The sequence below is a fragment of the Pseudomonas sp. LS_2 genome (assembly GCF_042709235.1).
Classification (GTDB): domain Bacteria; phylum Pseudomonadota; class Gammaproteobacteria; order Pseudomonadales; family Pseudomonadaceae; genus Aquipseudomonas.
This window is the reverse complement of record NZ_JAVAYC010000013.1, coordinates 1-57,272: the sequence shown is the minus strand read 5'-3', so window position 1 is coordinate 57,272 and position 57,272 is coordinate 1. Positions and strand designations below refer to the sequence as shown.

Sequence of the window (57,272 nt, the reverse complement as noted above, 5' to 3'; positions counted from 1 at the left end):
CGCACTGGTTTCCGAATACCCCAGCAGCAGTGCAAGTTCCGAGATGGGCAGGCTGGTTCGGGTCAAGTAGTACTGGGCCAGCTCCTGGCGCACTTTCTCGACCAGGCCCGAGAAATTCAACCCCTTCTCGGCCAACCTGCGTTGCAAGCTCCAGCTGGTTATATGCAGCAGGTCGGCCACTTGCTCAAGGCTCGGCTCGCCATCGGCCAACTGCAGGCGGATCTGCGCCTGGACATCGTTGATGATGCCGTGTCCGCCTTGGCGCTCACCGCCCTGGCGGGCCAACAGACCCATGCTTTCCATGACGATGGCCAACAGGCGGCTGTCACGGTCGGGCATGGCTTTCTCCAGCGTACTTCGCCTGAACACCAGCGAATTGCAAGGCTGACCAAAGAACACCGGCGCATCGAAAGCTTTGCAGTGCTCATGCCAGGCCTCAGGCTGGGGGTGCTCGAAATGCACCCGCTCCGGCGCCCACTTCTGCCCCAGGGCGTGACGCATCAAGTTGGTGAACATGCCCATCGACAACTCGGCGTCCTGGCGCTTGCGAAAGATCGCGCCGTATTGCACCTGGTAATCGAGCCGGCACCATTCGCTGTCCACCTCCAGGCGCAGCAGGCTGCCTTGCTGATGGATGGGAAACACCTTGACCACGTTGCGCAACGCATCGCCCAGGGTGTCCGAACAGATGCCGACATAGCCGAGCATGCCGAGGCCGTCGGGCCTGAACTGGCTGCCATAGCGCAAGCCGAAATTGTCATCCTGGGTTTGCCGCGCCGCCTCTTCGAACACTGCGCAGTACTGCTTGAGGTCCAGGCTCAAGGTGGGATGCTGCAAATGCGCCGGGTTGAAACCTGCACGCCCGAAGATGCGCTCTGCATCGCCACCTTTATGCTGAATGAACTCGGTCAGGCCGGTTGCGGCCGAACTGAGCACTCCGATGGATTGAAGCTGGTCGGCGAGTTGCCGGGTAGTGGCAAGTTGCATGGCAACCTCTCATCGAGTGGCTGTTGGGGCGGGTTTCCATTGCATAGGCAGCCCATTGAATAAGTGGCCTGTCAAGGATGTCAAGCAACCCGCGCAGTGCCTGACCGCACACGACAGGTCGTTGACCCTCGAGCACAAACTAAAGCCTTTTTGCGCTTGCGTCTTGACCGCTGGGTACAAAAGCGTGTCCGGCAGTCAAGTCGAGCGTGAATGCTTGGCGGACTATCGAATTTCCCCTCATTTGATAGGAGCTGCGCAGATGTTCTCGTCGTTAGAAGGCAAGAGTGTCCTGGTCACCGGAGCCAGCACTGGCATCGGCCTTGGCATTGCCCGGCAGTTTGCCGTGCAGGGCGCCAAGGTGCTGATTACCGCTCGTGGTGCAGACAAGATCGAAGCGGTCGCCGCCGAGCTGCGTGCCGAGGGTCTGCACGTGCAGGGGCTGGCCGCCGACGTGTCGGACTCCGCGTCCGTGGTGGCGATGATCAACACTGTGCAAGAGCTGCATGGCGGCCTGGATGTGCTGTGCTGCAATGCCGGCATCTTCCCCAACTCCACCTTGGAGAACCTGACCGAAGCCGACTGGGACCGGGTATTGGCCACCAACGCCAAAGGCACGTTCCTCAGCGTGCAAGCCGCCCTGCCCCTGCTGCGCAGCGCCGAATACGGGCGGGTGATCCTCACGTCCTCGATCACCGGCCCTGTGACTGGCTCGCCCGGCTGGGTCCACTACGGCGCGAGCAAGGCGGCGCAGCTGGGCTTTATGCGCACCGCTGCCATCGAATTGGCCAAGGACGGCATCACCGTCAATGCGGTACTGCCCGGCAACATCGTCACCGCCGGTTTCCTGGACGTGGATGCCGAGTACCAGGCGGGCGTGGCGGCCTCCATTCCGGCCAAGCGCCTGGGCACACCCGAAGACGTCGCCAGCGCCGTGCTGTTCTTTGCCAGCCGCGAAGCCGGCTACATCACCGGGCAGAGCCTGATTATCGACGGCGGGCAGGTGCTGCCTGAGTCACTGCAATCGCTGGATTAAACCTGCGGAGGGTTCGCGTGGGTTGGTCGGTTGGCACAAACAAGCCGAGGTGATCGCCATGGCCAACGACACCGAGTTGGGCCTGGCGTCGTACTTCTATGCCGTGACTTGGGGCGGGTGTTCCGGGTGGCGTAACCTATGCTTGCCCGCGAAGGGCCGCAATGCGGCCCCCACTCGATTAATCTGACTGGCATTCATCCAGCGCCCCTCACGCTGGAAACACGAACCGGTTCAAGTTCACGCAACTCACCGCCCTCCTTCCCCAGACGCTTCAGATAGGTCGCGGCATCCAACAATTGGTAGGGGAAATAGAGCCCGGCAACAGGTAGCGGTTGCCCATCCAGGCCGATCAAGCGTTCCAGCAGCATCGCGATGCTCAGGCCCGTCAACGCTGCGGCCCCCGCCGGGTGAATCAGCGCATGACGGCTCGCCATGGGTTCGCCGTTGGCACCTTCACCCGCTAACTCGATCAGGATTTCGGTCGACATCGGCAAGCCGCTGCGGCGCGTCGAGCTCACGGCGATGGCCATGTTGAACTGCACATTTTCGGAGTCTGTCGCAGCGGCCAGGCCGGTCACATCGATGGACGAGAACCCGTTGGCGTCGATCTCGGTGCCATCCACTGCACAAAAACTGACCTTGGCCTCCTCGCCTTCACGCCAGATGAATGCATTGTCTTGTCGAGTGAGCGCGGCTGGCAGCATTTTATTGAGGTGCTCGAAGTCGGTGGCAACGGTGGGGCCGCCGGTGTCCTGGTCATCGACCAGCGCGTGGATGCGGATGTCGTGGACCTTGCGATAGGCCTTGGCGATATGCAGCGTGGCTACGGTGGTCGCGCCCACCATCCACTCATAGCCGAGCACGATGGCGGAGCGGTTGGGCTTGTGCATGTACTGCGCGATTTGCGGGGCGATCTCGAACACGCCGGAGGAAATGCTCAGGTGCGGTATGCCACGCGCCTGGCTGAAGCGCAGGCTGGCGAGCGTGTGGTCCATGTAGAGCACCAGGACGGCGCTGACGGGCTGGTCGCCGAGACCCAGGTCATCGGCGGAGGTATCGATCACTACGCCTTGCGCGTTACCGACTTCCTCGGCGGCCTTGTGGGCCTTGTCAATGTCGCGACTGGCGAGCAGCAGCGGGATGTCGGGGTGGGCGGCGCGCAGAGCGGTGATCGTGCGGTGGCCTATGGCGCCGGTGCCGCCCAATAGCAGAATTGGGGCTTGGGACATGGTAAGGACTCCTGAGCTTTTGGCTGAGTACCTACCATTAGTAGATAAGCGGGTGGAGGGGTTCAGTCTATTTGCTGATCATGGGTGCAATGGCATCGGCTTTCGACAAGGTGTATTGAACACCTCGCCAAGCCTCACTCGAGGTCCGAGCTTGCTTCACTCGCTGTCTGCGCGGCCAACTTCTCCCGATCGGCCTTGCTGATGTACTTGGGTTTATTACTGCGCGGCGCCAGCTTGGCGCTGGCTTTCTTGGCATGGGCCTTGAGCAGTTGCTTGATCTTTTTCTGGCGGTTCATGGTTCACGCTGATGGGGTCGAGGTGCGCATAGCATACCGTGACGCAACATCTATCGCTGAACCAGAATGGCAATAGGCAGAAATAGAGGCTGCTTCTTGGCGACTGTTGTCACGGGACAGGCCCATCTATTCCCTTTTTGCTTTTCAGTCGCCCTTTCTCCATTTAAATTACCATGCTCTTCTCATAGACAACGCCAGATTGCTCCCTAAAAGCGTAAACACTTTCAAACTGAAATGAAAGGACAAAACGCGACTGGCAACGTGACGCGAAGGTTTCCATGAAAAACTTTATTTCATCCCACATCCTTTCAATCCCGCTAGCACGACAATCAAATACCCCTATCACCCCCACTGACCAACTCACCTCCCAATTTTCAGCCGTCAAATCACATATTGATTCTAGCCTATCAAAGTTAAAAGTACCTGTAAGCTCTGGAAACACCCCTTCCACCGACGTATTTTTAACTTCAAAGGAGGAAGCTCTACCCGCCAAAATCTCGCCAACCATCTCGAGCGACGCGCCTTCCTCGATCTCTAAAAACATAGTAATTTTCATAATTTCCCCTCAATAAGAATTTTAACGTCCCCTTTCATCAAAAATAGCCTCTTCAAGCCCTCAACTGGCGTGGCTCTCAATTGACTTATAACAGCATCCACACTCAATGGAGAATCTGCCAAGTTCACTACAATATTATCTGCTTGCTTACCAACCTTATAGCTGACCGTTTTCAATACTGAAATAGCACTTGAAGAAGTTGGAGCATACACATCTGCGGCCACCCCATTGATTCGTAAATCAGGACTCGCTGCACCTTTGACTTGCGGCAATTGCTCAACATCAAAACCAGCTTTCGCAAGCGCTTCCGCAGACTCGTTCTGCCGCTGGAAAGATCTCACCATATCAGGAGAAGCATTCGGTGGAGGTACTTCAGGTTCTCCCTTCAGCGATCCTGTCTTCGGTAGACCACTTACAGAAGTCTCCCAATCTGTGATAGCGCTAGATGAATTACTGTTTTTGCCAACATTAGCCCCACCCCGAACAGCCTTGGCCTCCATGAAGCGCTCGACAGCGGCCTGTACCCTAGCCGAGTTCAACTCAGCTCCAGCACCGCCTGCGACCGAAGCGGGGATCACCAAGGCTGCAACACTCGTCGCAATCTCCCACTGATCAGTTACTTTGGCAAGATTCGTCAGGTCGCGCAGCGCGCGCTCGGTCAGCATGTCCTTGAACTGCGTGCATGTCGGGGTTTGGCAATTAAGTTCCTTGAGTGCCGTCAATCCTCCCTGAATCTGGTTCAACAGCGACTTTGCAAAAGCACCACTGACCGCATCCTTAGACCAATCGGAGACCTCATCGCTTACCTGCTGGTACTTCCCTCCCACCCATTGCTTCTGCTCACACGCTTCGTCCATGCCGCAAGCTTTCATGTCCTCCACGAAATCGCGCATGTCGCTATGGTTGAGGTTGTTGTACTGGGTCGCATTGCCAGCCACCCATGAACCCGCTTGCAAGCTCCCTGCGTCATCACCTGCCACGGCTGCCGCAGCAATGACGCCCAGCAGTTGGGACGACATCAGCATAAGGTGATCACGACGTTCTGGATCGATATTGGTCGCCATTCGACGTAGCTGATTGGCAAATGTCTCATTGACACCTGCGGCCATTGCACCGACCGCAAAGTCGCTGCCAGAAGCCTCGGCAATCATGCCGCCTACCAACGCATGCAACGCGATCTTTTCTGGGCTCCCGGTCTTCAAGCCAAGGTTGCCTACTTGGTCGAAGGAATAAGCTGCCAGCGTGTTGTAGATCGCTGATTGAAGTATTCCTGAAAGCTTCACATCTCGACCGAACGCTTTGGCGATCGCTGCCGCCGCCGTATTGTTGATCAGTTGTTGGCCGGCGAAGCGACTGACAGCCTCAATCGACCCCAAGTCGATGACGACGTTTCCGTTGACCACCTTGGTCATAGTCATGTCGCCCAAGTAGTTCTGCGCCACATTCGCCGTAATGGCAGCAATCGCAGCGTTGGTCAGCCCCTCCTTGCTGGTGACAGCTTTAATTCCCGCACCCAAGTCACCCTTATTGTTGATGGTGGCAACTGTTCCGGTGGTGGCAAGACTTGAGGCGCCTGCCAATGCCCAACCACCCAGGCCAGCGCCAGCCGGGCCTAGTAGCACGGTCATCAGGATCGCAACGATCATCTGTGCCGCAGGCCCCAGGCTGGAGTTCGAATACTTGAAGCTGGTGTGGATTTCTTGAACTTGCCGCCAGTCGATTTCGCCGTTCGCTTCCAAGTCTTGCAGCCAGGCCAGTTTGGGGTCAGCTGCAACCATGGCATCGATTGATTCGCGCACGGTCTGCTGGTTGACCTGCGTGACATCAACGCGAATCTTGCCGACCGCGTTGATGACCAAGTCACCCTGCGCGGTCAGCTCGCTCTGTCGCAAGGTCTCATCGGTACGACCCTTACCGCTCATGCTGGTCCAGGCAGCGCTGGATTTGCTCTTCTCGTGGCTCTCCTGATGCAGGTCCTTCACGCCCTCGAAGGTGATGCCCCCACCGCTATCGATCACCAGGTCATTGCCACTGGTCAACTTGGCCACCTGGAAGCGCTGGTTCCCACCGCTCTCCAAGATCAGGTCGTCCCCAGTGGTGATCTCGCTACCGACGTGCCGTACATCGGTCACTTCATCCCGCTTGGTCTTCTTGCTACCAAAACTCCCTTTGCTCTTCTTGTCGTACAGCGAATAGTCACTGTCGGTCTCAGCCAGCAGTTCGAGCTGTTCACCGGCATACAGGTAAGCCTCGCCACCCGCGCTGATACGGCTGGAGATCATGGTCAGGTTCTCACCCGCCATCATCGAGACGTCGCCACCGGCATTCAGACTGGTGGCTACTTGGCGAACGTGGTCTTCCTGGCGAGTCACCGTCTTAGTGCGGCTGTAGCTATGGGTTTCGTCACTGTCCGAAGCCAGCACGATGTCGCCGGTGGCGCTCATGGCGACATCGCGGCCAACATCGATGCTGCTGGCGACCGCCGTAATATCGCGCCCTGCGCCAATGCTCACATCACGCCCTGCTTCCACTACGGCGCCATGCTGCTGCACCGTACTGCCATGCAACTTGGCGCCGTCGACGCTTTCACGTTGCTCCACGGCCACGATGTTGACGTCACGGCCAGCGTCGATCTTCAGATCCCCTGCACTCTTGACCACGCCGCCGATGTTCGAGACATCCTGGCCCGCGCGAATACTCAGGCTGTTGGACGCCTCGATACGCGCCGCGCTGTCGAGGTAGTCGAACTGGTTGCTCACCCCGCCGTAGCTCATGGTGTGGCGGGTCTGGTCACGCTGGTTGACGACGTCGCCCAGAATGGCCGTGAGGCTGACGTCACGCCCGGCGATCACGCCGCCTGCGCTGTTGAGCAGGCTGTCGCCCGCCAGCAGGTCCAGGCGCCCACCGGCTTGGATCAAGCCGCCGTTGACCAGGTTTTGCCCGGCGGTGACGGTGAGGTTCTGAGTGGCCTTCAGGGTGCCGGCGTTGGCCAGGTTCTCACCGGCGATCAACGTCACGTCCTGACCGGCGATCAACGCCCCGTTGGGGGCCAGGCGGTTATCGGCGTGAGCCAGGTACAGCACTGGCACCAGCACCTCTTCGCCGTTCACCACGTGGGTTTCCATCCACACGATGTCATGGGTCAAGGCGGCGACCTGGGCAGCGGTGAGGCCTACGCCGAGGTTCAGGTTCAGCGCGTCCTTGCTGCGGATAGCGTTGTCCATCAGGTACTTGAACAACTGTTCGCCGGAGGTCTGGCCGTCGATGAACTGCTGCCCGGTGCGGGCCACCACCGCCTGCTGGATCAGGCGCTGCTCGTAGAGGCCATCGCCCAGGCGCTTCCAGCTTTGCTCGGGGTCGTAGCCGAGGTGGCCGAGCAGGTAGTCGGAGCTCATGAACTGCTTCAAGTCGGTGAGCGCCGGGTTGGTTTCGATCAGGTACTTGTGGGGTTTGCCCAGGTAGGCGTTGCTGGGGATCGGGGTGATGCCCGGGATCGCCAGCTCACTGCCTTCGGGGCCGCCATGGCGTTGCGGCATGGATGCATCTACGACCGGGCCACCTGGGGCGTATACGCCGATGGCGCTGGCGTCGCCGGTGAGTGGGCCGCCCTGGTGGGTGATGCGTTCGATCTGCTGGTTGCCAAGGGCCGTGGCACTGGCGTCGGTTGCTTGCAAGGCACTGGACGGTGTGCCGGGCGTGACGACGTCGCGGATTTGCGTGGCGACGCTGGCGTTCGCCAGGTTCCACTCCTGGGTACTGCCATTGGCGCTGCTGTTGCCCTGCCCGCTCAGGCGGAACAGGCCGTTCTGGCCGGTGGGCAGGGTGAAGCTGCCCAAGGCCAGAGGGTTGACCTGTTGGCGTGCGAGGTCGGGTGGGAGTTGGGCGTGGAGGGTGATGACCGCGCTGTTGGAGGCGCTGGGCAACCCTGGGTTGAACGACTTGCCGCTGGGGCCGCTGACGGGGAGACCTTGCCGGATGACACTGTTCGTCAGGTGTTTTGCGGCATTGATCTGAACCGTTCCACCTGCCTGAACGACTGCGTTCGCAGAGCCCGCCTGCCCGGTGCCACTGATTACACGCTGGTCGAAGAACGAGGGAGTGCCGATCTGCGAAGGTAGTGCGGTTCTAACATCGGGGTTGTAGCTTGGCGCAACGGAAAGGAAGTCAAGCTGGTAAAAATAGACCGAATACCTTAACCAGCCGTATCCAAACATCGCATTTCGGTCGGCGGATCCGCCCATCGGCAAGCTTGCGGTAATAGTGGACTCATTCCATTGCGTGTCCCATACATCCAGGCTTCCTGTCATTGAGCCTTTATGGTTCAGCAACAGCGAATAGTCACGGTTATTTGCCGCGTTGTATTGAGTAATCGCCAGCCAAAAACTAGCGGCGCTATCAGCACGTATTGCCGGCAGAGCAAACGAGCTGAGGACTGTGTAGGTGCCAAGGGTTGAACCTTGATTACTGAAGTTTTGCAGATTGGCTGTGAGGTTGCGCTGCGCGGTGATGACCGAGTTGGAGTTGACCAAATCGCCGCCATTGATCAACAAATCGCGGCCTGTGGTGATAACTCCAGCTGGCGAGTCTTCCTTGAGCTTTGACTCGTAATATTCCTTCAGGACAAGATGACCTGAAGTTTGACCGGTCTGACGCAAGCCAATCGCGCTGGATACCAACCCACCCGGCGCATCGAACACGTCCTTGCGATTGGTGATCGTCTGGGCGCGGAGGTACATATCTCCAGCACTTTCCAAGCTACCCGAAACGTTCTCCAGACTCCCCGCCCAACTTCCCGCCGCATCCCGCGCAACCGTCAGCCCACCGAGGCTATAAACATCCCCATAGAAGTTGCTCAGCGCACCGGTATACAGCTGCATATCACCGCCACTGAACAGTAACCCATGGTCGTTACGCAGGTTGCTGGTAGTCACGCGCACCAACTGGTTTCCACCCAAGGTGCTGTAGTTGTTCAAGGTGCCGGCATTGACGATCAGATCCCCGGCCGCACTCAGCCGCCCATAATTGCTCAGCACCCCAGCGACGTTGACAGTGCTGTTGCCCACCCCGGTCATGCCGGCGTTGGCCCCCAGGCTCATCTGCGCCGCCTTCACGTCCAGGGTACCCAAGCTGGTGACACGGCCATTGCCGCTATAAGTGCCGCTCAGGTTCAGGCCCAGGTTGCCATCGCTGGCGATCAGGCCATCGTTGCTCCAGTTGACGCCATTGCCCACCAAACTGTCGAAGGCCTGCAACTGGCCCCCGGCGGTCTGGGTGAGGTGGTTGATATTCAAGGTCAGGCGCCCGGCCTGGATCACGCTGCCGTTGGTCCAGCTGTCGGCGGTAAGGGTCAGGCCACCACGGGTCAACAGGCTGCCACCGGCGCGGGTGAGGTTGGCCATGTCGATATCGAAGGTGCCGGTACCGGCATGCACCACCTTACCGCCAGCGTTTTGCAGAAGTCCGACATCGAGCTCCAGGTCGGTGTTGCCGACCTCGATCACACCGGCGCGGTTGTCGAACAGGCCGCCGATGGCGAACTGGCTCTTGCCAGCGCTGCCAAGGGCGCGCAACTGACCGCTTTGGTTGTCCAGACTGGCAGCCGAAACCGCCAGGGTGCTGGCGCTTTCGATGATGCCCAGGCGGTTGTCCAGTGCGCCGCTCAGGGCCAGTTCGATGCGCTGGGCGACCATCTCGCCACGGGCATCGCCACCGTTGAGCAGGCTTGCGGCATCGACCTTGAGCAGGCCGCTGGCCGACAGCCCACCGGCGCGGTTATCCAGCTGGCCGGTACGCAACAGGGCATCGCCGTTCAGCGCGGCGATGCGCCCACCACGATTGTCGAGACTCGCGCTCTGCAAGTGCAGACGCAGGGCCTGGAGGATACCGCCCTGCCCTGCAGCGCCGGTGTCGTTACGCAGCACGCCGGTAGTGGTAACGCTCAATGCCTGCCGGAGGCTGCTCAGGGTGCCGCCACGGTTGTCGAGGCTCGCCGCCAAGACCGTCAGCGCACCGTTTTGCGCGATGACCTTGCCGCCTTGGTTGTCCAGGTCGGCGTCGATCTCGAGGCTTAGCGCGCCTTCGGCCTGCAATGCACCGGTTCGGTTGTCCAGGCTTGCGGCCCGCAGGCTCAGGTCGCTCTGCTGGCTGTAGATCAGCCCATCGGCGCTGTTGAGCAGCGCGCCGCTGCTGGTCAGCGTCAGCACACCGCTGGCGGCCAGTGTGCCGCGTTGGCTGTTGTCGAAACTGGCTACCACGGCGGTCAACAGGCCCTGGCTGGCGATCTGGCCACCCTGGTTGTCAACCCGGCTTGCGCGTTGTAGCAGCAGGTCCTGGCCGCTAGCGAGCTTGCCCTGGCGGTTGAGCAGTTCGCCCAGCAAGTCGAGCGTCAAACCGCCCTGGGTGACCAAGCGCCCGTCGCTGTTGTCGAGCTGGGTGGCGGTGACGGCCAAGTCCTGCTTGGCGCTGATGCTACCCGCGCGGTTATTCAATGCCTGCGCGACCAGCGTCAAGCCAGCTCCGGCATCGATCAAGCCACCGTCATGGTTGGCCAGCGTGCCTGCAACGTCCAGCTGCTGCCCAGCGCTGCTGGAGAGTATGCCGCCAGCACTGTTGTCCAGGCTCGCGGCGCTGATGGAGAGGCTGTGCTGGGCCACCAGCGCGCCACCGCCGCTGTTGCGCAGTGCTTCGACGATGGTCGCCTGCAACGCACCGGCGCGGCTGGAGAGCGTGCCCTGCTCGCGGTTGTCCAGGCTCTGCGCACGAACCTCCAGGCCCTGCCAGCCGGAGATCAGGCCGCCACGGTTATCGAGCAGGCCGCCGTCGACCTCCAGTACACGTTCGCTGATAAGTTTACCGGCGCGGTTTTCCAGCTCGCTGGCGTTTACCTGCAAAGCCTGGGCGGTGGAAATTTCCCCGCCCTGGTTGGCCAGCTTGCGCAGGTTGGCCAGGGTCAGCGGGCCGGCGGTGCTGATCAACCCGGCGCCGTTGTCCAGGTCGGCGCCTTTGACATCCAAAGCGATGGCGCTACCCAGCAACGTACCGCCGTGGTTGTCCAGTCCGAGGCTGGCGAGGCTGAGTGCATCACGGGCTTCGATCAACCCGCGCTCGCGGTTGCTCAGCAGGCCGTCGGTGGCCAGGGTCAGGGTGCTGCGGCTGCTCAGGGTGCCACCGTCGTTGCTCAGCGTCGCGGTCCGAGCGTCGAGGCTTTGCGCAGCGATCAGGCCCTTGAGGTTGCCCAAGTGTTGGTTAATCCGCAGCAGCAGGGCCTGGTTGCTCAGCACGCGGCCGTCGCCGTTATCCAGGCGCTCGGCAGCGAGGGTGAAGGCCTGTGCACTGGAAATCTCACCGCCTCGGTTATCCACGCTCGCCAGGTTGTCGAGCACCAGCAATGGCGCGTTGATCAGGCCGCCACGGTTGTCCAGCAGCCCTTGGTTGAGGTTCAGGCGCAGCGAGTCATTGCTGAACAGTTGGCCGCCCTGCTGGTCGAGGCCCGTGACGTTGGCGGTCAGAGCGCCTTGGCTGCCCAGGCGACCGCCTTCTCGGTTGGTCAGTTGCGTGGCGCGGACATCCAATGTGCGGTTGCTGCTGACGCTGCCTTGGCGACTGTTATCGAATGCCCCGGTGGCGATGTTCAGTGCACCTTTGCTGGCGAGTACGCCCTGGTCGGTGTTGTCGAGGCTGGCGCTGGTCACCGTCAGGTCGCCATCGCTCAGCAACTCGCCTGCGGTATTGAGCAATACGCCTCGGGTGTTCAGTTGCAAGACACCCGCGCTGCTCATGTGTCCGCCGCTGTTGTCCAGGCTCTGCGCGCTGATGGCCAACTGGCCTTCGGCACTGATCAGACCGAGGCGGTTGAGCGCTTCACCGGCCAGAGTCAGGGTCATGCCTTGCTGGCTGGTCAGGCGGCCGCCGTCGTTGTCCAGGCTCAGGCCGTCGAGCGTCAGCCTGGTCTGGGCTTCGATGCGACCTTGGTTACGGTTGAGAACCTGCTGCACCGCCAGGGTCAGGCTGGCACCGGCGAGCAGCAGGCCCGCGTCGCTATTGTCCAGCTGCTCGCCGGTCAGGCTGACCGCCGCCTTGCCGGAAATCTCGCCACCACGGTTGTCGACCTGCTCCAGCTCCAAGGCGAGTGCGCCATTACTGCCGACCAGGCCCTGCTGGCGGTTGTCCAGCCTTGTGCCTAGCAGGCGTACCTGTCCCAGGCCGATCAGAGAACCGCCAGTGTTGAGCAACTCATCGGCTTTCACCGACAGGTCGCCTTTGCTCGACAACGTACCCTGGGCGTTGTCCAGGGTGGCAGCACGCAGTTGGCTGGTGGTATCGCCAACCAAGGTGCCCTGGCGGTTGTCCAGGCGACCGGCAATATCCAGCGACAACGGCCCACGGCTGCTGAGCAGGCCTTCGCGGTTGTCGAGGCTGGCAGCCGACAGGTCCAGGCCCTGGGCCGACACCAGGCCCTTGAGATTGGTCATGACCTGGACGACGCGCAGGGTCAGGGCCTGGTTGCTGATCAGCCGGCCTTGGCTGTTGTCCAGCTGGCTGGCGGCCAAGGTAAAGGCCTGGGCGCTAGAGATTTCACCTTGCTGGTTATCCACCTCGGCAAGGTTGCGCAGCACCAGCAGCGGCGCGTTGATCAGCCCACGGTTGACCAGATGGCCACCCGCCAGGTCGAGGGTCAGTGCGGTCTTGCTGAACAGTTGCCCACCCTGCTGGTCAAGGCCTGTGGCGCCCAAATACAAGGCGCCTTCGCTGGCGATGCGGCTACCACTTCCGTTGCGTACCTGCCCAGCCTCGATGTTCAGGCCGTCGTTACTCACCAGGCGCCCACCGTCACGGTTGTCCAGGCCGCCGGTGACCAGCTCGAGCGCCGCTTGCGCACCGATCTCGCCCTCTCGGTTATCCAGGCTGGCGCTGCGCAGGGTCATGGTGCCATCGCTGGTAAGCACGCCCGCTTGGTTGAGCAACTCGCCTTGGCTGGTCAAGGTCAAAGCGCCCGCGCCGGTCAGTTGCCCGGCGCGGTTGTCCAGGCGCTCGGCTGCGATGTCAATGTCACCTTCGCTGGTGATCAGGCCTTGGCGATTGTCCAGCCCCTGGCCCAAGAGCAGCTGCGCACCCTGCGCGCCAGCCAGGCGCCCCCCTTGGTTGTCCAGCGCCTGACCTTCGAGTTTCAGCCGGCCACTGCCCCGCACCAGGCCTTGGTTCTGGTTGATCAATTGCGCGACCGTCAGCGTCAGGTCACCTGCCGCCAGCACCCGCCCAGCGCTGTTCTGCAAGCGCAGGCCTTCGAGGAGCAACGCCTGGCTGGTGGAAAGCTCGCCACCCCGGTTGTCGACATCGTCGACGAACAGGCTCAGGCCCTGCCCGGCCCCCACCAGGCCGCCCTGGCGGTTGTCCAGGCTGGCGCCGCGCAACATCAGGTTGCCCTGGGCCATGAATTGGCCGCCGAGCTGTTCCAGACGGGTGACCTGAGCGTTCAGGTCGCCGCCGGTCGACAGCCGGCCGCTGGCGTTGTCCAAATGTTCGAGTTGCAAGTTCAGGTGACCGAGCGCGCCGAATACGCCTAGTCGGTTGAGCAGCTCGCGGCCGCTGTGGGTAAGCGCTGCCTGGCCGCTGACCACGCCTTGGTCGCGGTTGTCGAGGCTGTCCAGGGTCAGGTGCAGGTCGCCCAGGGCGTCGATGCGGCCGCCTCGGTTGTCCCAGCGCTCGCCACGCAGGGCCAGCGATGCCTTACCGGTCAGGCGCCCACCCCGGTTGTCCAGTTCGTCTGCTTCGAAGTCGACCGCGCCCTTGCCGCTGACCAGGCCTTGGGCCTGGTTGTCGAACAGGCCGTCGACCTTGGCCTGCAAGGTGCCGTCGCTGAGTAGCTTGCCTTGCCCGCTGTTGTCCAGGCTGCCGGCTTGCAAGGTCAGCGCCTTGCCGGTGGCCAGCACGCCCTGGCGATTGTCCAGCGCCTGGGTGATGGTCAGGTCCACGGCATCGCTACCGGTAACCGAACCCTGGCGGTTGTCGAGGTTTGCGGCCCGCACTTGGGTGGCGCCAGCGCTGGAGACTTCGCCTTGCTGGTTGTCGATGGCTGCGTCGGAGAGCAGCACCAGGCCCGCGTCGCTGGTCAGCACACCGCGCAGGTTGTTCACGGTGAAGGCCTTCACCTCCAGGCCATTGCCAGAGACCAGGCCATCGACGTTGTTCAGCACCTGGTCGAGACGCACGCTAAGCGCCTGTTCGCTGTATAGCTGGCCCGCGCCATTGTCGAGGCTACCTGCGGCAACGACGGCACGGCGTTGGCTGGCGATCTCGCCTGCGCGGTTGTCGAGGCTGCTGCGGCTGGTCACCGACAGTTCACCGCCGGCCAGGATGCGGCTATTGCGGTTGTCCAAGGTGTCCGCGTTCAGACGTACTTGCTGCCCGGCGCTCAGGGTGCCGCCCTGGTTGTCGAGCGTACCGGTCACCTCGACACTGAGGTCGCGCCCGGCATGCAACCGGCCGTGGGTGTCGAGACTGGCGGCCTTGACCTGTACGTCGCCCGCCGCGCTGGCATGGCCGATACGCAGTTGGCCATTGGCATCGAGCTGGAGATCACCAGCACTGGCGGCCAACTGGCCATCCAGGCGCACACCAACGCCTGCTTCGGTGCCGACCAGCCGGATCGCCCCGGCATACATGCCGCCCAAGGCGCTGGAGTCGATGGCCAGGGTCGGTGTGTCGTTGCCTGCACCTGCGCGCGGCGTGGCGGCCAGGGTGCTGGCGTCGACGTCGTTGCGCCCGGCGATGATCGTCAGGTTGCGCGCGTGGATCTCGGCGTTGACCTTGGCGCTGCGGGTGATGATCTCGAAGCGGTCGACATTGTTGGCGTTGAGCCCTGCCCCTTCGATGGCCACGCTGCCCTGCTCGACCTGCAAATGCGTGAGCTGGCCGTTCTGGATAACAGGTTTCCCGGTACTCAAGGTCACCTGCGGGGTATTGATGAAGCCGCAGCCGTCACAGGTGATACCATGCGAGTTGGCGACGATCACCCGCGCCGCCTGACCGGCCACCTCGGTATAGCCGCGTAGATGGCTGGGGTTGCTGCCGTTGACTTCGTTGAGGATGGTGCTGGCGGCGACGCCTTGCAGGTTCTGGTTGCCGAGGATGATCCCGCCCAGTTGGGTCTGGACGGTGCGGTCGGTGGCGTTGTTGAGGATCAGCCCCTGCTGGCCGACGTTGTAGTCGCTGAATTTGTTGTGCGACAAACCACTGCCGTTGGGTGCCGCGATATTGACGATCGGCACGCCGTTGCCTGCCTGGCCAAGCCCGGTACCCGGCGCGCTGACCACGACGCCGTCGGCGGCCTGGGCCCACAGCGGCTGCCAGAACATGACGTTGGCCAGCAGGAACGCCAGCCCGCGCTTGGGCATGCCGCAGAACTGCGTGCGCGGCTGCAGGTGTGCGGAAGGTTGGCGAGCCAGGAAGGCGAACAGACGAACGTCCACGTCGAATCTCACAGGTCAATCAGTGGGTCAGATGAAGAAATCCAGCCGGAAATACACCGGGCGCTCTTTGTCGGGCAGCGCGTCGGGGCGTTCCAGGCTGTGGGCGAAGGTCACGCTGGCGGCCAGGTGGCGGCCGCGGGCGAACAGCTCCACGGCGTGGCTGCTGGCGCGGCCGTGGCGGTCGCCGTTGTAGCGGTCGTTGCGGATCACGCCCAGGTCGTAGCCAAGGCCCAGGCCATATTCGGCAACCATCGGCTGCAACACCGGCCAGGTCACCGGGCGGGTCCAGCGCAAGTCGCTACGCCAATAGCCGCCGCTGTCGCCGGACAGCGACTGGTCCTTCAAGCCACGTAGCGACGACAACCCGCCCAGGCTGATGCGCTGTGGGTTGAACAGCACATCCTCGCTGCGCTGGCCGGTGGCCAAGCTGCTGAAACTCAGGTTTTCGCCCAGCAATTGAAAACTCTGCACATAGCTGAGCGTGACGGTGTATTTGCGATAACGCGCCACGGGCTCGCCAGGACGTGGGTGGCCGTTGTCCTGGGCGTCGAAGGCGCCGATGCCGTGTTGGCTGCCCAGGTCGAGGTTGACGAAGGCGTTGCCCAGGCGACGGCCATGGTTGAAGCCGAACTGCGCTTCGCTCAGGCGGTTGCTGCTGCCGTCCAGGCGGCTGTCCTCGATGTAGTTGTTGGTGCGCAGGTGGGCCACGCCGGTACTGAGCGAGGTCTTGCTGTTGGCGTCGCGGTGCACCACGCGCTCGGCGCGCAGCTGGTGGTTCTGGCTGTCGCCGGTCTGCTTGAAATCGAAACCACTGGCCTCGGCCAGGGCGCGGTACTCGCTTTCGCTGTAGCTGTAGCTGAAGTTCCACCAACCCCAGGGCAGGTTGTAATACAGCACGCCGTTGTTCGAGCCTTGGGTGTGGTCGCTGACCACATCGTGGCCACCACGCAGCACCAACTGGTCGGCCAGGCCCAGCGGGCTGTCCCACTCCAGGCCAATGCCCATCTGCTGCTCGCCGGTACTGCGCTGGCCGTCGTTGTTGCGGGTCAGCGACGCGCGCCAGGGCTTTTGCGCCTGGTTGCGCACCCGCACCTGGCTGCCACCCACGGCCTGGCCGGGAGTCAGCTCCATTTGTGCTTTGTTCGACGGCAGGCGGTTGAGCTGGTCGACCATCTGCTCGATCTCGCGCAGGTCGACCACCTGGCCCGAGTGGCCGGGAAACGCCATGGCCAGTTCGCGCTCGGACAGACCGCTGTCCGGGTCAGGCAACAAGCCTTCCAGGCGCCCTTCCACGACCAGCACTTGCAGATGGCCGCCGGAGAGGTCCTGCTGCGGCAGGTAGGCACGGCTGGTCACCAGGCCACGGTCGAGGTAGTGATCGGTGATGGCTTTGAGCAAGGCGTTGAGCTGGGTCACGCCCAGGCATTGACCGATGAAGGGCTGCAACACACGCTCGCGCTCGGTCTCAGAGAGGCTGTCGGCGCCCTTGAGTTCGATGGTGCGGATGGTGAAGCAGCGGGTATCTTCCGGCGTCGGCTGGGTCGGTGCGGGGGCTGCTTGGCCGGGTAAGTTGCGCAGTTCCTCTAGACGCCGTTGCTGCTCTTGCAAGAGGCGGTCTTGGCGGTCACGAATCAGATCCTGGTCGCCAGGAGATGCGGCCCAGACTGGCGTGGTCCAGAGCATGGCGCACAGTGTGTGGGATACCAGCTTTTTGACGTGGTGAAGCGGTGGCGCCATCATCCGATCCTTGGAAACCAGAAAAACAGCGCGCGATATTATTTAGACATCATAATGGCGTCAATTTGCCATCATTGGTTAATTTCTCAAGCTTTTGCCGATATCGGCTGAAAGGCCTGCACTAGAGCCATTGCCTTTTATCGGTTTTTTTCATGGCGCACCCGTCAGGACGCTGAACTACAGTCAATGGCAATGCCCGCGACCCCGACTATTGGGACTTTCACTACTTCGCCTTCACCCTCAGCGTGGCCGTGCAGACCTCGGACGTGGGTGTCGGCGGGCGTGCCATGCGCCGGGTGGTGCTGGCCCATTCGCTGGTAGGGTTCGTGCTCAACACGGCGATACTTGGCTTCACCATCAACATTGCCGCCGGGGTGCTCGGCTGAAGCGCTGGACGCTCAAGCCGCCCCGGGAGCGGCAAGGTTGCGATACTGGCCTTTGAAATACAGCAAGGGCTGGGTACCGGGTGCTTCCTGCACGTTCAGCGCCTTCACTTCACCGATCACGATCACATGATCGCCTGCGGCGTGTTCCGCGTGGATTTCACAATCCAGCCAGTGCAGGCTACCGGCAATCACCGGGTTACCCAGCGGCGAGTCCTGCCATTCGACGCCATGCCATTTAGCGGTGCCCCGCCGGGCGAACTGGTTGGAAATGCCAACCTGCTCGCCCGAGAGGATATTGACCGCGAACCTACCGGCCTGGCGAATCTTCGGGTAGCTGGCCGAGCTGGCCATGACGCTGAACGATACCAACGGCGGGCTCATCGACACGCTGTAGAACGACTGGCAGGTAAAGCCCAGCAGTTCGCCATCGAGGTGCGATGTGATCACCGTGATACCGGATGCATAGTGCCCAAGCGCCTCACGAAAGCTCAGCGGCTCGATGGCGGTGCTGGGAACTGACATCAATCAAAGCTCTCTACGAACGATTGCCGCACCTGCACTCAACGCCCTCAGCTTGCCGCTGGCCACCGCACGAGGCAACGGCGCCATGCCGCAGTTGGTGCACGGGTAGAGTTTGTCGGCGTCGACGAACTGAAGCGCTTTTCGCAGGGTGTTGGCCACTTCCTCGGGGGTCTCGATGGCATGGTTCGCCACGTCGATAGCGCCAACCATCACCTTCTTGCCGCGGATCAGCTCGATCAGGTCCATGGGCACATGGGCGTTGTGGCACTCCAGCGAGACGATATCGATGCTGGACTTCTGCAACTTGGGAAAGGCTTCTTCATACTGGCGCCACTCCGAGCCCAGGGTCTTTTTCCAATCGGTATTGGCCTTGATGCCGTAGCCATAGCAAATATGCACGGCCGTTTCGCACTTGAGCCCTTCGATGGCCCGCTCCAGGGTGGCAACGCCCCAGTCGTTCACTTCGTCGAAGAAGACATTGAAGGCAGGTTCATCGAACTGAATGATGTCGACGCCGGCCGCTTCGAGCTCGCGAGCTTCCTGGTTGAGGATCTTGGCAAATTCCCAGGCCAGTTTTTCACGGCGTTTGTAGTGCGCGTCGTAGAGCGTATCGATCATGGTCATCGGGCCTGGCAGCGCCCACTTGATCGGCTGCCCGGTTTGCTGGCGCAAGAACTTGGCATCCTCGACGAACACCGGCTTGCGCCGCGCCACGGCGCCCACCACGGTCGGCACGCTGGCATCGTAGCGGTCGCGAATTCTCACCGTTTCGCGCTTCTCGAAATCGACGCCGTCGAGGTGTTCGATGAAGGTGGTGACGAAGTGCTGACGGGTTTGCTCACCATCGCTGACGATATCGATACCCGCCTGCTGCTGTTCATGTAGAGACAAACGCAACGCATCCTGCTTGCCCTCGAGCAACGCCTCGTCTTGCAGTCTCCAGGGCGACCACAGCGTCTCGGGCTGTGCCAGCCAGGAGGGTTTGGGCAGGCTGCCAGCGGTTGAGGTAGGCAATAGTTTTTTCATCATGAATGACCTTGCACTTGCAATGCTTTAGAGGCCGCAGCGCGCGGCCCATTGTTCGAGAACAGCCTGGTAGGGCTTGATGAAGAACGCTTCGGCGAACTGGCCCTGCTCGACGGCCAGGCGGCTGCGTTCCGCACGGTCATAGACGATGCGCGTCAGCGAGTAATCCTGGTGCTGCAAACTGGGCTGGTAGCATTTTCCGGCCGCCGAGTTGGCGTTATAGATTTCCGGCCGGTAGATCTTCTGGAAGGTATCCATCGTGCTGACGGTGCTGATCAGTTCGAGGTTGGTGTAGTCAGCCAGCAAGTCGCCTGCAAAATAGAACGCCAAGGGCGCTGCGCTATTGGGCGGCATGAAGTAGCGAACCTTCAGGCCCATCTTCTGGAAGTAGTCGTCGGTCAGCGAGTATTCATCCTGCTGGTACTCGATACCCAGCACCGGGTGCTGGTTTTCGGTGCGATGGTAGGTCTTGCTGCTCGACACGCTCAGGCAGATGACCGGCGGTTTGGCAAAGTGCTCTTTGTAGGCACTGGAATTCACGAAACGCTTGAACAGCTTTCCATGCAGTTCGCCAAAGCCTTCGGGGGTAGAGAAGCCGCGTTGCCCTTTGTTGTGCCCCAGCAGCAGGACGCTGAAGTCGTAATCGCGCACGTAGGAAGAAAAGTTGTTGCCGACGATGCCATCGACACGCGCCTGGGTTTCGCGATCGACCACCGTGGTTTTCAAGATTTCAATCAAAGGCAGCGCGGGTGCGCTGTGCTGGGTATCGACACGCAACTCGACGGAAATGATTTCGAGCTCGAGGGTGTAGCGATCGCCATTGGGGTTATCCCAGTGCGCCAAGGCATTGAAGCGATTGTCGATCATCTTCAAGGTATTGCGCAGGTTCTCCTGGCGGCGGGTGCCCCTGGCCAGGTTGGCAAAATTGGTAGTGATACGCGTGTTGTCCGCCGGGCGATAGTGCTCATCGAAGCGGGTGCGTTTGATGGTAAATGCAAACTCGTTGCTCATTGGCTATGACACCCTGGTCCCTGATTTTCTTTCCCCCGACAACCCGAATGCAGCGGCATGCTGGATGGGCGGCGTGTTCCTGTGGGGGAAATTCGATGGGAGGATTGTCAAGAAGCGAGATTAATGAGGCAATCTCATTTTATTTGCGAGAAACAGTAATTTTACTCAAGTTAACCCTGGCAGAAGCAGCCATGGCAGGAAGCGCAAAGGCGATGCCGTGGCTTCGCCCCTCGCCTCTCATAGCAGCACGCTGCGCATCAACGGCGAAATCGAACGGAGGTTCAGGAAGTCAGCGCTTGCGCTCGCGGGCACACCGCTGCCGGGTGTTTGAACGACTGCTGCCACGCCAGTTGAGCCTGGGCGTTGGCAGCAGCATCCATGACCTTGGCTGCCCAATTTGCGTCCTGAGGGTCTACCACCACGACGCGGAAGCCGTGGTCATCGCCCTCGATCCCGACGCCTTCGGAATCGTCCACGTGCAGATCGATATCGAAGGCTGGCGGGTACTTCGATGGCGTGTTGGCAAGCCCGCGCACATCCACCACTTTCTGGTGCCGGACACTGTTGACCACGCCGTCGACGTGGATGCCGTAGAGCATCAGCCAGCGGCGGATGTAGGCCGGGGTACGCCCCGAAGAGGTGTAGATCCAGATGCTGCAGCCCTGACGGCGCAGGTCGCGCATCAACGAGCGCGTGCCCTGACGCAGCGGCTCACCCAGCCAACGGTGGACGCAGTCCGGCAGCTTGCTGTTTTCAGCATCGGCATGGTGAGGCAGGCAGGCGAGCGTATCGTCGACATCGAACGAAATACGCAGGCGCGGGCGCTTGAACTTGTGCTCGATGGCTTGCCAGGCGCGTCGCCCGCTGGCCCTTCCGTGCTTCAACATTGCGAACCTTTCCATCAGTGTTTCCCCTGGCTGATCGATGCGAGCGTATCGCCCAGGAAGAATTTGTCGGTTTCAGGCGCCTTCGCTTCCAGGAAGGCCGCGTATTTCTTCTTGATCTTGGGTAACTCGTACAACGCCTTGACACCATGCTTGGCCGAGTTGCGGATGACCGAGGACGGATTGAAGTAACCCTCGGCGTTATCCAGCGTCAGCACGAACGGTGGCAGCCCTGCGCGCATCAACAGGTAGCTGACGATCAGCGACCCGGTGCGGTTATTGCCTTCGATGAACAGTTGCGGCTTGCTGAGGATCCGTACGTAGACACCCGCCGCGCGCTTCCAGATCGAATCGCTGCCGTACGAGCAATACCAGTTGTAGAGATCCTTGATGCCACCTTCCACATTGTTGAAAAAGTGCGCCTCGGTCGCCTCCAGGTGCTGGGCGAACTCCCGACGGCGGGCGGGATCCGTACCGCACAGTACCGTGGCATTGATTTCCAGCATCTTGTCCAGTTGCTGCAGAGCGAACAGGTCGACGCCGCGCGCGACATATTCGTCAATCAGCGCATAACCTTCAACCACATTCAGCAGTACCTCATCGGTGAATGGGTCGCGTGGCTCGGTGAACTGTTGGCTAAGTTCGGCGAAACTGCGTTGAACCTCGCGCAGTGCGCGCTCTACGGCCGGCAGATCGAGACGACGTGTCACACGCATTGGAAATCCTGGGAAACACTTTCGCGAAAGGTAAAGTGGCCGGATGTTTCAGCCATCCTGGCTGAAGCATCCGGCCACCGTGCACAGGGCGGGTTCAGCTGAACTTGCCGCTGATGTAATCGGAGGTCAGTTGCTCGCGCGGGTTCTGGAAGATCTGCGCGGTGGGGCCCATCTCGACCAGATAGCCGGTGCGCGAACCCTGCGAGATATCGACCGAGAAGAACGCCGTGGTGTCGGCCACGCGAATCGCCTGCTGCATGTTGTGGGTGACCAGCGCGATGGTGTAGTCCTTCTTCAGTTCCACCATCAGCTCTTCCACCCGACGGGTAGCGATCGGGTCGAGTGCCGAGCACGGCTCGTCGAGCAACAGCACTTCCGGCTCGGTAGCGATGGCGCGGGCGATACACAGGCGCTGTTGCTGGCCGCCGGACAGCGACAGGCCGCTGACCTTGAGCTTGTCCTTCACTTCATCCCACAGCGCGGCGCCTTGCAGGGCGTGCTTGACGCGGTCGCCCAGGTCGCCCTTGTAGCGGTTCAGGCGCAGGCCGAAGGCGACGTTGTCGAAGATGCTCATCGAGAACGGGTTCGGCTGCTGAAACACCATGCCGATATAGCGGCGAACCACCACGGGGTCGACGCCCTTGCCATAGACGTCCTGGCCAAGGAAGTGCACGTGGCCTTCGAAGCGGAAGCCCTTCACCAGGTCGTTCATGCGGTTCAGGCTACGCAGCACGGTACTCTTGCCGCAGCCGGATGGACCGATGAAGCCGGTGATCTCGTTCTTGCGGATCGGCACATGGCTGTCGCGAACGGCCATGAAGTTGCCGTAGAAGATCTTGTCCAGCTTGCAATCCATGACGATTGGCACTTCGCTGGCCACGGGAGCAGTTCGTTGCGCAGTGGATACGTTCAAGTTCGTATGCTCCCTATCTCAATACTTGGGCTTGCCGAAAATACGGCTCAAAATGTTTACAACCAGCACGATCATCACCAGTACCAGCGAGGCCGCCCATGCGAGCTCGATCTGGTTGTCAAAAGGCATGCCGGAGAAGTTGTAGATCAGTACCGCAAGCGATGCCGTGGGGTTCATCACCTCAAGGCTGTTGTCGTGGTAGATCCAGTAGTTGCTGAACAGCGCGGTGAACAGCAGCGGCGCGGTTTCACCCGCTGCACGGGCCACGGCCAGCATCACGCCGGTCAGGATGGCCGGCAGGCCGGTTGGCAGGATGATCTTCCAGACCACCTGGGCGCGGGTGCAACCCATGCCATAGGCCGCATCTTTCATGATCTTGGGCACCATCTTCATCGCCTCTTCGGCGGTCAGCACCACGATCGGCAGCATCAGCACGGCCAGCGCCACGCCACCCGCTGGGGCCGAGTAGGTACCGGTGGTCATGACCACCAGTGCATAGGCGAACACACCCGCCAGGATCGACGGCAGGCCGGTGAGCATCTTGGCGGCGAAGCGGGCGGCGTTGGCCAGCTTGCTGTCCGGGCCGAGCTCGGACAGGAAGATCGCCGCCAGGATACCGACCGGCACGGCGATGGCCGCTGCGATACCGACCATGACGAAGGTACCGACCATGGCGTTGCCGAAGCCCCCGCCCATCTCGAAACCGGTGGGTGGCAGCTCGGTGAACACCTCCAGGCTCAGGCGAGCGCCGCCGCGGGTGATCAGCATGTACAGCACGGAAATCAGCGGCACGCTGGCCAGCAGGGCCACGCACCAGACCATGGTGGTCAGCAGCAGGCTGCGCAGCGAGCGCCCTTCGAAGCGGCGTTGCAGGCTGGGCATTTCTTCTGCCGGGGCGCTGAGGTTGGGCACTGCCGCGGCCGGGGTAGTGAGTTCGCTCATTATTTGTTACCCCGCTGGGCGTAGAGCATGATCATCGAACCAAGCACGTTCACCAGCAGGGTGATGAACATCAGTACCAGTGCGGCATACATCAGCACCTCGATCTCGCTCGGGCCGGCTTCGGGGAAGTTCAGTGCCAGCAGCGCCGCCAGGGTGTTGGCGGGGGCGAACAGCGAGACGGTGATGGTGTTGGCGTTGCCCACCAGCATGGCCAGGGCCATGGTTTCACCCAGTGCACGGCCCAGGCCAAGCACCAGGGAGCCGAAGATACCGGTGGCGGCGGACGGCACCATTACCCGCAGGATGGCTTCCCAATGGGTGGTGCCCATGCCGTAGGCGGCCTGCTTGGTCTTCATCGGTACGCTGGTCAGGGCGTCCTGGGACACCGCAGCGATGGTCGGCAGGATCATGATCGCCAGCACCAGCGCCGCCGGCAGCAAGCCAGGGCCGGCCAGGGAAGTACTGAAGAAAGGAATCCAGCCAAGCTCGGTGTTGAGCCAGGTGGTCAGTGGTCGAATCGCCGGGATCACCACATAGATGCCCCACAGGCCGTACACCACGCTAGGGATGGCGGCGAGCAATTCGACGATGGTACGGAATACGGCGGCAAGTCTTGCCGGGAGGAAATCCTGAGTGAGGAAAATGGCCATGCTGACGCCGAAGAAACCTGCGATCAACAAGGCAATCAGGGCGCTGTAGAGCGTACCCCAGATGGCGGGCAGGATACCGTACTTGCCCTGGTTGACGTCCCATACGCTGCCGAACAGCACGTCGAAGCCGTGCTTTTCCATGCCAGGGAGTGCCTTGTGCCCTACTTCGTAGATCAACGCGAAGACCAGCGCCAGCACCAACACCACGCCGATACGCGCAAGCGCACGGAACGTGCGATCAACCAGGAAATCTTTCCTGGACGGCGGCTGGCAGGCGGAGTCTGGATTATCCGGTATGGCAAAAGGAGTGTTCATTGGCTAATTCCGGAACAAAGGAAAAACACCCCCGGGGTGACTGCAGATCACCACCGGGAGCGCCTAAAGGTGTTACTGGATGTTTTGAGCAGCTTTGCGCACTTCGGCAATCACCGACGGCGGCAGCGGGATGTAGCCCATCGAGTCGGCAATCTTCTGGCCTTCGGTCAGGCTGTATTCGATCATGTCACGCATGGCCTTGGCCTTGGCTGGGTTGCCGTTGTCCTTGCGGAAGATCATCCAGGTGTAGGTGGTGATCGGGTAGGACTTGGCACCTTCCGGGTCAGGCAGCCAGGCCACCAGGTCAGCTGGCATCTTCACCGCAGCCAGGGCTTCTGCGCCGCTTTCGGCGTTGGGTACGACGTATTGGCCAGCCTTGTTCTGCAGTACCGCGAAGTCGACCTTGGCCAGCTTGGCAAAGCCGTACTCGATGTAGCCGATCGCGCCTGGAGTCTGGCGGACGGTGGCGGTGATGCCATCGTTCTTCGGCGACTTGATGAACTTGTCGGTAGCAGGCCAGTTGACGGTGTTGCCTTCGCCCAGGGTGCTCTTGAAGTCGGCATTGATGGCCGACAGGTGCTTGGTGAAGACAGCGGTGGTGCCGCTGGAGTCGGCACGCACGACAACGGTGATCGGGGTAGCCGGCAGTTTCAGCTCAGGGTTGGCGGCAACGATTTTCGGGTCGTTCCACTGGGTGATCTTGCCCAGGAAGATGTCCGAATACACTTCACGCGACAGCTTCAGGCCTTTCGGGTTGCCTGGCAGGTTGTAGGCCAGGACGATTTCGCCAGCGGTCATCGGCAGCAGTTGCACGCCTTCGCCGACCTTGGCAATTTCTTCTGGTTTCATGGCCGAGTCGCTTGCGGCGAAGTCGACGGTCTTGTTCAGGAAGTCCTGGACACCCGCGCCGCTACCTTTGGATTGGTAGTCAACGGTCACACCGTCGGTCTTCTTGCTGAAGTCCTTGAACCAGGTGAGGTAGATCGGCGCTGGGAAGCTGGCACCGGAACCGGTCAGGCGGACGTTCTCTGCAAAGGCAGAAGTGGTGCAAAGAGAAACCGTAACGGCGAGTGCGGCAGATTTCATCAGGCGTATCATTGAAAAGCGCTCCGTGTGTTGGCCCGGCACACTTTGCAGCAGCTTCATTACAACTTTATGAACGTTACGTGGCGAGCAGGCAATTTGCCTGCTCTGCCCCTCTAGCGCAGGGCTTGTGCGGGGTTCATGTCACTCGCCGGTCATGTAACGGCGGTATCAATTAGCCATATTCCTACAGCGAGCCCCGCCAATGTCGTCGATCGAACACAGCCTGATACACCGCATCCACCGTGAGCTGCTCGACCACAGTGATGAAGAGCTGGAGCTTGAGCTTGCCGAGGATAACCACGCCCTGGACGCCCTGTTCGACGCGCATGTCGAGGACGGCAGCGACAAGGCCGCACGGCGCACCTACTTTCGCGAACTGTTCCGCCTGCAAGGCGAGTTGGTGAAATTGCAGAGCTGGGTGGTCAAGACCGGCCACAAGGTGGTGATCCTGTTCGAAGGCCGCGATGCTGCCGGCAAGGGCGGCGTGATCAAGCGCATCACCCAGCGCCTGAACCCTCGTGTATGCCGCGTGGCCGCCCTGCCCGCGCCCAACGACCGTGAACGCACCCAGTGGTATTTCCAGCGTTATGTGTCGCACCTGCCGGCAGCCGGCGAGATCGTGCTGTTCGACCGCAGTTGGTACAACCGCGCGGGCGTGGAGAAGGTCATGGGGTTCTGCAACGACGACCAGTACGAGGAGTTCTTCCGCACCGTGCCGGAGTTCGAGCGCATGCTCGCCCGCTCTGGCATCCAACTGATCAAGTACTGGTTCTCGATTTCCGACCAAGAACAGCACCTGCGCTTTCTCAGCCGCCTGCACGACCCGCTGAAGCAGTGGAAGCTCAGCCCCATGGACCTGGAGTCGCGCCGCCGCTGGGAGGCCTACACCAAGGCCAAGGAGGTCATGCTCGAGCGCACCCACATCGCCGAAGCGCCCTGGTGGGTGGTGCAGGCCGACGACAAGAAGAAGGCGCGCCTGAACTGCATTCACCACCTGCTGGCGCAAATGCCTTATGAAGAAGTGGAGATGCCGAGGGTCGAGCTGCCCCAGCGCGTGAGGCAGGAAGACTACACGCGCAGCCCGACGCCTGAAGAGATCATGGTGCCGCAGGTCTATTGAGGCCTGCCCCTCAAGGCTGAGCCAACCAGGCCTGGAGCTGCTCGTAGGACGCCGTAGCACCGCCGCACACCACCATCAGGACCTGGTCGTAGCGCGACAAGGCCTCGCCCTGGTACGCCACGGCAAGCGCCGCGCCACAGGCAGGTTCGACCAGGATGCGCTGGTCGTGCAGGAAACGCTCGCAGGCCTGGAGTGCTTGTCGGTCACTGACCACCAGACTTTCGATGGGATGCGTCTGCGCGCAGGCGAAGGCCTGGTCGCACACCTGCTTGGCGCCCAAGGAGGTGGCCACGGAGGTGATCGCCTCCAGGGCCACCGGCTTACCCGCCAACGTGGCCGCGTGGAACGAGGCTACGCCCTGGGTTTCCACGGCGATCACCGGCACATCGTTCCAACCGTTGCGCTGCAAGCCCTCGACCACCCCGCTCAGCAACCCTCCCCCGCCAACGGACAACACCACGGCATCGGGTTTGTAGCCGGTGCTGGCCACCTCGTCGATCATCGTCGCGTGGCCTGTCCAGAGCAGCGGGTTGTTGAAGGGGTGAATAAAGGCATCATCCGGGCCGATCAGCGTCTGCGCCAATTCGTTGGCCTCCTGCCAGGAGCCGCCATGCACGATCACCTCTGCGCCCTCCATCTGCAGCAGCTCCTTGGCGCGCTCGGTGGTGGTCTGCGGCACCACCACCACGACCGGCACCCCCAACTGGCGCCCGGCATAGGCCACGGCCAGCCCGGCATTGCCGCCCGAGGACGACACGAAGCGGCGGGCGCCCTTGGCGCGATAAACCTCGCAGGCATGGCCGACACCGCGCAGCTTGAACGAGCCGCAAGGTTGCAGGGCATCGAGCTTGAGGTGAACGGTGCACTGGGCGGCGGCACTCAGGGCACGGGATTCGATCAGGGGCGTATTGATATGCAGGGTCATCGGGCTGCGCGTCTCGTGGCGGGAATGGGGTTCGCAAGCATACCTCGCGTTGCGCCGCCCAGGCGCATGGCCGAGGCTTATTGTTGCTTCACGCCCATCTCTGCCCGGGGCGCCACCTCGCGGGTCGCATACCAGCACAGCAGCGAGCCGACCGTCACCAGCACGGCGCCTTGCCAGAACTGCGGCGTCAACGCCGCCCCCAGCCAGACCATGGCGAATGCGGCAGACACCACCGGGGCGAAATACGAGGCAGTGGCCAGCAAGGTCAGGTTGCCGCGGGTAATGCCGATGTTCCACAAGCCATAGCCTCCGCCCACCGCCACGGCCGCCACGAGCAGTTCCAGGCTGCTGGCGAGGGTGAAATCGTGGATCTGCTCGTCGCTCAAGGCGTACTTGGTCCACAGTGCGCAGGTGGTGAGGATGAAGAAGAACGCCACCTGGTTACCGGCGCCGGCGTAGCGCCGGGTGACGTTGCAGTACAGCGAGAAGCTCAGCGCACAGACGAACGCCAGCCCGAAGGCCAGGGGGTTGGCGCTGACGCTGGTGACCAGGCGCTCGAGCGAAAGACCCTCGCCGGCCACCACCCACAAGATGCCGAACAGCGCCAGCAACGACCCTGGCACGATCATCCAGCGGGCGCGCTGGCCATTGATCCAGATCGACAGCAACACCGTAAGCGCAGGCCACAGGTAGTTGACCACGCTCACCTCCACCGCCTGGGTATCGCTGCTGGCATAGCCCAGGGCCAACGACATGCTCACATCGTAGGTCACGAACAGCGCGCCGCCCATCAGCAGGTACGGTATGGGCGCCGAGCGCAGGCGCGGCTTGCCGAGCACCACCAACAGCAACAGCGTGCCCAGCGAATAGATCATCGCCGCGCCACCGGCCGGGCCGAAGGTGGAGCTGATACTGCGGATCAACGCAATCGACATGCTCCACATGGAGATCGCCAACAAACCACACATCGTGGCGCCACGCGCACTGCTTATCATCGCCAGGCCTCGGAAAACGGGCGCAGAAGATACTACAAAAGCCGGGGCCTGATGCCAGGCAATCAAGCCAAACTGGGGCCGCTGTGCGGCCCCTAGCGGCTTAACTGACTAGCACTGGGCAGCGTGTCAGATCACCGATTTGAGCGGGATCGGCCCCTGCAAGCGCGTGAGCAGCGTTTCGCAATACCAGTCGTCGAACTGGCACACACCGTTTTCGGCAATTTCCGAGAAAGGCCCCGGCTCATAGGTCGGTGAGGAAATACCCGCCTGGGTGCCCTCGACCAGTTGCCGGTCCTGGTCGTTGGTGGCCAGCCACACCTTGGTCAGGCGCTCCAGGTCGTAGTCCACGCCTTCCTTGGCGTCCTTGGGCACCAGCCACTTGGTGGTGACCAGGGTTTCACCAGGGCCGATGGGCAAAACACGGAAGCTCAGGGCGTGGTCGCCGAGGAAGTGGTTCCAGGTAGAGGGGTAGTTGAAGTACAGCAGTGCGCCGATATCCGGCTCGCCGCTGTCGTCCAGGCGCCCGGCGACCGCAGGCTTGCCATCCATGGTGTAGCTCACCGCCCCCGCCGACAGCGGAATGCGCGTCATGCGATAGCGCCCGTCAGGGTCCATGACCAGACGGCTGGGCATGCCGGCCGCCTCGCAGCGCGCCCAATGTCCAGCCAGCTCAGGGTCTTCTTCCCCGCCTACGCCCGCCACGGACAGGTTCTCGACGAAGGAATTCATCAGCTCGGGGTGGGTGCCATCGCAATGGAAGCATTCCCGGTTGTTCTCGAACACCAGCTTCCAGTTGCCCTTCTCGATCAGGTTCGACTCGAAGGCCACTTTGCAGTTTTCGAGTTTGTGCGGCGCGATGAACGGGCTTACTGCACTTCTGAAACGCTCGAAGTCCGGGGCGCGCTCGGCGACGCAGACATAGATGTAGGTGTGCACGATCTCGCAGTGCACGGTCTTGAGGTTGTATTGGGTTTTGTCGAAGTTCGCGCCCATGTTGCCGGCGAACAACAGCGAGCCATCGAGCTCGAAGGTCCACTTGTGATAAGGGCAGACCATCTTCGCCACCTTGCCCTGGGCGTGTTCGCACACCTTGGCGCCGCGATGACGGCAGGCATTGTGGAACGCCCGCACCTGCCCATCCTTGCCCATGACCACTGCCACCGGGTAATCGCCGACCTGCAAGGTGAAGTACTGGCCCGGCTTCTCGATTTCGAAGGTGTGCCCGGCGAACACCCAGTCCCTGTGCCAGATCTGCTCGAGGTCCTGGCGATACACTTCAGGGTCCATGTACAGCTCGCGCGGCAGGGCATGGCGAGCCTTGCGCTTGCGGATCAGGTCGACTACGGAAAGCTTGCCGCTCATTGTCATCCTCCACTCATCCCCCTTCAGGCACAGGGTCGATGGTCGTTTGCCTTGTCATTGTCGTAGGGCTGTTTCGCAATACGAGCATTGCGATTTTTTTCCCAAGGCTAGGGAAGTGCCGCAACAGCGACAAACGACTTTTTCACGTGCAAATGGATAAGCCGACGTTATCAATCGCAGGCAAGGCGCACCGGTCAGCGCTCGAACTTGGACAGTATCCAGTCCCTCACCCTGCCACCCACCTCGTCATCCACCGCCTGCTCGCGGCACGCCAGGTAATGCAGGCTGTTGCGCAGGGTCATCCGTTGCTTCACCGGCTGCACCAGCACACCCCGCTCGAGCATGCCTTCCACCAGTTGGTTCCACCCCAGGGCGATACCTTGGTGGCTCAGCACCATGTTGATGATCAGGCTGTAGTCGTTGGCGTTGAGAATCGGCGGGGCGCAGGCGGGACGCTCGTCCAGGTCGATGTTCTGGAACGCGAACCACACGCCCCAGTCCACGTGTTCGGCCACCCCGGAGCGGCCGATGGGGCTGAGGTTCAACAGTGCCGCATCGCGAATGCCTTCGAGGGTGTTGATATCGGGGTGCTGCTCGAGAAACAGCGGCGTACAGATGGGGTAGATGACGTCATGGCACAGCGGGTAGCTCTTGTAGCCCTCCGCGACCTTGGGGATCTTGGAAATGATGATGTCCGGTTCCACGCCCGGCTCCATGTTGACGAAGTTCTGCGTGGCCACCAGGTTCAAGTCGATATCCGGGTTGTTGGCGCGAAACTCCGGCAGGTGGTGCGACAGCCAGAATGCGGAAAAGGCCGGCGAACAGCAGAGGGTCAACACATGCTTGTGCACGGGCGTGCTGCGGATGCGGTCCGCCGCCTGGGCAATGTTGACGAACGACATCTGCGCCGCCTCGAAGAAGATCGCCCCGGCGGGGGTCAGTTCCACCGCCCTGCCCACCCGCACGAACAACTGCGCGCCAAGAAACGCTTCCAACTCACGAATCTGCCGGCTGATCGCCGCCTGGGTCACGCACAGCGCTTCTGCGGCGCGGGTGAAGCTTTCGTATTTGGCGGCGGCAACGAACGCCTTCACTGCACGCAGCGACGGCATGCGCAGCAACAAGGTGTCTGGATCGGCGTGCTTACCCAACATACGTGGCGTCCTTACATTCGGCTTGTCTGGGTTCGAGGGTAAACCAGCGCTTGCAGCGTCACCAGCGAGCATGTCGCAGCGAACGCCATAACGTCGTAGCCAAGCCAGGCATAACCCCAGGTTATCCGTGACCCTTCGGAAATGTCGTTGGAACAGCGCCCGCCGATGGCGATAGATTTTAAGAAAGCCCCAACACGGGCAACAACAATAAGAAGGCACGCTCATGCACATCACTTCTGGTTTCACTGCCCTGACTTTGAAAGCGCAAGCGCGCGACAGCCGCTTCCGATAAAAACAGGTGGGCGAACATGACCAACTCCGATGAAATTCTCTCAGTCAAGAACATCTACAAAGTTTTTGGCCCACAACCGCGCCTGGCCATGGACCTGCTGCGCTCGGGCGCCAGCAAAAGCGAAGTCTTCGAGAAAACCGGCCACGTCATTGGCGTGTTCGATGCCAGTTTCTCGGTAAAGCGTGGCGAGATCTTCGTGATCATGGGCCTGTCGGGCTCGGGCAAGTCGACGATGGTGCGCCTGTTCAATCGCCTGATCGAGCCGACCTCCGGCAGCATCTACCTCAACGGCCGCGAAATCACCGGCCTTGACGACAAAGCCCTGCTGGATGTGCGACGCAAGGAAATGGGCATGGTGTTCCAGTCCTTCGCCCTCATGCCGCACATGAGCGTGCTGGAAAACACCGCCTTCGGCCTGGAGGTCTCTGGCGTCAAGGAGTCCGAGCGCCACGCCCGGGCCCGCGAAGCCCTGGCCCAGGTGGGCCTGGCCGAACACCAGCACAGCTACCCGCACCAGCTCTCCGGCGGCATGCAGCAGCGCGTCGGCCTGGCTCGCGCGCTGGCCAACGACCCGACCATCCTGCTGATGGACGAGGCCTTTTCCGCGCTGGACCCGCTGATCCGCAGCGAGATGCAAGGCGAGCTGATTCGCCTGCAAGCCGAGCAGCAACGCACCATCATCTTCATTTCCCACGACATTGAAGAAGCCATCCGCATCGGCCATCGCATCGCGATCATGGAAGGCGGCCGGGTGGTGCAGATCGGCACCCCACAAGAGCTGATCAACCAACCCGCCAACGACTATGTGCGCACCTTCTTCAAAGGCTTCGACAGCTCGCGCATCCTCAAGGCCGGCGACGTCGCCCAGTGCTCGCCAGAGCAATACTGCCGGGCCGACGCAAAAGCGGCGCGCTTCAAGGCCTGCGACGAGTTCGACTTTCTCATCGACGAGCGCGGCCACCTGCTCAGCGTGGTCGACACCACCAGCAAGGGCCAGGCGTCCTCCCACCACTACTTCCTGCACGAACAGCAGCCGGTCTACACCGACACACCGCTGCACGAAGTCCTGGATATCGCCGCTGCACTTCCCTACCCGGTGCCCGTGCTCGATCGCGAGGGCGCCCTCAAGGGCGCGCTGTCCAAGAACCGTCTGCTACAGACCCTGAGCCGCAACTGATCGCACCCGCCGCCCGTTGCGCTTCGACGACCTGCGCGTCGCTTGATGAAGAGGTTACCTGCAATGTCCGAGTTCAGTCTTCTCGACCCGTTCCAGTCCGCCAGTATCCCCCTGGGCGACTGGGTCACCAGCACCCTGGAGTTCCTGGTGCACAACTTCCGCGATGTGTTCCGCGCCATTCGCTGGCCCATCGACCAGGTGCTCAACGGCATCGAATTCACCTTGCAGAGCATCCCGCCGAGCATCGGCATCCTGCTCTCGACCCTGTTCGGCTGGCAGCTGGCGGGCAAGCGCATGGCGCTGCTGTGCTTCGTCACCTTGACGCTGCTGGGCCTGATCGGCGTGTGGTCCGAGTCGATGACCACCCTCGCGCTGGTGCTGACCTCGGTGTTCTTCTGCGCGGTGCTCGGCATTCCGCTAGGCATCCTCTGCGCCCGCAGCGACGGCCTGGAGCGAGTCATCCGCCCGCTGCTGGATGCCATGCAGACCCTGCCCGCGTTCGTCTACCTGGTGCCGGTGGTGATGCTGTTCGGCATCGGCAACGTGCCCGGCGTGCTGGTGACCATCGTGTTCGCCCTGCCGCCTCTGGTGCGCCTGACCAACCTGGGTATCCGCCAGGTGCCCGAAGACAAGATCGAAGCGGCCCGCGCCTTCGGCTGCACCCCGTGGCAGATGCTGTCGCGGGTGCAACTGCCCTTGGCCACCTCGACCATCATGGCCGGGCTCAACCAGACCCTGATGCTGTCGCTGTCGATGGTGGTGATCGCCTCGATGATCTCGGTCGGCGGCCTGGGCCAGATGGTGCTGCGCGGCATCGGCCGCCTCGACATGGGGCTGGCCACGGTCGGCGGGGTCGGCCTGGTGCTGCTGGCCATCTTCCTCGACCGCCTGACCCAGGCCATGGGCGACCGCAGCAGCGCCGACCCAAGCCTGCGCTGGTACCACACCGGCCCCGTGGGCGCTGTGTGGCGCCTGTTCGGCGCGCAACCGCAGGTGCCGCGGCGCAAGCTCTCCTGACACTGAAGCAATCGATTCGCCGTATTCCACTCCCTCCACACAAGGCCCGAAACGATGTCAAAGCTCACTGTCCCCAAGCGCTTCCTGAAAAGCCTCGTTGCACTCACCCTCGCTGCCAGCGCGCTACTCGCCCACGCCTCGCCCGAGCGCCCTGGCGAAGGCACCAAGGTCACGCCGATCTTCCCGTCCATCGCCGAGGAACGCTTCCGTGGCGAGGTGGCCATGGCGGGCCTGCGCGAGCTCGGCTACAAGGTCCAGGAACCGAAGGAAACCGAATACGGCGTGATGATGGTGGCCCTGGCCAATGGCGACGCCGACTTCACCGTGCACCTGTGGGAGAACCTGCACGCCAAGTTCTACCAGCAGGCCGGTGGCGACGAGGTGATGGTCAAGGTCGGCGAGATCCTGCCCGGCGTGCTCCAGGGCTACCTGATCGACAAGAAGACCGCCGAGCAATACAACATCAAGTACATCACCGACCTGAAGAAGCCCGAAATCGCCAAGCTGTTCGACACCAACGGCGATGGCAAGGCCGACCTGACCGGTTGCAACCCCGGCTGGGGCTGCGAACTGGCCATCGCCCACCACATGAAGGCCTACGACCTGGAGAAAAGCATCCAGGTCAACCAAGGCTCCTACTTCGCCCTGATGGCCGACACCATCGCCCGCTACAAGGAAGGCAAGCCGATCCTCTACTTCACCTGGGTCCCGCAGTGGATCGCCAGCGTGCTGGTCGAAGGCCGCGACGTGGTCTGGCTGGAAGTGCCCAAGACCGACCTGCCGGGCGGCGACAACACGGTCAACACGATGTACCAGGGCAAGAACCTGGGCTTTGCCATCGACAAGATTGTGGCGGCGCTGAACAAGGACTTCGCCGAGAAGAACCCAGCAGCGGTCAAGTTCCTGTCGCTGGTGCAAATCAGCACCCAGGATGAGAGCGAGCAGAACCTGAAGATGCAGAACGGCGAGAAAAAGCCGGCCGACATCGAGCGCCACGCCAAGGAGTGGGTCGCCGCCCACCGCCAGCAGTTCGACCAATGGCTGCAGGCCGCCCGCTCTGCCGCCGAACCGTCCAACTGACCGCCCCGCTGATCAAGTGAGAGTGCCGTAGTCATGAATGCATCGCCCTACTCAATTCCCGCCGATGCCCGGCGGATCGACCCCGCACGCCGCCGCGCCAGCGCGCTCAAGCCCGATGGTTCGGTGGACGACAACGACCGCGCCGAAATCGGCCCCACGCCCCTGGCGTTCGCCGAATGGCAACGCCTGGGCCTGCAACCACCGCACCTGCCGACGATGCGCGAGTACCGCCTCGAACGCCTCAAGCAGCAGTTGCTGGCACGCGAGCTGGGTGGCCTGTTGCTGTTCGACCCGCTGAACATCCGCTACGCCACCGACACCACCAACATGCAGCTGTGGACTACCCACAACCCGGCCCGCGCCTGCTTCGTCGCCGCCAGTGGCCACGTGGTGCTGTGGGACTTCCATGGCTGCGACCACTTGAGTGCGCACCTGCCCCTGGTCAGCGAACTGCGCAGCGGCGCCTCGTTCTTCTACTTCGAAACCGGCGAGCGTACCGATGAGCATGCCCGCCGCTTCGCCGGCCAAGTCGATGAGCTGTTGCGCAAGCATGCCGGCGGCAACCGGCGCCTGGCGGTCGACCGTATCGAGCTGGCCGGGGTGCGTGCACTCGATGCGCGGGGTATCGAGCTGTGCAACGGCCAGGCGGTGACCGAGCTGGCACGGGCGATCAAGGGCCCCGATGAAATCAAGGCGATGCGTTGCGCGGTGGCGTCCTGCGAGGCGTCGGTTGCCGAGATGCAGCAGGCGATGCGCGCTGGGCTGACCGAAAACGACATCTGGTCGGTGCTGCATGCGGGCAACATCCGCCGCGGCGGCGAGTGGATCGAGACACGCATCCTCAGCTCCGGCCCGCGCACCAACCCCTGGTTCCAGGAGTCTGGCCCGCGCGTGTTGAGCGACGGTGACCTGGTGTCGTTCGACACCGACCTGATCGGCGTCTACGGCATGTGCGTCGACATGTCCCGCAGCTGGATCTGTGGCGCTCTGCAACCCACGGCGCAGCAGAAGCACCTGTACCGCATCGCCCATGAGCACATCAGCCACAACATCGAGCTGGTCAAACCCGGTATGCGCTTCAGCGACATGACCGCCCTCGCCCACCGGCTGCCGGAACCTTACCGAGCACAGCGCTACGGCATCATCTTCCACGGCGTAGGGCTGTGCGATGAGTACCCGAGCATCCGCTACCCGGAAGACCTCCAGGCCTACGGCTACGACGGCGAACTGCAAGCGGGCATGGCCTTGTGCGTCGAGGCGTATGTCGGGGAAGTGGGAGGCAAGGACGGCATCAAGCTGGAAAACCAACTTCTGGTGACCGAAAACGGCTATGAATTACTGACGCACTACCCCTTCGAGGACAGTTTCCTCAACGACTGATTCATCGAACAACGGATAACACCGAGTTATCCATTCGCACCCGGAAATGTTGCTGGACGCTCCCGTCGCCCAGCCATAAATTCTGTTCAAGCCCGCCATCAACTCTCGCGAGCAAGAACACTAACTCATCGATAACTTGCACATTCAAGCGAGCGGTCGAGCCTGCGCGAAAGAGTGCCAACATGAAGAACATGACGAATACCCTCAGCACAACTTTCGCCGCTCGAAAACCTGCACTTGCAGGGCGCGATGATACCCAGGCCAGCACTTCGCATGTGGGCTTTCTGTTGCTCGACCATTTTTCATTGCCCTGTTTCACGCAGTCGCTCGATGTATTGGTCACGGCCAACCTGATCACCCCCGGCACCGTCCAGGTCCACACCTTCAGCCATACCCATGCCGAAGTCATGAGCGACCTGGCGATCCCGATCCGCCCGGACACCCCGCTGACCGACATTCGCCTGGCCAACCTCGACCTGCTGGTGATCTGCGGCGGGCTGCGCAGCCCAAGGGCCGTGCCCGCCTGGCTAGGCAGCCTGCTGGGTCGCCTGGCCAAGCTGCCCATGGCCCTGGGCGGCCTGTGGAATGGCGCCTGGTACCTGGGCAAGGCCGGGCTACTGGACGGCTACCGCTGCACCATTCACCCCGAGCAGCGCACGGCCTTGTGCGAGCAGGCGCCTGGCACCCAGGTGTCGTTCGACACGCTGGTGTTCGATGGCGACCGCATCACTGCCGCCACCCCCGCCGGGGCTTTCAGGATGATGCTCAAGTGGCTGGAGACCTGTGCCGGTCGCGCCCTGGCCAATGCCGTCGCCGAGGTGCTCGACTACGACCGCTCGCGCCTGCGTGGCACCCACGCCAGCCACCTGCACGGCCCCCTGCGCGAAGTCATCCTGCTGATGGAGTCGAACCTTGAAGACCCGCTCGACCTCGACCAGCTGGCGCACTATGCCGGCCTGTCCCGGCGGCAGATGGAGCGACTGTTCCGACATAAACTTTCAACTTCGCCGCAGAAACACTACTTGCACTTGCGCATGATCGAAGCGCGGCGCCTTATTCAAAATTCCAACCTTTCAATCGTCGAAGCGGCCTTGGCCTGCGGCTTTGTTTCCAGCAGTCATTTCAGCCGAACTTATCACGCACTTTTCGGACATCCACCGTCACGGGAAATACGCCATGACCTTTAACCCGTGGCCATCGAACGCTGTGCCGAAAGTTTGGATAACTCCAGGATCATTCAGATGACTTCAGTCACTTCATTGCCTGCCGACGACCATTCGTGCGGCTGGTACCACCTGAGCAAACAGCGCCAGCCCACTGCCGCTCATCGCGGCCACAGCCACGCCCCCTGGGTCATCGTCGGGGCCGGGTTCACGGGGCTGGCGGCGGCACGTGAACTGGCGACCCGGTTCCCCGACCAGGCCATCATCCTCGTCGATGCCCAGGAAGTGGGCTTCGGCACCTCCGGGCGCAACGCAGGCTTTGCCATCGACCTGCCCCACGACATCGGTGCCCCTGACTACATCGGCGACATCACCATTGCCAAGAAGACCCTCAAGCTCAACCTCAGCGGCCAGAACCACCTGAAAGACCTGGTCGCGCGCCACGGCATCGACTGCCAACTGCACAACTGCGGAAAATACCAAGCCGCCATCGAGCCCAAGGGCATCGCCATCCTCGATGCCTACCGCAGCGGCCTCGACAAGCTGGAGCAGCCGTACCAGATGCTCGAGGCCCAGGACCTGCCCGCGCACATCGGCACCCACTTCTACCGCAAGGCGCTGTTCACTCCCGGCACCTCGCTGGTACAGCCATCGGCGCTGGTCAAAGGCCTGGCAGACACCCTGCCCGGCAATGTCAGCCTGTTCGAACACACCCCCATCACTTCGGTGGACTATGGCCGCAAGAGCGTGCTCAAGCACGCCCACGGCACCATCACCGCCGACAAGCTGATCCTCACCAACAACGCCTTCGCCATGAGCTTCGGCTTTCTCAAGGGGCGCATGCTGCCGGTGTTCACCTACGCCAGCCTCACGCGCCCACTCACCGCCGAAGAACAAGCGCGGCTGGGTGGCAAGCCGTACTGGGGCCTGATCCCCGCCCACCCGTTCGGCACTACGGTTCGGCGCACGCCCGACAACCGCATCCTGGTGCGCAACAGCTTCAGCTTCAACCCCAGCGGGCGCAGCGACCCCAGGTACCTGGCGCGCGTCGCCAGGCGTCATGCGGCATCGTTCGAGCGGCGCTTTCCCATGCTGCCGGGCGTGCCGTTCGAATACACCTGGGGCGGCGCGCTGGCCTTGTCACGCAACCATGAAGGCTATTTCGGCGAACTGCGCCCCAACGTCTACGGCGCCCTGTGCTGCAACGGGCTAGGAGTCACCCGCGGCACCGCCACCGGCAAGCTGCTCGGCGAATGGCTGGCCGGCGAGCGCAGCGAGCTGATCGATTTCGTCCTGGGCGCCGTCGGCCCCAACGCCAACCCGCCGTCGCTGCTGGTGTCGGTGGGGGTGAACCTGAACTTGCAGTGGGGCCAGTTCAAGGCGGGCCGCGAGGCCTAGACCGCACGTTGTGCCCTTCCACGGCGCTGTTTTCCCTTACCGACAGTACAAGGAGCGATAGAAGTGAAATTCCAAGGCATCTACACCCCGGCAATCACCCCGCTGGCCGCAGACGGCACGATCGACAAGGCGGCGTTCAGCGAAGTCCTCGAGTACCTGGTCGACTCCAAGGTCCACGGCATCATCATTGGCGGCTCCACCGGCGAGTACTACGCCCACACGGCCCAGGAACGCCTCGCGCTGGTCGCCCAGGCCAAGGATGTGCTCAACGGTCGCCTGCCGCTGATCGTCGGTACCGGTGGCATTCGCACCGAAGACGCCGTGGCCTTCGCCACGCACGCCCGGGAAACCAGGGCCGACGCGTTGCTGGTCGGCACCCCGCCCTACGCCCTGCCGACCCAGCAGGAGATCGCCCTGCACGTCAAGGCGGTGGATGCGGCCGCCGACCTGCCGATCATGCTCTACAACTACCCCGGCCGCATGGGCGTAAGCATGGGCGAGGCATTCTTCGACGCCGTGGCCGAGGTGCGCAATGTCGTCGCCATCAAGGAAAGCTCCGGCGACATGAACCAATTGCACCGCCTGGCCACCCAGCACCCGCACATCCAGTTGTCGTGCGGCTGGGACGACCAGGCCCTGGAGTTCTTCGCCTGGGGCGCCAAGAGCTGGGTCTGCGCCGGCTCCAACTTCATCCCGCGCGAGCATGTGGCCTTGTACGAGGCCTGCGTAGTCGAGAAGGACTTCGACAAGGGGCGCAAGATCATGGCCGCCATGATGCCGCTGATGGATTTCCTCGAAGGCGGCAAGTTCGTCCAGTCGATCAAGTACGGCTGCACGCTCGCCGGCCTGAAGACCGGTGGCGTACGCCAGCCGTTGCACGACCTGGATGCCGCCGAGAAAGACGCCCTGGCAGGCGTCGTCAGCGAACTCAAGCGCACCATCGCGCAGATCACCGCAGGAGCCTGAACATGGCTGAACTACTGAGCAAGGCCCAATACGCAGCCATCGCCGCCGCGCTGCAACCACGCACCCAGGCGTTCATCGACGGCCAGTTCCGCGATGCCCTCTCGGGCGACACCTTCGTCACCCACAACCCCGCCACCGGCAAGCCGCTGGCCGAAGTCGCCGCCTGCGACGTCAATGACGTCAACCTCGCCGTGGCCGCGGCCAAGCGCGTGTTCGAAGACGGCACCTGGTCGAAGCTGCAACCCGGCGAGCGCAAGCACGTACTGCTGAAGTTCGCCCAGTTGCTGGAAGACAACGCCCATGAACTGGCGGTGCTGGAAAGCCTGGACAGCGGCAAGCCGGTCAGCGAGTGCCAGAACGTCGATGTGCCGGAAACCCTCCATACGATTCGCTGGCACGCCGAGCTGATCGACAAGATCTACGACAGCACTGCCCCCACCGGCAATGCCGCCGTGACCATGGTGGTGCGCGAAGCCATCGGCGTGGTCGGCCTGGTGCTGCCCTGGAACTTCCCGCTGCTGATGCTGGCCTGGAAGATCGCCCCGTCGCTCGCCGCCGGGTGCTCGATCGTGGTCAAGCCGGCCAAGGAAACCACCCTCAGCGCCCTGCGCGTCGCCGAACTGGCCCACGAGGCGGGTATTCCTGCCGGCGTATTCAACCTGGTGCCAGGCGGTGGCCGCGAAGTGGGCGAAGCCATCGGCCGCCACATGGACATCCCCATGGTCAGCTTCACCGGCTCCACCGACACTGGCCGCCTGTTCCTGAAATATGCCGCCGAATCCAACCTCAAGCGCATCGTCCTGGAGCTGGGCGGCAAGAACCCGGCCGTGGTCATGAACGACTGCGAAGACCTCGACGAAGTGGCCCAGTTCGTCACTGCCGGGGCGTTCTGGAACATGGGCGAGAACTGCTCGGCGTCCTCGCGCCTGATCGTGCACAAGGACGTCAAGGACGAGCTGCTGGGCCTGATCGCCAAGCACCTGAAGGACTGGAAACTGGGCGATCCGCTCGACCCGGACAACCGCCTGGGCGCGATGGTCAGCCCCGCGCACTTCGACAAGGTCAGGTCGTACCTGGAGCACGCCGCCGAGCAAGGGCTCAGGGTGGTGCACGGCGGCGAGACCGAGCAAGGGGTGTTCGTGCAGCCGACCATCGTCGATGGCGTGCCCCGCGACAGCAAGCTGTTCCTCGAGGAGATCTTCGGCCCGGTGCTCAGCGTGACCAGCTTCACGACCCTCGATGAAGCCATCGCGTTGGCCAACGACACCGTCTACGGCCTGGCCGCCTCGGCCTACACCGGCAGCTTGCGCAATGCGCTGCGCCTGTCGCGGGAAATTCGTGCGGGCGTAGTGACCGTGAACTGCTTCGGCGAAGGCGATGCCTCGACGCCGTTCGGCGGCTACAAGGAATCCGGCTTCGGCGGTCGCGACAAGTCGATCTGGGCCCATGACCAGTACACGGAGCTGAAGACCATCTGGATCAACGCTTCGTGTCCTGCGCAGTAGCTGTGCTGTTCTAACGGCAAATTGGGGCCGCTTCGCGCCCCTTTCGCGGGCGACCCATCATTACCCTGAGCGTAACGATCCTGCGCTGAGCTTGATTGATGGGCTCGCCACCCACCCCTAGGATCACTCCACGACAGCGAACCGTGGAGTCACTCATGACCACAATAAAGAATCCACCGCCGCAATGGTCGCGGCGGCGCGCCGAAAAGCAGCGTCGTCTCGACCGGGTACGGCACCTGGCCGACGGTGTGGTGCTGCCCACCGAGCGGATCGTCGAAGCGCTGGAATTGCTGATCGCGCCCGGCGACCGGGTGGTACTCGAAGGCAACAACCAGAAGCAGGCCGACTTCCTCTCCCGCGCCTTGGCCAAGGCCGACCCCGCACGGCTGCATGACCTGCACATGATCATGCCCAGCGTCAGCCGCGCCGAGCACCTGGACCTGTTCGAACGCGGCATCGCCCGCAAGCTCGACTTCTCCTTCGCCGGCCCGCAAAGCCTGCGCATCGGCCAACTGCTCGAAGACGGCCTGTTGGAAGTCGGCGCAATCCACACCTATATCGAGTTGTACTCGCGGCTGCTGGTCGACCTGATCCCCAATGTCACCTTGGTCGCCGGCTTCATGGCCGACCGCGAAGGCAACCTCTACACCGGCCCCAGCACCGAGGACACCCCGGCACTGGTGGAGCCCGCCGCCTTCAGCGACGGCCTGGTGATCGCCCAGGTCAACCAGCTGGTGGAACGCAGCGACGACCTGCCCAGGGTGGATATCCCGGCCTCCTGGGTAGACTTCGTGGTGGTCGCCGACAAGCCGTTCTACATCGAGCCGCTGTTCACCCGCGACCCACGTCATATCAAGCCGGTGCATGTGCTGATGGCGATGATGGCGATCCGCGGCATCTATGAAAAACACCAGGTGCAATCGCTCAACCACGGCATCGGCTTCAATACCGCCGCCATCGAGCTGATCCTGCCGACCTACGGCCAATCACTGGGCCTGAAGGGCAAGATCTGCCGCAACTGGACCCTCAACCCTCACCCGACCTTGATCCCCGCCATCGAGACCGGCTGGGTGCAGAGCGTGCACTGCTTCGGCACCGAACTGGGCATGGAGGACTACATTGCCCAGCGCCCGGACGTATTCTTTACCGGCCGCGACGGCTCGATGCGCTCGAACCGCATGATGTGCCAGCTGGCCGGGCAGTACGCCGTGGACCTGTTCATCGGCGCCACCTTGCAGGTCGACGGCGACGGCCATTCCTCTACCGTCACCCGCGGCCGCCTGGCCGGTTTCGGCGGCGCCCCGAACATGGGCCACGACCCCCGAGGGCGACGTCACGCCACCCCAGCCTGGCTGGACATGACCGTGCCCGACACCCTGCTCGAACGCGGCCGCAAGCTGGTCGTGCAGATGGTCGAAACCTTCCAGGAAGGCGGCAAGCCGACCTTCGTCGACACCCTCGATGCCGTAGCGGTGGCCAGGCAGACCGGCATGCCACTGGCGCCGGTGATGATCTACGGCGACGACGTGACCCACCTGCTCACCGAGGAAGGCATCGCCTACCTGTACAAGGCGCGCAGCCTTGAGGAACGCCAGCAGATGATCGCGGCGGTGGCCGGGGTCACCAGCATCGGCCTGCGCCACGACCCCAAGCACACCCAACGCTTGCGCCAGCAAGGGCTGGTGGCGCTGCCCGAGGACCTGGGCATCCGCCGCACCGATGCCAGCCGCGAACTGCTGGCAGCCCGCAGTATCGCCGAGCTGGTGGAGTGGTCCGGCGGCCTGTACAACCCGCCTGCACGCTTCAGGAGCTGGTGATGGAAAATCTCGACCTGCAAGCGCGGTGGTCGCGCTATCCAACCGAGCACCCGGCCAGCCCTGTAAAGCAGCACCAGGCACGCGGCCTTGCGCTGGCCGATCACTTGGCCGACCTGGCCGTGGAGGCCTTGATCGACGAAGCCGACCTGTCGCCCAAGCCTGGGCTGGTGGACCGGCGTGACAGCGGCGCCCATCGCGACATGACCCTGGCCCTGATGCACGCCTCGGCGCTGTCCCTGTGGCCGTACTTCCGGCAGATGGCCGAAGCTGCCCAGCAACATGGCGAGATCGGCCTGCCACTGCGCGCCGCCCTGGGCCGCATCGGCCGCGACGGCGAGGCAGCGATGCTGGCCACCACCGGTGGGGTGAACACTCACCGCGGGGCGATCTGGGCCCTGGGCCTGCTGGTGGCAGCCCGTGCGCTCGACACCCGTGCCGATGCCCTGGCCCTGGCCAGCCGTGCCGGGCGCATTGCGTTGCTCGATGACCCGTGCGCGGGTATCCAGGACAGCCATGGCCAGCAGATGCTACGCCGCCACGCGGTGGGTGGCGCCCGCGAACAGGCGCAACAAGGTTTCCCAGCGGTGGTCGGCCACGGCCTGCCGCAACTGCGCCGGAGCCGCGCCAGCGGCGTCAGCGAACCCCACGCGCGCCTCGACGCCTTGCTGGCGATCATGGCCACCCTCGGCGACACCTGCGTGCTCTGGCGTGCCGGGGCCCAGGGCCTGGCCGCCACCCAGCAAGGCGCCCGTGCTGTGCTCGACGCAGGCGGAAGTGCCAGCCTCGCCGGGCGCCGCCAACTGCGCCAGCTGGATGCCCTGCTGCTGGACATCAATGCCTCACCGGGCGGCGCCGCCGATCTGCTGGCCGCCTGCCTGTTTCTCGATTCTGCCGGGAGCCTGTGACATGGAGACCCTCAACTTTCAATTCCCCGCAGCCCTCCCCGCCCGTGGGCGCGCCTTGGTGGGCTGCGTCAGTTCCGGCGACCTCGAGGTGCTGATCGAGCCGGGTACGGCCGAGCGCCTGGAGATCCAGGTGGTCACCTCGGTCAACGGTGGTGCCGCACGCTGGACGCAGCTGTTCCAGCGCCTGTTCGAAGGCCGTGAGCTACCCGCCGTGCGCATCGACATCCACGACTTCGGCGCAACCCCTGGCGTGGTGCGCCTGCGCCTGGAGCAAGGTCTCGAGGAGATCGCCCCATGAACACATCCCAACACCTGCTGCAAAGCCGCAGCTTCGTCGAACTGGGCGCCCGTCAGCGCGCCCAGGCGGTGCTCGACAAGGGCACTTTCCGCGAGCTGCTCGGCCCGTTCGACCGCCTGATGTCGCCATGGCTGCCGCGCCAGGGCATCGTGCCCCAGGCCGACGATGGGGTAGTGATCGCCAAGGGCCTGCTGGGCGCGCGCCCGGCGGTGGTCGCCGCCATCGAGGGGGGGTTCCAGGGCGGCAGCATGGGCGAGGTAGGCGGTGCCAAGATCGCCGGCGCCCTGGAGCTGGCCATCGAAGACAACCGCAACGGTATCCCCACTTGCGCCGTGCTGCTCCTGGAAACCGGCGGCGTGCGCTTGCAAGAGGCCAACCTGGGCCTGGCGGCGATCGCCGAGATCCAGGCAGCAATTGTCGAGCTGCGCGGTTACCAGCCGGTCATCGGGCTGATCGCAGGGTCGGTCGGCTGCTTCGGCGGCATGTCCATCGCCGCCGGCCTGTGCAGCCAATTGCTGGTCACCCGCGAAGCGCGCCTGGGCCTGAACGGCCCGCAGGTGATCGAGCAGGAAGCGGGTATCGATGAATACGACGCCAAGGACCGGCCCTTCATCTGGAGCTTGACCGGCGGCGAGCAACGCCATGCCAGCGGCCTGGTCGATGGCTACGTGGCCGACGATGTCGATGACATTCGCCAGCAATTGCTGCACCTGCTGGCGCAGCCCAGCGCCGGACGTGCCGGTCAGCATGCCTGGTTCCTCGAGCGGCTGTCGCGGCTGGGCGCCGAGGTTTCGCAACTGGATGCCGCCGACGTGCGCGCCCTGTACCAAGGAGATGCCTGATGAACCGTGCCCTGAACTGGCTGTCGGCCCTGGCCGGTGGCGAATCGCTGGCAGGCTTCCCTGCCTCGCTGCGGGTGATCGATGGTGAACTGGACAACCGCCTGGCGCGCTTCATCGCCGTGGTGCCCGATGCGCACAACCCCTTCCCCCGTGCCCGTGGCGGCGAAGTCGGCCTGCTCGAAGGCTGGGGGCTGGCCAAGGCGGTAAGCGAGGCGATCGACGCCGACCGCGACGGCCAGAAACGCGCCATCGTCGCAATCATCGATGTGCCCAGCCAGGCCTATGGCCGACGTGAGGAAGCGCTGGGCATTCACCAGGCGCTGGCCGCTGCGGTGGACGCCTATGCCCAGGCGCGGTTGGCCGGGCACCCGGTGATCGGGCTGCTGGTGGGCAAGGCGATGTCCGGGGCGTTCCTCGCCCATGGCTACCAGGCGCAACGCCTGATCGCGCTGGATGACAGTGGCGTGATGGTGCACGCCATGGGCAAGGCGGCTGCGGCACGTATCACCTTGCGCAGCGTCGAGGAACTCGAGGCGCTTGCCGCCCAGGTAGCGCCCATGGCCTACGACCTGGACAACTACGCCTCGCTGGGCCTGCTGTGGCGCAAGCTGGCGGTGGACAACGCACAGTCACCGAGCCCTGCCGACCTGGCGCAAGTGCGTGCCTGCCTGGCCGAGGCGGTGCACGACATCGGCCAGTCGAGCGACCTGTCGTCGCGCCTGGACGGCGAAAACCGCCGTGCCTCCCGCGCAGTGCGCGAACGCCTGCGCGCGCAATGGCAGGGGGCTTGACATGCACACGCCCAAGCCGCACGACCTGCTCTGGGGCATGCCCATCTCGGCGTTGCCGAGCGATGCCCCGCAGTGGGCCCGTGCGGTGCTGGCCAGCGGGCAGCCGGTGGTGGTACGCCGTGCAACCTGCGCACCCGGCCGTGTGGCGGTGGGGGTACGCGGGCCAGCGCGCGAGCAGCGCCTGGCCTGCGACATGGCCTTGTCCTGCGTGACCCGCCAGGTCAGCCCATCGGGGCTGCGCTGCACACTTTCCGAAGGCTTGCCGGCGCTGCGTGCACTGGCCTACGTGGATGCGCTGCTGGCGGCCACCGGCCTGGCCTGGGGCCCCACCGGCGGCGTTGGCTACCAGCTCGCCACAGGGGTGGCGGTGCTGCACCCGGAAAGCGACCTGGACCTTTTGCTGCACGTGCCCGAACCGCTGGACCGCACGCGCGCGCAAGCCCTGCTCGACCAGCTTGCGGATGCCCCTTGCCGGGTTGACGTGCAACTGGAGACCCCGACAGGCGCCATCGCCCTGCGTGAATGGGCCAGTGGCGCACCGCGGGTTCTGCTGAAAACGGCCCGGGGCCCAAGGCTGGTGGGCCACCCTTGGCTGGCCGAGGCATACGCCGCATGAGCAGCCTGTTCGTGTTTCCCGGCCAAGGCGCCCAGCAGCCGGGCATGTTGCATCGCCTGCCCGAAGACGCCGCCACCCTGCTGGAGCAGGCCAGCGACTGCCTGGGCCACTCGGTACTGAGCCTGGACAGCGTCGAGGCCCTACGTTCCACTCGCGCCGTGCAACTGTGCCTGCTGCTCTGCGGCGTCGCCTGGGCACGTTGGCTAATGCAGCGCAGCCCACAGCCTGACTACGTCGCCGGGCTGTCCATTGGTGCCTACCCCGCCGCCGTGGTGGCCGGGGCTCTGGCGTTCGCCGATGCCGTGCGCCTGGTGGCGCTGCGCGGCGAATTGATGCAAGCGGCCTACCCCAGCGGCTATGGCATGACCGCGCTCAACGGCCTTGAACTTGCGCAGCTCGAACAACTGATCGCCGCTGTGCCGGGGCCTGTGCATGTCGCCAACCTGAACAGCGACAAGCAAATCGTCATCGCCGGTAGCGAGACGGCGATGGCCGAGGTCGTAAGCCTGGCGCGCAAGCATCACCTGGTCGCGGCGCAGCGCCTGGCGGTCAGCGTACCGTCCCACTGCGCCCTGCTCGATGAACCCGCCGCGGTGTTGCGCCACGCCTTCGCCGAGGTGCCGATGCAGCGCCCACGCATCACTTGCCTGAGTGCCAGCGCCGCGCGCCCTCTGCACGACCCCGAACACCTGCGTGAAGAGTTGGCCGGCAACATGGCGCGCCGGGTCGACTGGCGTGCGATGCTGCTCAACGCCTACCAGCGTGGTGTTCGGCTGCAAGTGGAAATGCCACCAGGCTCGGTCCTTAGCGGCCTTGCCAGCCGCGTATTCGAACACGGCCGGGCCCTGGCCCTTGAACATACCCGTGCCGACACGGTCGACACGCTGCTACGTCGGGAGGTGAACACAGACCACTGATTGCCGTGTTTTTCGAAGGACAAAAACAAGCCACTTCGACCCAACGCGAGGAAAACAACAATGATCATCTACGGTGTGGCCTTCCTGGCCCTGTGTACCCTTGTCGGCCTGTTCATCGGCGAGTTGCTCGGCAAGCTGCTGGGCGTTCCCGCCAACGTCGGCGGTGTCGGCATCGCAATGCTGCTGCTGATCTTCATCGGCAGCTACCTCAACCGCAAAGGCCTGATCAGCGCCAAGTCCGAACAGGGCGTGGAGTTCTGGAGCGCCATCTACATTCCCATCGTCGTTGCCATGGCCGCGCAGCAGAACGTGCTGGGCGCGCTGTCCGGCGGCCCCATGGCGATCCTCGCCGGAACGCTCGCCGTCGCTGCGAGTTTTGCCGTGGTCCCGCTACTGGACCGCCTTGGCAGAAAAAAGCCGGTGGAACTCGCCGATAAACCCTTGACTGCCCCACAACGGTGACCGCCATGTACGAATCCATGATGAAAGTCATCAGCGGCTATGGGCTGATCAGCGGCTTTGCCGTGATCGGGGTCACCATGTGGTTCTCCTACTGGCTCAGCGCCAAGCTCACCCGCGGCCGCCTGCATGGCTCGGCCATCGCCATCTTCCTGGGGCTGGTGCTGTCCTACGTGGGCGGCGTGGCCACCGGTGGACAGAAAGGGCTGGTGGACATTCCGCTGCTGTCGGGCATCGGCCTGCTCGGTGGTGCCATGCTGCGCGACTTCGCCATCGTCGCCACCGCGTTCGGGGTGAACATAGAGGAGCTCAAGCGGGCCGGGCTGTCCGGGGTGATCTCGCTGTTCGTCGGCATCGGCGTCTCGTTCATCGCGGGCATCGCGGTGGCCATGTCCTTTGGCTACACCGATGCGGTGAGCCTGACCACCATCGGCGCAGGCGCGGTCACCTACATCGTCGGTCCGGTCACCGGCGCGGCCATCGGCGCCAGTTCCGAGGTCATGGCCTTGTCGATCGCAGCGGGCCTGGTGAAGGCGATCCTGGTGATGGTGGTGACGCCGTTCGTGGCGCCCATGATCGGCTTGAACAACCCCCGCACGGCAGTAATCTTCGGCGGCCTGATGGGCACCTCCAGCGGCGTCGCCGGGGGCCTTGCGGCCACCGACCCGAAGCTTGTGCCCTACGGCTGCCTGACGGCGGCGTTCTACACCGCCCTGGGTTGCCTGCTGGGGCCCTCACTGCTGTTCTTCATCATGCGTGCAGTGGTGTAGCTCAGCCTGGGTTCATGCTGTACATGCGGCATTCGGCGAGCAGGGCCAGCAAGTTCGGCTCGCGCTCACGCGCCTTGAGGAACACCGCGCCGATGTGTTGTTGCAGCCGGTAGCGCGGCTGCAGCGGCACCAGCCGCACACGGTTCTCGTACACCGCCGCGATCCGCCCTGGCAGCAGGGCGAACCCCACCCCCGAACTGACCATGCTCAGCAAGGTGAAGATGTCGTTCACCTGCATGGCCACCTTGGGTTCGAACCCCGCCTGTTCGAACACGTGCATGCCATCACGGTGCGTGGCGAAGCCCTGGGTCAAGGTGATGAAGGTGGACTCGGCAAGGTCGGCCAGGTCCACGCAGGGCTGGTGGGCAAACGGTGAATCGGTGGGCACGGCGAGAAAGATGTCGTCGGAAAACAACGGCAGTTGCTCGCAGGCGGGGTCTTTGACGGTCTCGTCCAGCGCCACCAGGATCGCGTCAAGCTCATGGTTCTTCAGGCGCTGGAGCAGGTCGACGTTCGAACCCAGGGTAAGGTCGATATTCAGCTCGCTGCGCCGCAGTTTCAGGCCCATCACCAGCTTGGGCACGGTCTTCACCGTCAGCGAATAGAGCGCGCCAAGGCGAAAGCGATCCGCATAGAAACCGGCGGCTTCGCGGGTCATGCGGACCATCTCCTGGGCATCCTGGATCAACTGGCGTCCCCGCTTCTCCAGCACATAGGCGCTTTCCAGCGGAATCAGCTGGCGCCCTTGGTGCTTGAACAGCGGGCAACGCAATGCGTTCTCCAGCGAGTGGATGGCCCGATGGACGCTGACGGCACTGGTTGCCAGATCTTCGGCGGCGCGGCCCAGGTTGCCGCTGCGCATGAAGGTCAGAAAGGTCTCCAGCTTTTTCAGGGTCAGCTCTTCGTCGATCAGCATCGCATCATCTCGGGCAGCGTTGGCGTAGGCACGATCATTGGAACCCGACGTGCGTACGTCAAGCCGGGTCGTCGTAGCGCACCGAAAAAAACTAAACCTTCGCCCTGCACCACGGCTCAACCGTTTGCGACATTGACGTCGCGCCAACGGTAAGAAGGGGAAAGACATGCACCAGCCAACGTTGAAACTCGCAGGCATCGCCCTATTGCTGGGCTTGGCATCGCTACAGGTACAAGCCGCCACGTCCGATGACTTCGTCGATGCGGCCGCAGAGGCCGGTATCGCCGAAGTGGTGGCCGGCAACCTGGCGCAGGAGAAAAGCCAGAACGCCGACATCAAGCAATTCGCCCAGAAAATGGTCGCCGACCACACCAAGACCAACCAGCAGCTCGGCGATATCGCCCGCAAGCTGGACATCAGCATGCCCGACGAAGCGGCGCTGACCGACAAGGTGAAGAAAATGATTCTTGAGTGGCGCGAAGAATCGTTCGACAAGGCCTACATCAACAACCAGGTCGATGCCCACGAGCAGGCCGTGGAACTGTTCCGCAAGGAAGCCGAGTCGTCCGACAAACCCGAGCTGAAGGCCTTCGCCAGCGAAAAGCTGCCCGCCCTCGAGCATCACCTGGAACAGGCCAAGACCTTGCAAACCACCCATGGCAAATGACGTGGAGACCACACATGAGCAATGACGCATTGCGTACAGAAGTGCTGACTCGCCTGCTGCATGCCCATCCCCACGGGCTGGGCAAGGAAGTGTTGGACAACTACCGCGGCGAACTGGCAGTGGCCGGCATGCTCAAGACGCTACAGGAACATGGGTTGATCCAGGATGGCAGCGTGGCAGTGGACAGCGAGCGGCACATCAGCGTGAGCTACCCGATCAAACTGTCGGCAGCCGGCGTCGAGGCGGCCAGGCAACTGGACAGCTGACGCCAGGTGGGGCCGCAGCGCGGCCCCGCACTTCATCGTTTCTCTACATCGCGCGGGGGCTTGGCCGGCCCCTGGGGGTCTACCTGCGGGTCATCGAGGTCGGGCGAATCCGGGTCGAAACCCAGGTCGGTGTCTGACTCGACATGCTCGGACGAATGCGGGCCTTGCGTGGGCTCGCGCGGCGGTTGTGGTTGGGACATGGTCGTTTCTCCTTGGGCTGTCCAATGCAGAAAGCCACGGCGTGGGAAAGTTTTATCGGGCTGCCCAACGCATATCCGACCTCCTGGCGCGCGATGCCCTCTGATGATGAACCGTGCAACTGCATGCCCTCAGGAGGTGGGCAGCCATGAACGAACGCCTCATCGAACTGTTCACCGATACCACGCTGTTCGGTATTTCCATTCTCAACCTGCTGGTGGCGCTGTGCGTTACCGTGGTGACCTTTCTTGCCGCCCGTGCGGCCATCACCTTCGTACTGCGCAGGGTACGCCACTGGTCCGAGCACGATGGCGCGTTGAGCCAGGTGGTGGCCAAAGTGCTGGCGGGCACCAGCAACAGCCTGTTGTTCATCGCCGCCCTGCTCGTCGGGGTCAGCATGCTCGACTTGCCCGAGCGCTGGTCGAGCCGGGTCGCCAGCCTGTGGTTCGTGGTGGCGGCGTTGCAGATTGGCCTGTGGCTCAACCGCGCCATCGGCCTGGGGCTGCGGCGCTATTTCAGCCGCCACAACACCAACAACCTGTACCAGGGCAGCGCGCTGGCGACGCTTGCGGCCTGGGGCGCACGGGTGCTGCTGTGGTCCACGGTGCTGCTGGCCATGCTGTCGAACCTGGGGGTGAACATCACCGCCTTCGTCGCCAGTCTTGGCGTGGGTGGCATTGCGGTTGCGCTGGCGGTGCAGAACATCCTCGGCGACCTGTTCGCCTCGTTGTCGATCGCCGTCGACAAGCCGTTCGAGGTCGGCGACTTCATTGTCATCGGTCCACTGGCCGGTACGGTGGAACACGTGGGGCTCAAGACCACCCGCATTCGCAGCCTGGGGGGCGAGCAGATCGTCATGGCCAATGCCAGCATGATCAACAGCACCATCCAGAACTACAAGCGCCTGCAGGAGCGACGCATCGTGTTCGAGTTCGGCCTGTCCTACGACACCGCCACCGATGCGGTGAAGCAGGCACCGGCCATCGTCGAGGAAGCGATCAGGGCCCAGGACCAGGTGCGCTTCGACCGAGCCCACCTTCGCGGGTTTGGCAAGGAGGCGCTGGAATTCGAGTGCGTCTATATCGTCAAGGACCCTGGCTACAACCTCTACATGGATATCCAGCAGGCCATCAACTTCCACCTGCTCGAGCGCTTCAATCGCATCGGCGCGAAATTCGCCGTCCCGGTGCGGGCGATCAAGGTCACGGCGTTGCCGCAACCACTCGTCCAGCAGTAGGCACTTTGCTCCACCGCGGCGACTCCACCCTGTAGCCCTCGAACCCAGGAGTGACAGCCATGCCCCGTGGAGACAAAGACAAGTACACCGAGAAGCAGAAACGCAAGGCCGAGCACATCGAGCAAAGCTACGAAGACAAAGGCCTTTCCAAAGATGAAGCCGAGGCGCGCGCCTGGGCCACCGTCAACAAGCAGTCGGGCGGCGGTGAGAAACGCGGCTCGGGCACCACCACCTCGTCGAGCGAGAAGAGCAGCGCCCGCTCCGACTCGGCCAAGCGCGCCGCGAAAACCCGTGAGGGGCACGCGCGGATGTCGACCGACTCGCTGCAGTCGCAGACCAAGCAGAGCCTGCTAAAGGAAGCGCGAAGCAAGGACATAAAGGGCCGCTCGAGCATGACCAAGCCGCAGTTGATCGAGGCCTTGCGCAAGCATGGCTGAGCAACGCTGTTTTTGCCCTGGCACCTCGGCCGCCCCTTCATAGGCCCAGGACTGCCAGTCGCCCCCCTTAGACGCAGCGAACTGCGCAAACGCTAACCGTGAGGACGTCCCATGAGCGCCAACGCCCCAGAGAACGCCGCCACCTACCCCATCCGCCTGACGCTGAACGGCCAGATCCGCTCATTGCAGGTCCACCCATGGACAACGCTGCTGGACCTGTTGCGTGAGCAACTCGACCTGACCGGCACCAAGAAAGGTTGCGACCACGGCCAGTGCGGCGCCTGCACGGTGTTGCGCGATGGCCGGCGCATCAATGCCTGCCTGACGCTGGCGGTGATGTGCGACGGTGCCGAACTGGTCACCATCGAAGGGCTGGCCCGCGGCGAGCAACTGCACCCCATGCAACGCGCCTTCATCGAGCACGACGCCTTCCAGTGCGGCTACTGCACGCCAGGGCAAATCTGTTCGGCCGTCGGCATGGCCCGCGAAGGGCGCGCGACGACCCGCGAGGCGATCGCCGAGCAGATGAGCGGCAACCTATGCCGTTGCGGGGCCTACAGCAACATCATCGCCGCGGTCGAGCAAGCCCTGCCGTTGATGAAGGAGGCCCAGCGATGAACCCCTTCAGTTACCACAAACCCACGACCATCAGCGAAGCCATCAACCTGGCCGACCCTGCCTCGCGCTTCATCGCCGGGGGCACCAACCTGCTCGACCTGATGAAGGAAAACGTGCTGAGGCCCGAGCGGCTGATAGACCTTTCAAACCTGCAACTGGACCGCGTCGAGGCGACGGCAAGCGGTGGCCTGCGTATCGGTGCCCTGGTCAGCAATGCCGACCTGGCCTGGCACCCGAGCATCGAGCACGGTTACCCGCTGCTGTCCCAGGCCATCCTGGCCGGTGCCTCGGCGCAATTGCGGAACATGGCCAGTACCGGCGGCAACTTGCTGCAACGCACTCGCTGCTATTACTTCTACGACACCGCCGTGCCCTGCAACAAGCGCGAACCCGGCAGCGGCTGTCCGGCACGCACCGGGCTGAATCGCATCCACGCGATCCTCGGTGCAAGTGATGCCTGTGTCGCCACCCACCCCTCGGACATGTGCGTGGCGCTGGCAGCGCTGGAGGCCGTGGTCCATGTGCAAGGCCGCGGGGGAGCCCGGCAGATCCCGTTCCTGGAGTTTCATCGCCTGCCGGGCGACACGCCGGAGCGGGACAACCAGTTGAGCGTCGACGAACTGGTCACCGCCATTGAACTGCCACCGCCCGCGTTCAACGAACACTACCGCTACCTGAAAATACGTGACCGCGCCTCCTACGCATTCGCGCTGGTGTCGGTCGCGGGTGCCTTGAAAATCAAAGGCGGCCTCATCGAGCAGGCGCGCCTGGCCCTGGGTGGCGTGGCCCACAAGCCGTGGCGAGACCCGGCAGCCGAAGCGCAATTGCAGGGCCAGGCCCCTTCTGCGGCGGTGTTCGCCAAGGCCGCTGATACCCTGCTGCGAGGGGCCAAACCACTGAACCACAATGGCTTCAAGGTTCAGCTTGCACATCGGGCGGTCGTTCGCGCGTTGACCGAGGCCTGCATGGACGTAGGAGTGCCAGCATGAACGACATGAAAACCGTGGTAGGTAAGCCTCTGGATCGTGTGGACGGCGTGGCGAAGGTCACCGGCCAAGCACGCTATGCCGCCGAATACCCCGACACCGGGCTGCTGCATGGCAGCGTTGTCTCAAGCAGCATCGCCCGTGGCCGCGTGCTGAGCATCGACCGCAGCCAGGCACTGGAACTACCGGGCGTGGTCGCCGTGATCGACCACACCAACCGCCCGCAGCTGTCCGGCGATGACGACGACTATGAAGACGCCGACTCCGCCGAAGGCTCGCCGTTTCGCCCGTTGTTCAACGACCGAGTGCTGTACAGCGGGCAACCCGTGGCCCTGGTGGTCGCCGAAAGCCTCGAGCTGGCCCGCCATGCAGGTTCGTTGATAAAGATCCAGTACAGCCAAGCGCCCCATGAGAGCGATCTGCTCGAGGTACTGGAGCATGCGCACCAGGCTCCGGCCGAAATACCCAGCCCCCGCGGGGACTTTGCCGGACAGTTCGCCAGTGCCGCGGTGAAGGTCGACACGACCTACATTACCGCCAGCGAATACCACAACCCCATGGAGCCCCACGCCTCGACGGTGCTCTACCGGGCCGACGACACCCTGGAGATCCACGACAAGACCCAAGGCACACAAAACTGCCAGGACTACCTGCACAACGTGTTTGGCCTGCCCAAGCGCAAGGTCCGGGTGCGCGCCGCGTACGTCGGGGGTGCTTTCGGCTCCGGGCTGCGTCCGCAATACCCGTTGGCCCTGGCGGTGATGGCGGCACTGCAGCTCAAGCGCTCGGTGCGGGTTACGCTCACCCGCCAGCAGATGTTCACCTTTGGTTATCGCCCGCGTACGCAACAGCGGCTACGCTTGGGCGCGAGCACCGACGGCCGCCTGCTGGCACTGGCCCACGACGCAACCGGCCAGACTTCTCGCTTCGAGGACTACACCGAGCATTTGGTGGAATGGAGCGGCATGCTCTACCAGTGCGACCACGTGGCGCTGGGTTATCGCCTGGCTCCACTGGATGTCCACACGCCGCTGGATATGCGCGCACCGGGCGCCGCTTTGGGCATGATCGCCCTGGAGTGCGCCCTGGATGAGCTGGCCATCGCGGCGGATATCGACCCTGTCGAGCTGCGTCGGCGCAACTTCGCCGCCAGCAACGCCAACGAAGGCAAGCCGTACTCCAGCAAGGAGCTGCTGGCCTGCTACGAACAAGGCGCGGCCCGCTTCGGCTGGGCAAAACGCAGCGCGCAACCGCGCAGCATGCGCAACGGCAGGCAACGGGTCGGCTGGGGCATGGCGGGCGGGGTGTGGGAAGCGATGCAGATGAAAGCCAGTGCAAAAGCGCGTCTCGATAGCCGGGGCCACCTGACCGTCAGCAGCGCAACCACTGACATCGGCACCGGTACGTACACGGTCATGACGCAGATCGCGGCCGACACCTGCGGCCTGGACGTGCAGGACGTGACCTTCGTGCTGGGCGACTCCAGCTTGCCTACCGCACCGCTGCAGGGCGGCTCGTTCACCGTCTCCTCGGTGGGCTCGGCAGTGCGCCAGGCTTGCCTGGCGCTGCGCGAAAAGATCCTGGAAATCGCGCGCAAGACCTACCCGGCCATTGCCGAGCTGCCGGACGAGCAGATTGGTTTCGCCAATGGCTACCTGCTGGCCAAGGACGTGCGAGTGGCCCTCGCGCAGATCGTCGCCGACGCCGGGCCTGGGGTCTTCGAAGTGCAGGTCGATGCAGAGCCAAGTGCCAGGCGTGAACACTTCAGCACAGCGACGCATTCGGCGGTATTCGTGGAAGTTCAGGTCGACGAGGACCTGGGCTCGATCAGGGTCAGCCGTGTGGTCAGTGCCGTGGCGGCAGGAAGCGTGGTCAACCCGAAGACCGCCCGCAGCCAGATACTGGGCGGGGTGGTATGGGGCATAGGCATGGCCTTGCAGGAAGAGGCGCTGACCGACCACTCGCTGGGCCGCGTGCTCAACCACAACCTGGCGGAGTACCACATCCCGGTCAATGCCGATATTGGAGACATCGAGGTGATCTTCGTCGAGGAGCACGACGACATCGTCAACGAACTCGGCTCCAAAGGCGTGGGCGAGATCGGCGTGGTCGGGGTCGCCGCGGCAATCGCCAATGCGATATACAACGCTACCGGCAAGCGTGTGCGGCAGTTCCCCATCACACTTGACACACTGTTGTGACACGACGCTCTGCACCCCAGCAGCGCCTGGGGTCAGGGCACCAAGATGGCCTGGTGAGGTTCGATGGATGGCACTGCGACCACGTCGCGCCTCGCCACCAGCCACTGGCGCATGCGCTCGGTGTCGAAGATCTGCCCTTCGTCCATCATTTCAAGAATGAGTGCTTGGGACATTCGGTAACACCCGCACTGGGCGCAGCAGCGCTCTTCCCATCCGGCGGGGCAATCGATGGCCTGCGCCTGTCCTGCGCAAATTAGACAACTCATGAAGCCCCCCTTTTCGCTCTTGTTGGATGCGAGGGTTGACGCGACGACCCAGAGTCGACGCCTGTTCGCTTAGCGCATGAGATTTTCATGCCAACTCGCGACACGTCGCCTGGGAATGCACGCGCGAAGAACCCGCCACCCCAGCGAATGGCACCGGCGTTGCCGGTGTTCGCGGGTGGAGAGAATCCTGTAGGAGCAGGATTGCCCGCGAACCAGGCAGCGCGGTGTACGGCTAGGGCCGCACGGCGTTCAGTGCTCAGTGATCCAGCTCGTCCTTGGTGATCGCGCCCGTGCGGGGGTCGACGTGGAACTCGTAGCGCTTGCCATCGGCCTTCATGCCTTCCCCTTCCCAGTGGCCATCGTCGGCCTCGATCTTGGTGATCTGGGTATAGCCTGCACCCTTCAAGGTGGCCTCGGCCTGGTCCTTGGTAATCGTCCAGTCGCCACCAGGCTGGTCGGCCCAGGCCAAAGGCGAACCCAGCACGCCAACCAGTGCCAGGCCAGTAAACAGTCGCGTCATGTTTTTCATTGCCAACATCCTTTTTGCGGGTTGATACCCGTGCGACTGGCGCGGGGCCGCAGCAGTTCACTTGAAACTACCGATGGCAGCCAAGCCGGCAAGGGATGAATGAACGCTGTTCTCGACCGTCCCCCGGCAACGGGCGAGCCCTTACCCCTCGGTCATCCGCCCCAGGCTGGCAGAGACTTTTTCGACCAGCTCCCCTACCTGGAAAGGCTTGAGCAACAAGTCCATGCCCTCGGCCAGGAATGCTT

50 protein-coding genes and 2 pseudogenes (1 of these 52 running past the window's edge) are annotated in these 57,272 nt (G+C 63.2%); 28 read left to right on the top strand and 24 right to left on the bottom strand.

What is annotated here, in order from left to right; translation table 11 throughout:
• Nucleotides 1-987, bottom strand: the 5' portion of a protein-coding gene (locus tag RAC97_RS13985) for an AraC family transcriptional regulator (protein ID WP_375099062.1). It extends 60 nt beyond the left edge of the window; the window shows 987 of its 1,047 coding nt (coding positions 1-987); it begins with the start codon at nt 985-987; its stop codon lies beyond the left edge, outside the window.
• A gap of 259 nt (nt 988-1,246) precedes the next feature.
• On the opposite strand from RAC97_RS13985, the gene fabG reads away from it, so the two are divergent.
• Both fabG and RAC97_RS13975 read left to right on the top strand, forming a co-directional pair.
• The gene (fabG, locus tag RAC97_RS13980; RefSeq protein ID WP_375099061.1) at nt 1,247-2,020 is read left to right on the top strand and encodes a 3-oxoacyl-ACP reductase FabG; all 774 of its coding nucleotides are present in this window, start codon (nt 1,247-1,249) and stop codon (nt 2,018-2,020) included.
• 40 nt (nt 2,021-2,060) lie between these two features.
• Nucleotides 2,061-2,152: pseudogene (locus tag RAC97_RS13975) on the top strand (hypothetical protein); the annotation flags it as partial.
• A gap of 62 nt (nt 2,153-2,214) precedes the next feature.
• Here RAC97_RS13975 and RAC97_RS13970 read toward each other — a convergent pair.
• The 5 genes from RAC97_RS13970 to RAC97_RS13950 all read right to left on the bottom strand — a co-directional run bounded on the left by RAC97_RS13970 (nt 2,215) and on the right by RAC97_RS13950 (nt 17,306).
• On the bottom strand, nt 2,215-3,249 hold the full coding sequence (locus RAC97_RS13970) for an NAD(P)-dependent oxidoreductase (protein ID WP_375099060.1): 1,035 nt from the start codon (nt 3,247-3,249) through the stop codon (nt 2,215-2,217).
• A 134-nt stretch (nt 3,250-3,383) separates the two neighbouring features.
• Complete coding sequence (locus tag RAC97_RS13965) at nt 3,384-3,545, bottom strand: DUF2986 domain-containing protein (RefSeq protein ID WP_375099059.1); 162 nt, start codon at nt 3,543-3,545, stop codon at nt 3,384-3,386.
• Nucleotides 3,546-3,708: 163 nt separating this feature from the next.
• A complete protein-coding gene (locus RAC97_RS13960) occupies nt 3,709-4,101 on the bottom strand; it encodes a hypothetical protein (protein ID WP_375099058.1) in 393 nt (130 codons plus the stop codon).
• Nucleotides 4,098-15,569 (bottom strand): filamentous hemagglutinin N-terminal domain-containing protein, encoded by an 11,472-nt coding sequence (locus tag RAC97_RS13955; protein ID WP_375099057.1) that lies wholly within the window; start codon nt 15,567-15,569, stop codon nt 4,098-4,100. The genes RAC97_RS13960 and RAC97_RS13955 overlap by 4 nt, the downstream gene beginning before the upstream one ends.
• 27 nt (nt 15,570-15,596) lie before the next feature.
• Entirely contained in the window at nt 15,597-17,306 is a 1,710-nt protein-coding gene (locus RAC97_RS13950) for a ShlB/FhaC/HecB family hemolysin secretion/activation protein (RefSeq protein WP_375099056.1), read from the bottom strand.
• A 197-nt stretch (nt 17,307-17,503) separates the two neighbouring features.
• On the opposite strand from RAC97_RS13950, the pseudogene RAC97_RS13945 reads away from it, so the two are divergent.
• Nucleotides 17,504-17,692: pseudogene (locus tag RAC97_RS13945) on the top strand (DUF1345 domain-containing protein); the annotation flags it as partial.
• 12 nt (nt 17,693-17,704) lie between these two features.
• On the opposite strand, the gene RAC97_RS13940 reads toward RAC97_RS13945, so the two are convergent.
• From RAC97_RS13940 to pstS, 9 genes are all read right to left on the bottom strand, one after another.
• Nucleotides 17,705-18,214 (bottom strand): flavin reductase family protein, encoded by a 510-nt coding sequence (locus RAC97_RS13940; RefSeq protein ID WP_375099055.1) that lies wholly within the window; start codon nt 18,212-18,214, stop codon nt 17,705-17,707.
• Nucleotides 18,215-18,217: 3 nt separating this feature from the next.
• A complete protein-coding gene (locus tag RAC97_RS13935; protein ID WP_375099054.1) occupies nt 18,218-19,240 on the bottom strand; it encodes a methionine synthase in 1,023 nt (340 codons plus the stop codon).
• A gap of 27 nt (nt 19,241-19,267) precedes the next feature.
• Nucleotides 19,268-20,251 (bottom strand): DUF1852 domain-containing protein, encoded by a 984-nt coding sequence (locus tag RAC97_RS13930; RefSeq protein WP_375099053.1) that lies wholly within the window; start codon nt 20,249-20,251, stop codon nt 19,268-19,270.
• Between the two features lie 281 nt (nt 20,252-20,532).
• On the bottom strand, nt 20,533-21,153 hold the full coding sequence (locus RAC97_RS13925) for a hypothetical protein (RefSeq protein WP_375099052.1): 621 nt from the start codon (nt 21,151-21,153) through the stop codon (nt 20,533-20,535).
• Entirely contained in the window at nt 21,153-21,851 is a 699-nt protein-coding gene (locus RAC97_RS13920; RefSeq protein ID WP_375099051.1) for a hypothetical protein, read from the bottom strand. The genes RAC97_RS13925 and RAC97_RS13920 overlap by 1 nt, the downstream gene beginning before the upstream one ends.
• 94 nt (nt 21,852-21,945) lie before the next feature.
• Nucleotides 21,946-22,707, bottom strand: a complete 762-nt coding sequence (gene pstB / locus RAC97_RS13915; RefSeq protein WP_218187278.1) for a phosphate ABC transporter ATP-binding protein PstB — start codon at nt 22,705-22,707, stop codon at nt 21,946-21,948.
• A 75-nt stretch (nt 22,708-22,782) separates the two neighbouring features.
• A complete protein-coding gene (pstA, locus tag RAC97_RS13910) occupies nt 22,783-23,706 on the bottom strand; it encodes a phosphate ABC transporter permease PstA (RefSeq protein ID WP_375099050.1) in 924 nt (307 codons plus the stop codon).
• Nucleotides 23,706-24,671 carry a phosphate ABC transporter permease subunit PstC gene (gene pstC, locus RAC97_RS13905; protein WP_375099049.1) on the bottom strand — a complete coding sequence of 322 codons (966 nt, stop codon included), beginning with the start codon at nt 24,669-24,671 and terminating at the stop codon, nt 23,706-23,708. The genes pstA and pstC overlap by 1 nt, the downstream gene beginning before the upstream one ends.
• Before the next feature lie 72 nt (nt 24,672-24,743).
• On the bottom strand, nt 24,744-25,769 hold the full coding sequence (gene pstS / locus RAC97_RS13900) for a phosphate ABC transporter substrate-binding protein PstS (RefSeq protein ID WP_375099048.1): 1,026 nt from the start codon (nt 25,767-25,769) through the stop codon (nt 24,744-24,746).
• Between the two features lie 190 nt (nt 25,770-25,959).
• Between pstS and ppk2 the strand changes: the two genes are divergently transcribed.
• Nucleotides 25,960-26,877 carry a polyphosphate kinase 2 gene (gene ppk2 / locus RAC97_RS13895; protein ID WP_375099047.1) on the top strand — a complete coding sequence of 306 codons (918 nt, stop codon included), beginning with the start codon at nt 25,960-25,962 and terminating at the stop codon, nt 26,875-26,877.
• A gap of 10 nt (nt 26,878-26,887) precedes the next feature.
• Here ppk2 and RAC97_RS13890 read toward each other — a convergent pair whose 3' ends face one another.
• The 5 genes from RAC97_RS13890 to RAC97_RS13870 form a co-directional block, all read right to left on the bottom strand.
• The gene (locus RAC97_RS13890) at nt 26,888-27,802 is read right to left on the bottom strand and encodes a pyridoxal-phosphate dependent enzyme (protein WP_375099046.1); all 915 of its coding nucleotides are present in this window, start codon (nt 27,800-27,802) and stop codon (nt 26,888-26,890) included.
• A gap of 77 nt (nt 27,803-27,879) precedes the next feature.
• Nucleotides 27,880-28,797 (bottom strand): aromatic amino acid DMT transporter YddG, encoded by a 918-nt coding sequence (gene yddG, locus RAC97_RS13885; RefSeq protein ID WP_375099045.1) that lies wholly within the window; start codon nt 28,795-28,797, stop codon nt 27,880-27,882.
• Nucleotides 28,798-28,923: 126 nt separating this feature from the next.
• Nucleotides 28,924-30,159 carry an SRPBCC family protein gene (locus RAC97_RS13880; protein ID WP_375099044.1) on the bottom strand — a complete coding sequence of 412 codons (1,236 nt, stop codon included), beginning with the start codon at nt 30,157-30,159 and terminating at the stop codon, nt 28,924-28,926.
• Between the two features lie 194 nt (nt 30,160-30,353).
• Entirely contained in the window at nt 30,354-31,310 is a 957-nt protein-coding gene (locus RAC97_RS13875; protein ID WP_375099136.1) for a LysR family transcriptional regulator, read from the bottom strand.
• Between the two features lie 181 nt (nt 31,311-31,491).
• The gene (locus RAC97_RS13870; protein WP_375099043.1) at nt 31,492-31,623 is read right to left on the bottom strand and encodes a hypothetical protein; all 132 of its coding nucleotides are present in this window, start codon (nt 31,621-31,623) and stop codon (nt 31,492-31,494) included.
• Between RAC97_RS13870 and RAC97_RS13865 the strand changes: the two genes are divergently transcribed.
• From RAC97_RS13865 to madM, 17 genes are all read left to right on the top strand, one after another.
• Nucleotides 31,622-32,782, top strand: coding sequence for a glycine betaine/L-proline ABC transporter ATP-binding protein (locus RAC97_RS13865; protein WP_375099042.1), 1,161 nt, complete (start codon nt 31,622-31,624; stop codon nt 32,780-32,782). The genes RAC97_RS13870 and RAC97_RS13865 overlap by 2 nt on opposite strands.
• Before the next feature lie 63 nt (nt 32,783-32,845).
• Nucleotides 32,846-33,799 (top strand): glycine betaine/L-proline ABC transporter permease ProW, encoded by a 954-nt coding sequence (proW, locus tag RAC97_RS13860; RefSeq protein ID WP_375099041.1) that lies wholly within the window; start codon nt 32,846-32,848, stop codon nt 33,797-33,799.
• A gap of 54 nt (nt 33,800-33,853) precedes the next feature.
• Nucleotides 33,854-34,879: a glycine betaine/L-proline ABC transporter substrate-binding protein ProX gene (gene proX, locus RAC97_RS13855; RefSeq protein WP_375099040.1), complete on the top strand. Its 1,026-nt coding sequence runs from the start codon at nt 33,854-33,856 to the stop codon at nt 34,877-34,879.
• Between the two features lie 33 nt (nt 34,880-34,912).
• Nucleotides 34,913-36,259, top strand: a complete 1,347-nt coding sequence (gene dddP / locus RAC97_RS13850) for a dimethylsulfonioproprionate lyase DddP (RefSeq protein WP_375099039.1) — start codon at nt 34,913-34,915, stop codon at nt 36,257-36,259.
• 182 nt (nt 36,260-36,441) lie between these two features.
• Nucleotides 36,442-37,446: a GlxA family transcriptional regulator gene (locus tag RAC97_RS13845; RefSeq protein ID WP_375099038.1), complete on the top strand. Its 1,005-nt coding sequence runs from the start codon at nt 36,442-36,444 to the stop codon at nt 37,444-37,446.
• Nucleotides 37,447-37,500: 54 nt separating this feature from the next.
• The gene (locus RAC97_RS13840) at nt 37,501-38,820 is read left to right on the top strand and encodes an NAD(P)/FAD-dependent oxidoreductase (RefSeq protein WP_375099037.1); all 1,320 of its coding nucleotides are present in this window, start codon (nt 37,501-37,503) and stop codon (nt 38,818-38,820) included.
• 63 nt (nt 38,821-38,883) lie between these two features.
• Nucleotides 38,884-39,786 (top strand): dihydrodipicolinate synthase family protein, encoded by a 903-nt coding sequence (locus RAC97_RS13835; protein WP_375099036.1) that lies wholly within the window; start codon nt 38,884-38,886, stop codon nt 39,784-39,786.
• A 2-nt stretch (nt 39,787-39,788) separates the two neighbouring features.
• Nucleotides 39,789-41,291, top strand: coding sequence for an aldehyde dehydrogenase (locus RAC97_RS13830; protein ID WP_375099035.1), 1,503 nt, complete (start codon nt 39,789-39,791; stop codon nt 41,289-41,291).
• A gap of 155 nt (nt 41,292-41,446) precedes the next feature.
• Nucleotides 41,447-43,108, top strand: coding sequence for a malonate decarboxylase subunit alpha (gene mdcA, locus RAC97_RS13825; RefSeq protein WP_375099034.1), 1,662 nt, complete (start codon nt 41,447-41,449; stop codon nt 43,106-43,108).
• Nucleotides 43,108-44,013: a triphosphoribosyl-dephospho-CoA synthase gene (locus RAC97_RS13820; RefSeq protein WP_375099033.1), complete on the top strand. Its 906-nt coding sequence runs from the start codon at nt 43,108-43,110 to the stop codon at nt 44,011-44,013. The genes mdcA and RAC97_RS13820 overlap by 1 nt, the downstream gene beginning before the upstream one ends.
• A gap of 1 nt (nt 44,014) precedes the next feature.
• Entirely contained in the window at nt 44,015-44,311 is a 297-nt protein-coding gene (locus RAC97_RS13815) for a malonate decarboxylase subunit delta (protein WP_375099032.1), read from the top strand.
• Nucleotides 44,308-45,153 carry a biotin-independent malonate decarboxylase subunit beta gene (locus tag RAC97_RS13810; protein WP_375099031.1) on the top strand — a complete coding sequence of 282 codons (846 nt, stop codon included), beginning with the start codon at nt 44,308-44,310 and terminating at the stop codon, nt 45,151-45,153. The genes RAC97_RS13815 and RAC97_RS13810 overlap by 4 nt, the downstream gene beginning before the upstream one ends.
• Nucleotides 45,153-45,944, top strand: a complete 792-nt coding sequence (mdcE, locus tag RAC97_RS13805) for a biotin-independent malonate decarboxylase subunit gamma (RefSeq protein ID WP_375099030.1) — start codon at nt 45,153-45,155, stop codon at nt 45,942-45,944. Before RAC97_RS13810 ends, mdcE begins: the two co-directional genes overlap by 1 nt.
• A gap of 1 nt (nt 45,945) precedes the next feature.
• Nucleotides 45,946-46,560: a malonate decarboxylase holo-ACP synthase gene (locus RAC97_RS13800; protein WP_375099029.1), complete on the top strand. Its 615-nt coding sequence runs from the start codon at nt 45,946-45,948 to the stop codon at nt 46,558-46,560.
• Nucleotides 46,557-47,477 (top strand): malonate decarboxylase subunit epsilon, encoded by a 921-nt coding sequence (gene mdcH / locus RAC97_RS13795; RefSeq protein WP_375099028.1) that lies wholly within the window; start codon nt 46,557-46,559, stop codon nt 47,475-47,477. The genes RAC97_RS13800 and mdcH overlap by 4 nt, the downstream gene beginning before the upstream one ends.
• A gap of 60 nt (nt 47,478-47,537) precedes the next feature.
• Complete coding sequence (gene madL, locus RAC97_RS13790; RefSeq protein ID WP_375099027.1) at nt 47,538-47,939, top strand: malonate transporter subunit MadL; 402 nt, start codon at nt 47,538-47,540, stop codon at nt 47,937-47,939.
• A 5-nt stretch (nt 47,940-47,944) separates the two neighbouring features.
• On the top strand, nt 47,945-48,706 hold the full coding sequence (gene madM / locus RAC97_RS13785; protein WP_375099026.1) for a malonate transporter subunit MadM: 762 nt from the start codon (nt 47,945-47,947) through the stop codon (nt 48,704-48,706).
• A gap of 1 nt (nt 48,707) precedes the next feature.
• Here madM and RAC97_RS13780 read toward each other — a convergent pair whose 3' ends face one another.
• Nucleotides 48,708-49,622: a LysR substrate-binding domain-containing protein gene (locus tag RAC97_RS13780; RefSeq protein ID WP_375099025.1), complete on the bottom strand. Its 915-nt coding sequence runs from the start codon at nt 49,620-49,622 to the stop codon at nt 48,708-48,710.
• A gap of 166 nt (nt 49,623-49,788) precedes the next feature.
• Here RAC97_RS13780 and RAC97_RS13775 point away from each other — a divergent pair, with 166 nt between their 5' ends.
• A complete protein-coding gene (locus RAC97_RS13775) occupies nt 49,789-50,289 on the top strand; it encodes a DUF4142 domain-containing protein (RefSeq protein ID WP_375099024.1) in 501 nt (166 codons plus the stop codon).
• 14 nt (nt 50,290-50,303) lie between these two features.
• Nucleotides 50,304-50,555: a hypothetical protein gene (locus tag RAC97_RS13770; RefSeq protein WP_375099023.1), complete on the top strand. Its 252-nt coding sequence runs from the start codon at nt 50,304-50,306 to the stop codon at nt 50,553-50,555.
• 32 nt (nt 50,556-50,587) lie between these two features.
• Here RAC97_RS13770 and RAC97_RS13765 read toward each other — a convergent pair whose 3' ends face one another.
• Nucleotides 50,588-50,755: a DUF6021 family protein gene (locus tag RAC97_RS13765; RefSeq protein WP_375099022.1), complete on the bottom strand. Its 168-nt coding sequence runs from the start codon at nt 50,753-50,755 to the stop codon at nt 50,588-50,590.
• Between the two features lie 146 nt (nt 50,756-50,901).
• Here RAC97_RS13765 and RAC97_RS13760 point away from each other — a divergent pair, with 146 nt between their 5' ends.
• From RAC97_RS13760 to RAC97_RS13740, 5 genes are all read left to right on the top strand, one after another.
• A complete protein-coding gene (locus tag RAC97_RS13760; protein ID WP_375099021.1) occupies nt 50,902-51,990 on the top strand; it encodes a mechanosensitive ion channel family protein in 1,089 nt (362 codons plus the stop codon).
• A 59-nt stretch (nt 51,991-52,049) separates the two neighbouring features.
• Nucleotides 52,050-52,427, top strand: coding sequence for a termination factor Rho (locus tag RAC97_RS13755; protein ID WP_375099020.1), 378 nt, complete (start codon nt 52,050-52,052; stop codon nt 52,425-52,427).
• A 111-nt stretch (nt 52,428-52,538) separates the two neighbouring features.
• Entirely contained in the window at nt 52,539-53,045 is a 507-nt protein-coding gene (locus RAC97_RS13750; RefSeq protein ID WP_375099019.1) for a (2Fe-2S)-binding protein, read from the top strand.
• Nucleotides 53,042-54,034 (top strand): FAD binding domain-containing protein, encoded by a 993-nt coding sequence (locus RAC97_RS13745; protein WP_375099018.1) that lies wholly within the window; start codon nt 53,042-53,044, stop codon nt 54,032-54,034. The genes RAC97_RS13750 and RAC97_RS13745 overlap by 4 nt, the downstream gene beginning before the upstream one ends.
• Nucleotides 54,031-56,232, top strand: coding sequence for a xanthine dehydrogenase family protein molybdopterin-binding subunit (locus tag RAC97_RS13740; RefSeq protein WP_375099017.1), 2,202 nt, complete (start codon nt 54,031-54,033; stop codon nt 56,230-56,232). Before RAC97_RS13745 ends, RAC97_RS13740 begins: the two co-directional genes overlap by 4 nt.
• Before the next feature lie 32 nt (nt 56,233-56,264).
• Here RAC97_RS13740 and RAC97_RS13735 read toward each other — a convergent pair whose 3' ends face one another.
• Together RAC97_RS13735 and RAC97_RS13730 are read right to left on the bottom strand one after the other, a co-directional pair.
• On the bottom strand, nt 56,265-56,405 hold the full coding sequence (locus RAC97_RS13735; protein WP_375099016.1) for a hypothetical protein: 141 nt from the start codon (nt 56,403-56,405) through the stop codon (nt 56,265-56,267).
• A 349-nt stretch (nt 56,406-56,754) separates the two neighbouring features.
• Nucleotides 56,755-57,027 (bottom strand): PepSY domain-containing protein, encoded by a 273-nt coding sequence (locus tag RAC97_RS13730; RefSeq protein ID WP_375099015.1) that lies wholly within the window; start codon nt 57,025-57,027, stop codon nt 56,755-56,757.
• Between the last annotated feature and the right edge of the window lie 245 nt (nt 57,028-57,272).

Bases quoted from the DNA above. Each gene is read 5' to 3' on its own strand.
- fabG (WP_375099061.1), top strand. From the start codon at position 1,247: ATGTTCTCGTCGTTAGAAGGCAAGAGTGTCCTGGTCACCGGAGCCAGC.
- RAC97_RS13970 (WP_375099060.1), bottom strand. From the start codon at position 3,249: ATGTCCCAAGCCCCAATTCTGCTATTGGGCGGCACCGGCGCCATAGGC.
- RAC97_RS13965 (WP_375099059.1), bottom strand. From the start codon at position 3,545: ATGAACCGCCAGAAAAAGATCAAGCAACTGCTCAAGGCCCATGCCAAG.
- RAC97_RS13960 (WP_375099058.1), bottom strand. From the start codon at position 4,101: ATGAAAATTACTATGTTTTTAGAGATCGAGGAAGGCGCGTCGCTCGAG.
- RAC97_RS13950 (WP_375099056.1), bottom strand. From the start codon at position 17,306: ATGGCGCCACCGCTTCACCACGTCAAAAAGCTGGTATCCCACACACTG.
- RAC97_RS13940 (WP_375099055.1), bottom strand. From the start codon at position 18,214: ATGTCAGTTCCCAGCACCGCCATCGAGCCGCTGAGCTTTCGTGAGGCG.
- RAC97_RS13935 (WP_375099054.1), bottom strand. From the start codon at position 19,240: ATGAAAAAACTATTGCCTACCTCAACCGCTGGCAGCCTGCCCAAACCC.
- RAC97_RS13930 (WP_375099053.1), bottom strand. From the start codon at position 20,251: ATGAGCAACGAGTTTGCATTTACCATCAAACGCACCCGCTTCGATGAG.
- RAC97_RS13925 (WP_375099052.1), bottom strand. From the start codon at position 21,153: ATGGAAAGGTTCGCAATGTTGAAGCACGGAAGGGCCAGCGGGCGACGC.
- RAC97_RS13920 (WP_375099051.1), bottom strand. From the start codon at position 21,851: ATGCGTGTGACACGTCGTCTCGATCTGCCGGCCGTAGAGCGCGCACTG.
- pstB (WP_218187278.1), bottom strand. From the start codon at position 22,707: ATGGATTGCAAGCTGGACAAGATCTTCTACGGCAACTTCATGGCCGTT.
- pstA (WP_375099050.1), bottom strand. From the start codon at position 23,706: ATGAGCGAACTCACTACCCCGGCCGCGGCAGTGCCCAACCTCAGCGCC.
- pstC (WP_375099049.1), bottom strand. From the start codon at position 24,671: ATGAACACTCCTTTTGCCATACCGGATAATCCAGACTCCGCCTGCCAG.
- pstS (WP_375099048.1), bottom strand. From the start codon at position 25,769: ATGATACGCCTGATGAAATCTGCCGCACTCGCCGTTACGGTTTCTCTT.
- ppk2 (WP_375099047.1), top strand. From the start codon at position 25,960: ATGTCGTCGATCGAACACAGCCTGATACACCGCATCCACCGTGAGCTG.
- RAC97_RS13890 (WP_375099046.1), bottom strand. From the start codon at position 27,802: ATGACCCTGCATATCAATACGCCCCTGATCGAATCCCGTGCCCTGAGT.
- yddG (WP_375099045.1), bottom strand. From the start codon at position 28,797: ATGATAAGCAGTGCGCGTGGCGCCACGATGTGTGGTTTGTTGGCGATC.
- RAC97_RS13880 (WP_375099044.1), bottom strand. From the start codon at position 30,159: ATGAGCGGCAAGCTTTCCGTAGTCGACCTGATCCGCAAGCGCAAGGCT.
- RAC97_RS13865 (WP_375099042.1), top strand. From the start codon at position 31,622: ATGACCAACTCCGATGAAATTCTCTCAGTCAAGAACATCTACAAAGTT.
- RAC97_RS13870 (WP_375099043.1), bottom strand. From the start codon at position 31,623: ATGTTCGCCCACCTGTTTTTATCGGAAGCGGCTGTCGCGCGCTTGCGC.
- proW (WP_375099041.1), top strand. From the start codon at position 32,846: ATGTCCGAGTTCAGTCTTCTCGACCCGTTCCAGTCCGCCAGTATCCCC.
- proX (WP_375099040.1), top strand. From the start codon at position 33,854: ATGTCAAAGCTCACTGTCCCCAAGCGCTTCCTGAAAAGCCTCGTTGCA.
- dddP (WP_375099039.1), top strand. From the start codon at position 34,913: ATGAATGCATCGCCCTACTCAATTCCCGCCGATGCCCGGCGGATCGAC.
- RAC97_RS13845 (WP_375099038.1), top strand. From the start codon at position 36,442: ATGAAGAACATGACGAATACCCTCAGCACAACTTTCGCCGCTCGAAAA.
- RAC97_RS13840 (WP_375099037.1), top strand. From the start codon at position 37,501: ATGACTTCAGTCACTTCATTGCCTGCCGACGACCATTCGTGCGGCTGG.
- RAC97_RS13830 (WP_375099035.1), top strand. From the start codon at position 39,789: ATGGCTGAACTACTGAGCAAGGCCCAATACGCAGCCATCGCCGCCGCG.
- mdcA (WP_375099034.1), top strand. From the start codon at position 41,447: ATGACCACAATAAAGAATCCACCGCCGCAATGGTCGCGGCGGCGCGCC.
- RAC97_RS13820 (WP_375099033.1), top strand. From the start codon at position 43,108: ATGGAAAATCTCGACCTGCAAGCGCGGTGGTCGCGCTATCCAACCGAG.
- RAC97_RS13815 (WP_375099032.1), top strand. From the start codon at position 44,015: ATGGAGACCCTCAACTTTCAATTCCCCGCAGCCCTCCCCGCCCGTGGG.
- RAC97_RS13810 (WP_375099031.1), top strand. From the start codon at position 44,308: ATGAACACATCCCAACACCTGCTGCAAAGCCGCAGCTTCGTCGAACTG.
- mdcE (WP_375099030.1), top strand. From the start codon at position 45,153: ATGAACCGTGCCCTGAACTGGCTGTCGGCCCTGGCCGGTGGCGAATCG.
- RAC97_RS13800 (WP_375099029.1), top strand. From the start codon at position 45,946: ATGCACACGCCCAAGCCGCACGACCTGCTCTGGGGCATGCCCATCTCG.
- mdcH (WP_375099028.1), top strand. From the start codon at position 46,557: ATGAGCAGCCTGTTCGTGTTTCCCGGCCAAGGCGCCCAGCAGCCGGGC.
- madL (WP_375099027.1), top strand. From the start codon at position 47,538: ATGATCATCTACGGTGTGGCCTTCCTGGCCCTGTGTACCCTTGTCGGC.
- madM (WP_375099026.1), top strand. From the start codon at position 47,945: ATGTACGAATCCATGATGAAAGTCATCAGCGGCTATGGGCTGATCAGC.
- RAC97_RS13780 (WP_375099025.1), bottom strand. From the start codon at position 49,622: ATGCTGATCGACGAAGAGCTGACCCTGAAAAAGCTGGAGACCTTTCTG.
- RAC97_RS13775 (WP_375099024.1), top strand. From the start codon at position 49,789: ATGCACCAGCCAACGTTGAAACTCGCAGGCATCGCCCTATTGCTGGGC.
- RAC97_RS13770 (WP_375099023.1), top strand. From the start codon at position 50,304: ATGAGCAATGACGCATTGCGTACAGAAGTGCTGACTCGCCTGCTGCAT.
- RAC97_RS13765 (WP_375099022.1), bottom strand. From the start codon at position 50,755: ATGTCCCAACCACAACCGCCGCGCGAGCCCACGCAAGGCCCGCATTCG.
- RAC97_RS13760 (WP_375099021.1), top strand. From the start codon at position 50,902: ATGAACGAACGCCTCATCGAACTGTTCACCGATACCACGCTGTTCGGT.
- RAC97_RS13755 (WP_375099020.1), top strand. From the start codon at position 52,050: ATGCCCCGTGGAGACAAAGACAAGTACACCGAGAAGCAGAAACGCAAG.
- RAC97_RS13750 (WP_375099019.1), top strand. From the start codon at position 52,539: ATGAGCGCCAACGCCCCAGAGAACGCCGCCACCTACCCCATCCGCCTG.
- RAC97_RS13745 (WP_375099018.1), top strand. From the start codon at position 53,042: ATGAACCCCTTCAGTTACCACAAACCCACGACCATCAGCGAAGCCATC.
- RAC97_RS13740 (WP_375099017.1), top strand. From the start codon at position 54,031: ATGAACGACATGAAAACCGTGGTAGGTAAGCCTCTGGATCGTGTGGAC.
- RAC97_RS13735 (WP_375099016.1), bottom strand. From the start codon at position 56,405: ATGTCCCAAGCACTCATTCTTGAAATGATGGACGAAGGGCAGATCTTC.
- RAC97_RS13730 (WP_375099015.1), bottom strand. From the start codon at position 57,027: ATGAAAAACATGACGCGACTGTTTACTGGCCTGGCACTGGTTGGCGTG.